General features: G+C 71.1%; 50 protein-coding genes and 3 tRNA genes (1 of these 53 cut by a window edge). 24 read left to right on the forward strand and 29 right to left on the reverse strand.

Annotated features, from left to right (window positions below; all coding sequences use genetic code 11):
* Positions 1–369 (forward strand): hypothetical protein (locus tag ACFY1U_RS01135; protein WP_390692049.1); only part of this gene is annotated, 369 nt, incomplete at its 5' end.
* On the opposite strand, the gene ACFY1U_RS01140 is transcribed toward ACFY1U_RS01135, so the two are convergent.
* Both ACFY1U_RS01140 and ACFY1U_RS01145 read right to left on the reverse strand, forming a co-directional pair.
* A complete protein-coding gene (locus ACFY1U_RS01140) occupies positions 321–944 on the reverse strand; it encodes a class F sortase (RefSeq protein WP_390692050.1) in 624 nt (207 codons plus the stop codon). The genes ACFY1U_RS01135 and ACFY1U_RS01140 overlap by 49 nt on opposite strands.
* A gap of 117 nt (positions 945–1,061) precedes the next feature.
* Positions 1,062–1,589, reverse strand: a complete 528-nt coding sequence (locus ACFY1U_RS01145) for a hypothetical protein (protein WP_390692052.1) — start codon at positions 1,587–1,589, stop codon at positions 1,062–1,064.
* Between the two features lie 279 nt (positions 1,590–1,868).
* On the opposite strand from ACFY1U_RS01145, the gene ACFY1U_RS01150 reads away from it, so the two are divergent.
* Positions 1,869–2,468, forward strand: a complete 600-nt coding sequence (locus ACFY1U_RS01150; protein ID WP_390692053.1) for an NADPH-dependent FMN reductase — start codon at positions 1,869–1,871, stop codon at positions 2,466–2,468.
* A 126-nt stretch (positions 2,469–2,594) separates the two neighbouring features.
* On the opposite strand, the gene ACFY1U_RS01155 is transcribed toward ACFY1U_RS01150, so the two are convergent.
* Entirely contained in the window at positions 2,595–4,247 is a 1,653-nt protein-coding gene (locus tag ACFY1U_RS01155) for a M4 family metallopeptidase (RefSeq protein WP_390692054.1), read from the reverse strand.
* A gap of 162 nt (positions 4,248–4,409) precedes the next feature.
* On the opposite strand from ACFY1U_RS01155, the gene ACFY1U_RS01160 reads away from it, so the two are divergent.
* A complete protein-coding gene (locus ACFY1U_RS01160; RefSeq protein ID WP_390692055.1) occupies positions 4,410–4,838 on the forward strand; it encodes a gamma-glutamylcyclotransferase in 429 nt (142 codons plus the stop codon).
* Positions 4,839–4,853: 15 nt separating this feature from the next.
* Here the strand turns inward: ACFY1U_RS01160 and ACFY1U_RS01165 are convergent, their stop codons facing one another.
* Both ACFY1U_RS01165 and ACFY1U_RS01170 read right to left on the reverse strand, forming a co-directional pair.
* Positions 4,854–6,974, reverse strand: coding sequence for a molybdopterin oxidoreductase family protein (locus tag ACFY1U_RS01165; RefSeq protein ID WP_390692056.1), 2,121 nt, complete (start codon positions 6,972–6,974; stop codon positions 4,854–4,856).
* A 102-nt stretch (positions 6,975–7,076) separates the two neighbouring features.
* Positions 7,077–7,748 carry a vancomycin high temperature exclusion protein gene (locus ACFY1U_RS01170; protein WP_390692057.1) on the reverse strand — a complete coding sequence of 224 codons (672 nt, stop codon included), beginning with the start codon at positions 7,746–7,748 and terminating at the stop codon, positions 7,077–7,079.
* Positions 7,749–7,960: 212 nt separating this feature from the next.
* Here ACFY1U_RS01170 and ACFY1U_RS01175 point away from each other — a divergent pair, with 212 nt between their 5' ends.
* The 5 genes from ACFY1U_RS01175 to ACFY1U_RS01195 all read left to right on the forward strand — a co-directional run bounded on the left by ACFY1U_RS01175 (position 7,961) and on the right by ACFY1U_RS01195 (position 15,033).
* On the forward strand, positions 7,961–8,836 hold the full coding sequence (locus ACFY1U_RS01175; protein WP_390692058.1) for a sirohydrochlorin chelatase: 876 nt from the start codon (positions 7,961–7,963) through the stop codon (positions 8,834–8,836).
* Between the two features lie 166 nt (positions 8,837–9,002).
* Positions 9,003–10,256, forward strand: a complete 1,254-nt coding sequence (locus ACFY1U_RS01180) for a deoxyguanosinetriphosphate triphosphohydrolase (RefSeq protein ID WP_390692059.1) — start codon at positions 9,003–9,005, stop codon at positions 10,254–10,256.
* Between the two features lie 169 nt (positions 10,257–10,425).
* The gene (locus tag ACFY1U_RS01185) at positions 10,426–11,691 is read left to right on the forward strand and encodes an NAD(P)/FAD-dependent oxidoreductase (protein ID WP_390692060.1); all 1,266 of its coding nucleotides are present in this window, start codon (positions 10,426–10,428) and stop codon (positions 11,689–11,691) included.
* A 38-nt stretch (positions 11,692–11,729) separates the two neighbouring features.
* Positions 11,730–13,631 carry a DNA primase gene (gene dnaG / locus ACFY1U_RS01190; protein WP_390692061.1) on the forward strand — a complete coding sequence of 634 codons (1,902 nt, stop codon included), beginning with the start codon at positions 11,730–11,732 and terminating at the stop codon, positions 13,629–13,631.
* 103 nt (positions 13,632–13,734) lie between these two features.
* Positions 13,735–15,033: an RNA polymerase sigma factor gene (locus ACFY1U_RS01195; RefSeq protein ID WP_390692062.1), complete on the forward strand. Its 1,299-nt coding sequence runs from the start codon at positions 13,735–13,737 to the stop codon at positions 15,031–15,033.
* Positions 15,034–15,201: 168 nt separating this feature from the next.
* Here the strand turns inward: ACFY1U_RS01195 and ACFY1U_RS01200 are convergent, their stop codons facing one another.
* The 4 genes from ACFY1U_RS01200 to ACFY1U_RS01215 form a co-directional block, all read right to left on the reverse strand.
* Positions 15,202–17,133 (reverse strand): ABC transporter ATP-binding protein, encoded by a 1,932-nt coding sequence (locus tag ACFY1U_RS01200; RefSeq protein WP_390692063.1) that lies wholly within the window; start codon positions 17,131–17,133, stop codon positions 15,202–15,204.
* On the reverse strand, positions 17,133–18,866 hold the full coding sequence (locus ACFY1U_RS01205; protein WP_390692064.1) for an ABC transporter ATP-binding protein: 1,734 nt from the start codon (positions 18,864–18,866) through the stop codon (positions 17,133–17,135). The genes ACFY1U_RS01200 and ACFY1U_RS01205 overlap by 1 nt, the downstream gene beginning before the upstream one ends.
* Positions 18,867–18,981: 115 nt before the next feature.
* Positions 18,982–20,424, reverse strand: a complete 1,443-nt coding sequence (locus tag ACFY1U_RS01210; protein WP_390692065.1) for an FGGY family carbohydrate kinase — start codon at positions 20,422–20,424, stop codon at positions 18,982–18,984.
* A 78-nt stretch (positions 20,425–20,502) separates the two neighbouring features.
* Entirely contained in the window at positions 20,503–20,808 is a 306-nt protein-coding gene (locus ACFY1U_RS01215; protein WP_390692066.1) for a YtxH domain-containing protein, read from the reverse strand.
* Between the two features lie 134 nt (positions 20,809–20,942).
* Here ACFY1U_RS01215 and ACFY1U_RS01220 point away from each other — a divergent pair.
* From ACFY1U_RS01220 to ACFY1U_RS01230, 3 genes are all read left to right on the forward strand, one after another.
* Positions 20,943–21,015: transfer RNA gene (locus ACFY1U_RS01220), tRNA-Asn, on the forward strand.
* Between the two features lie 5 nt (positions 21,016–21,020).
* Positions 21,021–21,093 (forward strand) — tRNA-Asn (locus ACFY1U_RS01225).
* 165 nt (positions 21,094–21,258) lie between these two features.
* Positions 21,259–21,332 (forward strand) — tRNA-Ile (locus ACFY1U_RS01230).
* Positions 21,333–21,500: 168 nt separating this feature from the next.
* Here ACFY1U_RS01230 and ACFY1U_RS01235 read toward each other — a convergent pair.
* A complete protein-coding gene (locus ACFY1U_RS01235; RefSeq protein WP_390692067.1) occupies positions 21,501–22,199 on the reverse strand; it encodes an MFS transporter in 699 nt (232 codons plus the stop codon).
* On the opposite strand from ACFY1U_RS01235, the gene ACFY1U_RS01240 reads away from it, so the two are divergent.
* The 5 genes from ACFY1U_RS01240 to ACFY1U_RS01260 all read left to right on the forward strand — a co-directional run bounded on the left by ACFY1U_RS01240 (position 22,143) and on the right by ACFY1U_RS01260 (position 28,548).
* Entirely contained in the window at positions 22,143–23,087 is a 945-nt protein-coding gene (locus ACFY1U_RS01240; protein WP_390692816.1) for an MFS transporter, read from the forward strand. The two genes, ACFY1U_RS01235 and ACFY1U_RS01240, sit on opposite strands and share 57 nt — an antisense overlap.
* 802 nt (positions 23,088–23,889) lie before the next feature.
* On the forward strand, positions 23,890–24,882 hold the full coding sequence (locus ACFY1U_RS01245; protein ID WP_390692068.1) for a polyphosphate kinase 2 family protein: 993 nt from the start codon (positions 23,890–23,892) through the stop codon (positions 24,880–24,882).
* A 199-nt stretch (positions 24,883–25,081) separates the two neighbouring features.
* Positions 25,082–27,808, forward strand: a complete 2,727-nt coding sequence (locus ACFY1U_RS01250; RefSeq protein WP_390692069.1) for a cation-translocating P-type ATPase — start codon at positions 25,082–25,084, stop codon at positions 27,806–27,808.
* 212 nt (positions 27,809–28,020) lie between these two features.
* The gene (locus tag ACFY1U_RS01255; protein ID WP_390692070.1) at positions 28,021–28,329 is read left to right on the forward strand and encodes a hypothetical protein; all 309 of its coding nucleotides are present in this window, start codon (positions 28,021–28,023) and stop codon (positions 28,327–28,329) included.
* A gap of 54 nt (positions 28,330–28,383) precedes the next feature.
* Positions 28,384–28,548 (forward strand): hypothetical protein, encoded by a 165-nt coding sequence (locus ACFY1U_RS01260; protein WP_344406663.1) that lies wholly within the window; start codon positions 28,384–28,386, stop codon positions 28,546–28,548.
* A gap of 8 nt (positions 28,549–28,556) precedes the next feature.
* On the opposite strand, the gene ACFY1U_RS01265 is transcribed toward ACFY1U_RS01260, so the two are convergent.
* Positions 28,557–29,045 carry a hypothetical protein gene (locus ACFY1U_RS01265; protein ID WP_390692072.1) on the reverse strand — a complete coding sequence of 163 codons (489 nt, stop codon included), beginning with the start codon at positions 29,043–29,045 and terminating at the stop codon, positions 28,557–28,559.
* A gap of 208 nt (positions 29,046–29,253) precedes the next feature.
* On the opposite strand from ACFY1U_RS01265, the gene ACFY1U_RS01270 reads away from it, so the two are divergent.
* The 3 genes from ACFY1U_RS01270 (at position 29,254) to ACFY1U_RS01280 (ending at position 32,617) form a co-directional block, all read left to right on the forward strand.
* Positions 29,254–30,129 (forward strand): DUF6424 family protein, encoded by an 876-nt coding sequence (locus ACFY1U_RS01270; RefSeq protein ID WP_390692073.1) that lies wholly within the window; start codon positions 29,254–29,256, stop codon positions 30,127–30,129.
* Positions 30,130–30,142: 13 nt separating this feature from the next.
* Positions 30,143–31,264: a DUF2235 domain-containing protein gene (locus tag ACFY1U_RS01275; RefSeq protein ID WP_390692074.1), complete on the forward strand. Its 1,122-nt coding sequence runs from the start codon at positions 30,143–30,145 to the stop codon at positions 31,262–31,264.
* A gap of 399 nt (positions 31,265–31,663) precedes the next feature.
* A complete protein-coding gene (locus tag ACFY1U_RS01280; protein ID WP_390692075.1) occupies positions 31,664–32,617 on the forward strand; it encodes an anti-sigma factor RsbA family regulatory protein in 954 nt (317 codons plus the stop codon).
* A 34-nt stretch (positions 32,618–32,651) separates the two neighbouring features.
* Here ACFY1U_RS01280 and ACFY1U_RS01285 read toward each other — a convergent pair whose 3' ends face one another.
* The 5 genes from ACFY1U_RS01285 to ACFY1U_RS01305 form a co-directional block, all read right to left on the reverse strand.
* Positions 32,652–33,689: a rod shape-determining protein gene (locus ACFY1U_RS01285; protein WP_390692076.1), complete on the reverse strand. Its 1,038-nt coding sequence runs from the start codon at positions 33,687–33,689 to the stop codon at positions 32,652–32,654.
* Between the two features lie 366 nt (positions 33,690–34,055).
* Positions 34,056–34,427 carry a CU044_2847 family protein gene (locus ACFY1U_RS01290; protein ID WP_390692077.1) on the reverse strand — a complete coding sequence of 124 codons (372 nt, stop codon included), beginning with the start codon at positions 34,425–34,427 and terminating at the stop codon, positions 34,056–34,058.
* 101 nt (positions 34,428–34,528) lie between these two features.
* The gene (locus ACFY1U_RS01295) at positions 34,529–36,085 is read right to left on the reverse strand and encodes a carboxyl transferase domain-containing protein (RefSeq protein WP_390692078.1); all 1,557 of its coding nucleotides are present in this window, start codon (positions 36,083–36,085) and stop codon (positions 34,529–34,531) included.
* On the reverse strand, positions 36,078–37,523 hold the full coding sequence (locus tag ACFY1U_RS01300) for an acyl-CoA synthetase (protein WP_390692079.1): 1,446 nt from the start codon (positions 37,521–37,523) through the stop codon (positions 36,078–36,080). Before ACFY1U_RS01300 ends, ACFY1U_RS01295 begins: the two co-directional genes overlap by 8 nt.
* Before the next feature lie 73 nt (positions 37,524–37,596).
* On the reverse strand, positions 37,597–38,658 hold the full coding sequence (locus ACFY1U_RS01305) for a MerR family transcriptional regulator (RefSeq protein ID WP_390692080.1): 1,062 nt from the start codon (positions 38,656–38,658) through the stop codon (positions 37,597–37,599).
* Positions 38,659–38,799: 141 nt separating this feature from the next.
* Between ACFY1U_RS01305 and ACFY1U_RS01310 the strand changes: the two genes are divergently transcribed.
* Positions 38,800–39,672, forward strand: a complete 873-nt coding sequence (locus ACFY1U_RS01310) for a RimK family alpha-L-glutamate ligase (protein ID WP_390692817.1) — start codon at positions 38,800–38,802, stop codon at positions 39,670–39,672.
* Positions 39,673–39,727: 55 nt separating this feature from the next.
* Here the strand turns inward: ACFY1U_RS01310 and ACFY1U_RS01315 are convergent, their stop codons facing one another.
* Positions 39,728–39,916 (reverse strand): hypothetical protein, encoded by a 189-nt coding sequence (locus ACFY1U_RS01315; protein ID WP_390692081.1) that lies wholly within the window; start codon positions 39,914–39,916, stop codon positions 39,728–39,730.
* Positions 39,917–39,930: 14 nt separating this feature from the next.
* Positions 39,931–40,515, reverse strand: a complete 585-nt coding sequence (locus tag ACFY1U_RS01320) for an ArsR/SmtB family transcription factor (RefSeq protein ID WP_390692082.1) — start codon at positions 40,513–40,515, stop codon at positions 39,931–39,933.
* A 141-nt stretch (positions 40,516–40,656) separates the two neighbouring features.
* On the opposite strand from ACFY1U_RS01320, the gene ACFY1U_RS01325 reads away from it, so the two are divergent.
* Positions 40,657–41,073 (forward strand): TIGR03668 family PPOX class F420-dependent oxidoreductase, encoded by a 417-nt coding sequence (locus ACFY1U_RS01325; RefSeq protein ID WP_390692083.1) that lies wholly within the window; start codon positions 40,657–40,659, stop codon positions 41,071–41,073.
* Between the two features lie 75 nt (positions 41,074–41,148).
* On the opposite strand, the gene ACFY1U_RS01330 is transcribed toward ACFY1U_RS01325, so the two are convergent.
* The 10 genes from ACFY1U_RS01330 to ACFY1U_RS01375 form a co-directional block, all read right to left on the reverse strand.
* Complete coding sequence (locus ACFY1U_RS01330; RefSeq protein WP_390692084.1) at positions 41,149–41,748, reverse strand: hypothetical protein; 600 nt, start codon at positions 41,746–41,748, stop codon at positions 41,149–41,151.
* Positions 41,714–42,490 (reverse strand): FkbM family methyltransferase, encoded by a 777-nt coding sequence (locus tag ACFY1U_RS01335; RefSeq protein WP_390692818.1) that lies wholly within the window; start codon positions 42,488–42,490, stop codon positions 41,714–41,716. The genes ACFY1U_RS01330 and ACFY1U_RS01335 overlap by 35 nt, the downstream gene beginning before the upstream one ends.
* A 56-nt stretch (positions 42,491–42,546) precedes the next feature.
* Positions 42,547–42,771, reverse strand: coding sequence for a Trm112 family protein (locus ACFY1U_RS01340; protein WP_390692085.1), 225 nt, complete (start codon positions 42,769–42,771; stop codon positions 42,547–42,549).
* Entirely contained in the window at positions 42,768–43,688 is a 921-nt protein-coding gene (locus tag ACFY1U_RS01345) for a hypothetical protein (RefSeq protein WP_390692819.1), read from the reverse strand. Before ACFY1U_RS01345 ends, ACFY1U_RS01340 begins: the two co-directional genes overlap by 4 nt.
* A 24-nt stretch (positions 43,689–43,712) precedes the next feature.
* Positions 43,713–44,462 (reverse strand): methyltransferase domain-containing protein, encoded by a 750-nt coding sequence (locus ACFY1U_RS01350; RefSeq protein WP_390692086.1) that lies wholly within the window; start codon positions 44,460–44,462, stop codon positions 43,713–43,715.
* Entirely contained in the window at positions 44,459–45,934 is a 1,476-nt protein-coding gene (locus tag ACFY1U_RS01355; RefSeq protein ID WP_390692087.1) for a condensation protein, read from the reverse strand. The genes ACFY1U_RS01350 and ACFY1U_RS01355 overlap by 4 nt, the downstream gene beginning before the upstream one ends.
* Complete coding sequence (locus ACFY1U_RS01360) at positions 45,931–50,319, reverse strand: alpha-(1->3)-arabinofuranosyltransferase family protein (RefSeq protein ID WP_390692088.1); 4,389 nt, start codon at positions 50,317–50,319, stop codon at positions 45,931–45,933. Before ACFY1U_RS01360 ends, ACFY1U_RS01355 begins: the two co-directional genes overlap by 4 nt.
* On the reverse strand, positions 50,316–51,092 hold the full coding sequence (locus tag ACFY1U_RS01365) for a class I SAM-dependent methyltransferase (protein ID WP_390692089.1): 777 nt from the start codon (positions 51,090–51,092) through the stop codon (positions 50,316–50,318). The genes ACFY1U_RS01360 and ACFY1U_RS01365 overlap by 4 nt, the downstream gene beginning before the upstream one ends.
* A gap of 23 nt (positions 51,093–51,115) precedes the next feature.
* Complete coding sequence (locus tag ACFY1U_RS01370; protein ID WP_390692090.1) at positions 51,116–52,267, reverse strand: glycosyltransferase family 4 protein; 1,152 nt, start codon at positions 52,265–52,267, stop codon at positions 51,116–51,118.
* 206 nt (positions 52,268–52,473) lie between these two features.
* Positions 52,474–53,448 carry a DUF3068 domain-containing protein gene (locus ACFY1U_RS01375; protein WP_390692091.1) on the reverse strand — a complete coding sequence of 325 codons (975 nt, stop codon included), beginning with the start codon at positions 53,446–53,448 and terminating at the stop codon, positions 52,474–52,476.
* A 199-nt stretch (positions 53,449–53,647) separates the two neighbouring features.
* On the opposite strand from ACFY1U_RS01375, the gene ACFY1U_RS01380 reads away from it, so the two are divergent.
* Complete coding sequence (locus tag ACFY1U_RS01380; RefSeq protein ID WP_390692092.1) at positions 53,648–53,800, forward strand: hypothetical protein; 153 nt, start codon at positions 53,648–53,650, stop codon at positions 53,798–53,800.
* Between the two features lie 3 nt (positions 53,801–53,803).
* Positions 53,804–55,048 (forward strand): helix-turn-helix domain-containing protein, encoded by a 1,245-nt coding sequence (locus tag ACFY1U_RS01385; RefSeq protein WP_390692093.1) that lies wholly within the window; start codon positions 53,804–53,806, stop codon positions 55,046–55,048.
* Here the strand turns inward: ACFY1U_RS01385 and ACFY1U_RS01390 are convergent.
* Positions 55,045–56,094: an NAD-dependent epimerase/dehydratase family protein gene (locus ACFY1U_RS01390; RefSeq protein WP_390692094.1), complete on the reverse strand. Its 1,050-nt coding sequence runs from the start codon at positions 56,092–56,094 to the stop codon at positions 55,045–55,047. The genes ACFY1U_RS01385 and ACFY1U_RS01390 overlap by 4 nt on opposite strands.
* Positions 56,095–56,208: 114 nt before the next feature.
* Between ACFY1U_RS01390 and ACFY1U_RS01395 the strand changes: the two genes are divergently transcribed.
* A protein-coding gene (locus ACFY1U_RS01395) for an IclR family transcriptional regulator (protein ID WP_390692095.1) crosses the window boundary here: on the forward strand, positions 56,209–56,948 show its 5' portion. The gene runs 34 nt beyond the window's last position; only the first 740 of its 774 coding nucleotides appear in the window; its start codon is at positions 56,209–56,211; the stop codon falls past the right edge of the window.

The raw sequence follows: 56,948 nt of genomic DNA on the forward strand, positions 1-56,948 counted from the left end.
ACGGGGCTGGTCGATCGTGAGTGGGACGACATCGGGGTGGGCGCCACGCACGCGGAGTCGCTGGGCTGCGTCCGTACGATCGCGGAGGCGGTGCTCGGCGGCTCGTGGTGGTCGTCCTCAGCGCCTCGCGGCAGCCGTCCTCAGCGGCTCGCGGTGAGGTGCGCGAGCGCGATCCGTTGCCCGGGGCTGGTCGATCGTGAGTGGGACGACATCGGGGTGGGCGCCACGCACGCGGAGTCGCTGGGCTGCGTCCGTACGATCGCGGAGGCGGTGCTCGGGGGCTCGTGGTGGTCGTCCTCAGCGCCTCGCGGCAGCCGTCCTCAGCGGCTCGCGGTGAGGTGCGCGAACACGACCACGTTTCCCTCGTAGCCGGTCGACCGCGAATACCCCCCGCCGCAGGTGATCACGCGCAGCTCGGGGCGGTCCGAGGCGCCGTACACCTTCTCGTCGGGGAAGTGCTCGGCGTCGTACACCTCGACCGCGTCCACCGAGAACAGCGCCGTGCTGCCGTCCCGCCGGTCCACCTCGATGCGGCTGCCCTTCTTCAGGGCGCCGAGGTCGTAGAAGACGGCGGGGCCGTCGGCGTTGTCGACATGGCCCGCGACGACGGCGGTCCCCCTCTCCCCGGGGGTGGTGCCGGCCTCGTACCAGCCCGCGAGGTTCCGCTTCGCGGCGGGCGGCACGCCGAGGCTGCCGGACGGGGTGAGCGCGAGGCCCATGAGGGGCGCGTCCACGTGGATCGACGGGATGCGGATGCGGTCCGGCGGGGACGGCGGCAGCGCGGGCGCGCCGGGCGGCCGGCCGCCGTGGCCGGTGCGGGCCGCCTGCGCGGCGGACGGCTGCGGTGGGGCGTGCATCCCCGCGCCCCCACCGAGCAGCCACGCGCCGGAGCACAGGGCGACCACGGTGACGGTCCCTATCGCGCCGTTGCTGACTCTGCGCACGCGAGCCTCCTACCTGACTCGAGCGGTCGTACCCGGCCCCCTCCGAGCCGCGAGGGGCATCGGACCCGGAGGGGGAGGGACATGCGGTACCGGCGGACGGACAGCGGAGGGTGTCCGTCAGATCCCGTCGCCTCTCGCCCGGCGATGCAGGAGCCAGGTACCGCCCGCGGCGGCAACGGCGAGAGCCGTCACGCCCGCCGCGGTCTGCACGGGATCGGGGCCCAGGGCGCCGCCGACCCCCGTCTTCACACTTCCGCGGGGCTCCTGCCCGTGGCCCGCCGTCAGGGTCACCACCAGGTCGCCCGTGACCTGCCGGTCGCCCTCGGCGCACTGCGCGACGATCTCGTACGTCCCCGGCTGCGCGCTCGGCGGCACCCGGAACTGCCCGACCGCCTCACCGTCGTGCGCACTCGGCGCCAGGGTGAAGACACCGGCCCCCACCGCTCCGGCGTCGCCCGCCGCCGTAGCCTCCGTACCGCACTCCGCGGTGTTCACCGTGATCTGGGTGCCCGGCACGGCCTGGGAGGGGAACACCTCCAGACCGCCGCCGCCGCCGTCGTCGTCGGCGTACGCGGGCGCGGCCACGAAGCCCGCGGCTGCGACGGCGAGGGCGGTACCGGTCAGCAGACGGGCGGTACGTCGCATCGATGCTCCTCCGAGCTCTCTTCGGTGTCCCCTGCCCTTCCGAGGTAAGTGCCAGCTGCGCGAGACCGCTTCCTGAAGGTCTGTCAGAAATGCGGTGAATGGGTGTCAGATCCGTGCGCGGTGCGGCCCCTCGGGCGGACTTTCAGCAGGTCACCGGCGTGAGGCAGGAGCCGCATGCAACAGCACCCGATGGGCGCAGGGCGCGCGTGTGAACGGGTGACCCGGTGATCACGGTGCAGGCTTGACCTCAAGAAAGGTTGAGGTACGAGGCTGGATCGCATGCAGACCACAGATGCGACCCACGAAACCGAAGCCCCTCTCGCCGTCACCCTCGTCGTCGGCAGCAATCGCCACGGCCGCTTCGGCCCTGTCGTGGCCGACTGGCTCCTGGACCATATGCGCGACCGCGACGACCTGCTCCCCGAGGTCGTCGACGTGGCCGAAGCGGACCTGCCCACGACCTTCGCCCCGACCTCCGAGGCGGTCGCGGCACGCTCCTCCATCACCCCGAAACTCGCGGCCGCCGACGCCTTCGTCGTGCTCACCCCCGAGTACAACCACTCCTACCCGGCCGGCCTCAAGAACCTCATCGACTGGCACTACACCGAATGGCAGGCCAAGCCCGTAGCCCTCGTCTCCTACGGCGGCGTCTCGGGCGGCCTGCGCGCGGTCGAACACCTCCGCCAGGTCTTCGCGGAACTCCACGCCGTCACCCTCCGCGACACGGTGTCCTTCCACAACGCGGGCGCGTCCTTCGAGGAGGGACGCCTCAAGGACCCGTCGGGCCCGGAGGCGGCGGCAAAGGTGATGCTGGATCAGCTGGTGTGGTGGTGGAGGGGGTTGCGGGAGGCGCGGGAGAGGCGGCCGTACGGGGGATAGGCGTACCCGGGGTGGCTGTTGTGCCGGACTGGCCCCGGGGCGGCGAACCGGAAGCGACAGGGGGCACGGCACACAGCCGCCCCGGCCCGAAGGCCGAGGCGGTCGCATCGTGTGCCCGGTGCGGGCTCAGTTCACGTTGACGGCACTCCAAGCCGCCGCCACCGCGTTGTACTCCGTGCTCCCCACCCCGTACAGATCCTTCGCCGCGTTCAAGGTCGCCGTACGCGCCCCCGCGTAGTTCGTCGAGGACGTCATGTAGACCGTCAGCGCCCGGTACCAGATCTGGCCGAGCTTGTCCCGGCCGATTCCCGTCACCGCCTTGCCGTTGGAGGTTGGGGAGTCGTAGCTGACGCCGTTGATGGTCTTCGCGCCGCTGCCCTCCGCCAGGAGGTAGGCGAAGTGGTTGGCGACGCCCGAGGAGTAGTGGACGTCGAGGTTGCCCACCGACGAGCTCCAGTAGTCGGCCGACTTGCCGTCCTTGGAGGGCTTGTCCATGTAGCGCAGGGCGGCCTGGCCGAATCCCGGCCGCACGATCTTCTCGCCGATCAGATAGTCCCCGGGGTCCGACGGGTTGTTGGCGTACCACTCCACCAGCGTGCCGAGGATGTCGGACGTCGCCTCGTTCAGACCGCCTGACTCGCCCGAGTACGTCAGGGCCGCCGTCTTGGAGGTGACGCCGTGCGTCATCTCGTGGCCGGCCACGTCCAGGCCGACCAGCGGGCCGAGGCTGGTGCCGTCACCGTCGCCGTACGTCATGCAGAAGCAACTGTCGTCCCAGAAGGCGTTGTTGTACTTGTTGCCGTAGTGGACGCGGTTGTAGGAGCCCTTGCCGTCGTTCGCGATGCCGTTGCGGCCGAAGGAGTTCTTGTAGAAGTCCCAGGTCATGTTGGTGCCGTACTGGGCGTCCACGGCGGCGGAGGCGCGGTCGGCGTCCGTGCCCGACCCCCAGTGGTTGTCCGCGTCCGTGAACACGGTCGACGGGGCACGGCTGACGCAGATGCTGGTCAGGAAACACAGGTCCGTCTGGTTCCCCGCGTCACCCGTGTACGTGCCGCCGCGCGTCGCGTCCTTGAGCTGGTACGTCGATCCCGACAGCGTCGTCTCCAGCGGCACCGTGCCGCTGTACAGCGACTTGCCGTCGCCGGTCGCCGTCTCGATGTCGTCCCAGGCGTCGATCTGATGGCCGGTGCGGGCGTCCGTGAGAACCGTGCGGGAGACCGGGTTGCCCAGGGAGTCCTTGGCCGCGACCTTCGTCCGCCACGCCAGCTTCGGCGTTCCGTGCAGGGCGTCGACGACCAGCTCCGGCCTGGCCGTCAGCTTCTTCAGGGTCTGGCCGAGGTTGACCGCGCGCAGGGCGTTCGCCGCGAGGTCGGCGGCCTTCGGAGCCGATATGGAGGGGACGATCGAGGCGAGGGATATCTTGCTCCGGGTCGCCCGGTTCGCGCTGCGGTACGTTCCGTCCGAGGCCATGTGGACCACGAAGTCGCCGCCGAGCACCGGTAGTTGACGGTACGTCCGGTCGTAGCGCACATGCTGCGTGCCGTCCTTGTCGACGATCACGTCCCGCACCTTCGTGCCCTCGTCGGAGGTGAGCCCGAGGCCCGCGGCGTGCGCCAGGAGCGCCGATGCCGCGTTCGCGATCGCGCCCGCCCTGGTCGGTTGTTCGTCGGCCACCGCGGCGGGGGAGAGTGCCGCTGCCAGGAGACTGGCGGTGGTGGCGGCCACGCCGAGGGCGGCGAGCCGACGGGAACCTCGGACGTCGATACGTATCCGGCTCATCGATCTCCTCGAGAAGGCGCCAAAGGGCGCGTGGGGGCGCGCGGAGGGCGTGGGGGGAGCGCGCAGGTGTTGACGACGATTCAAGGGGTCATGACATGGCGAGGTCCATAGCGCGTACCGGGAGGTATGGGAGGGGGAGTGTGAGGAGAGAGAATCGTTTTTGTGAGACTCCCGTTCTTCGTCTACGGCACCCTCCTCCCCGGCGAGGTCAACCACGATCTGTTCCTGCGCGGTCGCACAGAGGTCGAGGAGCCGGCACGGCTGAACAGCGCGGTCCTGTACGACGGTCCCGGCTATCCGTACGCCGTCGAGGAGCGCGGCGGGGTGGTGTACGGGGAACTCGTGACCGCAATGCCGGAGATGTACGAGGAGTTGCTCATCGCCCTCGACCGGCTGGAGGAGTACGCCCCGGGTGATCCGCGCAACCTCTACGAGCGCGTCGAACGGGAGGTGATCCGCGACGGGGACGGCACGGCCGAGGGCGGTGACACGGCCGTACGCGCGTGGGTATATGTCGCCGCCCCCACGGTCGCCGCCCGTCTGCGCGCCCGCGGGAAGCTGATCGAGAGCGGCGACTGGCGGGTCAGATGAGTCCGCCTGCCCCTGCTACGGCTGAACCGTCTCCAGCCGCACCGCACACGTCTTGAACTCCGGCATGCGTGAGGTCGGGTCGAGGGCAGGGTTGGTCAGCGTGTTGGCGCGGCCCTCGCCCGGCCAGTGGAAGGGCATGAAGACCGTGTCCGGGCGGATCGAGGTGGTGATGCGGGCCGGTGCGACGGCCCGTCCCCGGCGGGAGACCACCGCCACCGGGTCGCCCTCGGCCGCCCCGAGCCGCGCAGCGAGCCGCGGGTGCAGCTCGACGAACGGGCCCGGCGCCGCGGCGTTCAGCTCGTCCACGCGGCGGGTCTGGGCGCCGGACTGGTACTGGGCGACGACCCGGCCGGTGGTCAGCAGCACCGGGTACTCGTCGTCCGGCTCCTCGGCGGAGGCCCGGTGCGAGACGGGGACGAAGCGGGCCCGGCCGTCGGGGGTGGCGAAGCGGTCGAGGAAGAGGCGGGGGGTGCCGGGGTGGGCGTCCGCGGAGACCTCCTGGGCGGCGGAGGTGTCCGCGCCGTCCTCCGGGTCCGCCGGACACGGCCAGAACACCCCGTTCTCCTCCGCCAGCCTGCGGTAGGTGATCCCCGAGTAGTCGGCCGGCCCACCCGCGCTGGCCCGCCGCAGCTCCTCGAAGACCTCCTCCGGATCGGTCGGGAAGCCCTTCTCCACGCCGAGCCGGTCGGCCAGTTCGTGCATGACCTCCAGATCGCTGCGGACACCGTCGGGAGGAGTGATCGCGCGCCGCCGCAGCAGCACCCTGCCCTCCAGGTTGGTCGTCGTGCCGGTCTCCTCCGCCCACTGGGTGACGGGCAGCACGACGTCCGCAAGCGCCGCCGTCTCCGACAGGACGACATCGCAGACCGCCAGGAAGTCCAGCGACTTGACGCGTTCCTCGACGTGCGCGGCACGCGGCGCCGAGACGACCGGGTTGGACCCCATCAGCAGCAGGGACCTGATGTCCGTGCCCAAGGCGTCCAGCAGCTCGTACGCGCTGCGCCCCGGCCCGGGAAGCGAGTCCGGGTCCACGCCCCACACCGCGGCCACGTGCCGCCGCGCCGCCGGGTCGTCCAGCTTGCGGTAGCCGGGCAACTGGTCGGCCTTCTGGCCGTGTTCGCGTCCGCCCTGTCCGTTGCCCTGCCCGGTCAGACAGCCGTACCCGGACAGCGGGCGGCCCGCGCGGCCGGTCGCCAGGCACAGGTTGATCCACGCGCCGACCGTGTCCGTGCCCTTGGACTGCTGCTCGGGCCCGCGCGCGGTCAGCACCATCGCGTTCTCGGGCTCGCAGAACAGCCGTACGGCCTGCCGCAGTTGGGGAACGGACACCCCCGTGATCCGTTCCACGTACTCCGGCCAGTGCGCCATCGCCGCCGCCCGGGCGTCCTCCCAGCCGGCCGTGCGCTCCTGGACGTACGCCTCGTCGACGCGGCCCTCGGCCACGACCAGGTGCAGCAGACCGAGCGCCAGCGCGAGATCCGTGCCGGGCCTCGGCGCCAGATGCAGGTCGGCCTGCTCGGCGGTCTTCGTGCGGCGCGGGTCGACGACGATCAGCGTGCCGCCGTTCTCCTTGAGCTCGTTGAAGAACCGCAGCGAGGGCGGCATGGTCTCCGCGAGGTTCGAGCCGACCAGGATCACACAGCCCGTCCTCGGGATGTCCTCCAGCGGGAAGGGCAGCCCCCGGTCGAGCCCGAACGCCTTCGTGCCGGCCGCCGCGGCCGACGACATGCAGAACCGCCCGTTGTAGTCGATCTGCGAGGTGCCGAGCACCACCCGGGCGAACTTGCCGAGCGTGTACGCCTTCTCGTTGGTGAGGCCGCCGCCGCCGAAGACGCCGACCGCGTCCGGGCCATGTTCCGTACGCGTCCGGTGCAGGCCCTCGGCGACACGGCCCAGTGCCTCGTCCCAGGTGGCGGGCACCAGAGTGCCCGCGGAGCGCACCAACGGCGAGGTCAGGCGCACCCGGGACGAGAGCACGGCCGGCGCGGTACGGCCCTTGCCGCACAGTGCGCCACGGTTCACCGGGAAGTCCGCGCGCTCACTCACCTCGACCGTGCCGTCCGGCGCGGGCGTCAGGTTCATCCCGCACTGCAGGGCGCAGTACGGGCAGTGCGTGGGCGTCGCGGAGATCTGCATGCCACTCAGCGTGCTTCGGCTGTGTTACATGCGGGACGGCTCCTTGTTACACAGGCGGCACGGCGACCTCCCGGCCGGCCGGGAGCGGCGGTGAGGCGCCCTTCACCGCGCCTCGGCCAGCGCCTTCGCGACCCCCTCCTCCTTCGGCCCGAGGAACTGCGGGTCCGGATGGAACACGGCGTCCAGGACCGCCTTGCCGGCCGCGAAGATCTCACGGGTACCGCCGTAGTACCAGGTCACGTCGTGCTTGGCGTCGACCCCGATGCCGTACGAGTCGACACCCGCCGCCTCGCACAGGGCGACCGCCCGCCGGATGTGGAAGCCCTGGCTGATGAGCACGGCCCTGTCGACGCCGAAGATCTTCTTGGCGCGGACGCAGGAGTCCCAGGTGTCGAAGCCCGCGTAGTCGCTGACGATCCGCCCGTCCGGCACACCGTGCTTCTTCAGATACGTGCGCATGGCGTCGGGCTCGTCGTAGTCCTTGCGGCTGTTGTCCCCGGTGACGAGGACGACCTCGACACGACCCTCGCGATACAGCTCGGCGGCCGCCTTCAGACGGTTCGCGAGGTACGGGGACGGCTCACCGTTCCACAGGCCCGCGCCGAAGACCACGGCGACCTCCGTGCGCGGCGCGTCGGCGGACGTCCGCAGCCGGTCACCCGTCGTGACGTACAACCAGGTCACCGGCAGCAGCGCCAGCACACACCCGGCCATCACGGCCTGCACCAGCCTCCGCTGCCCGGCACGCGTGCGTGGCAGGCGTGGTCTGCGCATCGGTCCCCCTTCTTGGGCCTGCTTTTCGACAGTCAGAGACGTCCTGTCAGGCTCCGCGGTTCGGCACACGATACGTGACCAGCTTCACTACGAGAGATGAAACCGCAGGTCAGATCCCCTCACACACCCCACGCACCCCACCGTGAACCGCCGGAAAACACCCGTCATTCTCATGCAACGGGGCGGCAACCTCCGGCCGCCACCATCGGTCCATGACGGCGTCGAACCCTCCTCGCGACGAGTCCCCGGCCGCCCACCTCGACAGTACGGCGCACCTCATGAACCGGATCAGCAGCCAGCTCGCCAGCCAGCTCAGCCTCGTCTCCCTGAACGGCAGGCGACGCCCGGGCCCGCCCGCGCTCGTCGTCGTCGCGCACGGCAGCCGCGACCCGCGCGCCCTGAGCACCGTCCGTACGCTCCTGGACCGCGTCCGCGAGCAGCGCCCCGGCATCCCGGTCCACCTCGGCCACATAGAGCTGAACGACCCGCTGCTCCCCGACACCCTCGCGACGCTCGGCACCCGCGAGGCCGTCCTCGTCCCCCTCCTCCTCAGCCGCGGCTACCACATCAAGCGGGACATCCCCGAGATGGCCGCCGCATCGCAGGTACGCGCGCGCGTGGCCGGCGCCCTCGGCCCGCACCCCCTCCTGGTGGAGACCCTGCACGACCGCCTGGTCGAGGCCGGCTGGTGCACGAGCATGGCCGACACCACCCGCCGCAGGAGCGCCGTAGTCCTCGCCGCAGCAGGCTCCCGCGACCCGGAGTCCAAGATCGACACCAACCGCACGGCCCAGCTGCTGTCGGAGCGCCTGGGCGTCCCGGTGGTCCCGGCCTACGCCACCACAGCCGCCCCGACGGTCCCGGACGCCATCCGCGCCCTGGCGGCGAACGGCCGACACCGGGTGGCGGTGGCCTCCTACTTCACAGCACCCGGCCGCTTCGCCACGGAATCCGCAGAGGCGGCACCTTGGATCGCGTCGGCACCGCTGGGCACACACCCCGCGATGGCGAAGCTCGTACTCCACCGCTACGACCAGGCACTGGCAACCCCGGTAACGACAACGGAACCGGAGTTGGCGTCGGCTTAGAGCGGGGGGACGACCGCAGTTCCTTCAGGGGCGCGGGGCTGTATCGATGTGCGGCTCCGCCGCGTGGGCGCGATCAACCACAACGAACCCGCACCCGCAACACAACAGAACCCGGCAGACGAGTAGGCACACCCCAATTGTCACTGCCTGCGCTTACTGTCGAGACATGTCGTACGACGCGCAGTCAACAGAACGCTGGGCCCCCGAACCCGACAAACGCCCCGGCCGCACAGCCTTCCAACGCGACCGCGCCCGCATCCTGCACAGCTCAGCGCTCCGCCGCCTGGCAGGCAAAACCCAGGTCGTCACCCCGGGAACCCGCAGCCAGGCTTGGGACGCCAGTCCCAGAACCCGCCTCACCCACTCCCTGGAGTGCGCCCAGGTAGGCCGGGAGCTCGGCGCGGCCCTGGGCTGCGACCCCGACCTGGTGGAAGCCGCCTGCCTCTCCCACGACCTCGGCCACCCCCCCTTCGGCCACAACGGCGAACAGGCCCTGAACGAATTCGCCGAGGACTGCGGCGGCTTCGAGGGCAACGCCCAGTCGCTGCGCCTCCTCACCCGCATCGAACCCAAGCGGTTCACCCCAGAAGGCTCCGTGGGCCTCAACCTCACCCGCGCCGCCCTGGACGCCGCCACCAAATACCCCTGGCCCCGGGGCGCCCACCCCACCGACCCGGCCTCCCCCAAGTTCGGCGTCTACGAGGACGACCGCCCCGTCTTCGACTGGGTCCGCAAGGACGCCCCAGGCACCCGCACCACCTTCGAGGCCCAGGTCATGGACTGGTCGGACGACGTGGCGTACTCGGTGCACGACGTCGAGGACGGCCTGCACGCCGGCCACATCGACCCCAACTGCCTGCACGCGGAGCCCGAACGTCAGGCGGTCTTCGCGGTCGCCGTCGGACGCTACGTCCCCGCCGGCACCGACCCGGCCGAGCTGGCCGCCGCCCTGGACCGCCTCCAGGACCAGGAGTGGTGGCCGCACGGCTACGACGGTTCCGCGGTCGCCCAGGCCCGCCTCAAGGACGCCACCAGCCAGCTCATCGGCCGCTTCTGCCTCGCCGCCGAGACCGCCACGCGCGCGGCGTACGGCACCGGCCGCCTCACCCGCTACGGCGCCGAACTCGTCGTACCGCACGAGACGCGCCTGGAATGCGCGGTCCTCAAGGCCGTCGCCGACCGGTACGTCATGCAGCGCGCCGAACAGGAGCTGCTGCGGGCCGACCAGCGGATCGTGGTCGCCGAGCTGGCCGAGGCGCTCACCGCCCGCGCCCCGGACGGCCTGGACCCCCAGTTCCGCGCCCTGTTCGACCAGGCAGGCGACGACCGCGCCCGCAAGCGGGTGATCGTCGACCAGATCGCCTCCCTCACCGACGCATCGGCCCGTTCACTTCACGCGCGGCTGACGGGGCATCTGTGAGACTGACGGGACGCGGGGGACTCCGAACGAGCCCGAATGTGACCCTCCGTGGCCTGATCGGACCACTCCCTCTTCCCCCCTCACGCTCCGTGCGGGACGCTCGCATGTGGCGCCAAACGCTGGTTGTTTTCTGGGGAGACACCCCCCAGACCCCCGTAGGAGGCATCAAGTGGTCGACGCGGATCAGACATTCGTCATCGTCGGAGGCGGTCTCGCCGGCGCGAAAGCGGCCGAGACGCTCCGAGCGGAGGGCTTCACCGGGCGCGTGATACTGATCTGCGACGAACGCGACCACCCGTACGAGCGCCCTCCCCTGTCCAAGGGCTATCTGCTCGGCAAGAAGGAGCGCGACAGCGTCTTCGTGCACGAGCCGGCCTGGTACGCGCAGAACGACATCGAGCTGCACCTCGGCGAGACCGTCGACGCCATCGACCGCGAGGCGAAGACCGTCCGCTTCGGCGAGGACGGCACGCTCGTCCGTTACGACAAGCTGCTGCTGGCGACGGGTGCGGAGCCGCGCCGCCTCGACATCCCCGGGACCGACCTGGCCGGCGTCCACCACCTGCGCCGCCTCGCCCACGCCGAGCGGCTCAGGCACGTGCTGACCTCCCTCGGCCGGGACAACGGGCACATCGTGATCGCCGGCGCCGGCTGGATCGGTCTTGAGGTCGCCGCGGCGGCCCGCGAGTACGGCGCCGAGGTCACCGTCGTCGAACCCCTGCAGACCCCGCTGCACGGGGTCCTCGGCCCCGAGCTCGGAGGCCTCTTCGCCGAGCTGCACCGCGAGCACGGCGTCCGCTTCCACTTCGGCGCACAGCTGACGGAGATCGTCGGCCAGGACGGCATGGTCCTGGCGGCCCGCACCGACGACGGCGAGGAGCACCCCGCGCACGACGTTCTCGCGGCGATCGGCGCGGCCCCCCGCATCGGCCTCGCGGAAGCCGCCGGCCTGGAGATCGCCGACCGCGCACACGGCGGCGGCGTAGTGGTCGACGAGCGCCTGCGCACCTCCGACCCGGACATCTACGCGGCCGGCGACGTGGCGTCCTTCCCGCACGCCCTCTTCGGCACCCACCTCCGCGTCGAGCACTGGGCCAACGCCCTCAACGGCGGCCCGGCGGCGGCCCGCGCGATGCTGGGCCGGGACGTCACCTACGACCGTGTGCCCTATTTCTTCTCCGACCAGTACGACTTGGGGATGGAGTACAGCGGGTGGGCGCCCGCGGGGTCGTACGACGAAGTGGTGATCCGGGGGGACGCGGGCAAGCGTCAGTTCATCTCCTTCTGGATCAAGGAAGGCCGGGTGCTGGCCGGGATGAACGTGAACGTGTGGGACGTCACAGAGCCCATCCAGAAACTGATCCGCTCGAAGACACAGGTGAACACGGAGGCCCTGGCGGACCCGCACGTTCCGCTCGAAAGCCTCGTCTCCTGAGAACCGAGGCTGTCAGTCCGTCCCCGTAGAATCACCACGTGGCAGGACGGATCAACGACGAGGACGTGAAGGCGGTACGGGACGCGGTCCCGATCGACGCCGTCGTGTCCGAGTACCTCCAGCTGCGCAACGCGGGCGGGGGCAACCTCAAGGGCCTGTGCCCGTTCCACGACGAGAAGTCGCCGTCCTTCCAGGTCAGCCCGAGCAAGGGGCTCTTCCACTGCTTCGGCTGCCAGGAGGGCGGCGACACCATCACGTTCGTGATGAAGGTCGACCACCTCTCCTTCTCCGAGGCGGTCGAGCGCCTGGCCGGCCAGGCCGGCATCACCCTGCGCTACGAGGAGGGCGGGTACAACCCGTCCCACCAGCGCGGCGAGCGCATCCGCCTGGTCGAGGCCCACAAGATCGCCGCACAGTGGTACGTCGAACAGCTCGCGACCAGTCCTGAGGCCGACACCGGCCGCAAGTTCCTCGCCGAGCGCGGCTTCGACCAGTCCGCCGCCGAGCACTTCTCGGTCGGCTACAGCCCCCAGGGCTGGGACCACCTCACCCGCTTTCTGCGCGGCAAGGGCTTCACCGACAAGGAACTCCTGCTCTCCGGACTCTCCCAGGAGGGCCGCCGCGGCCCCATCGACCGCTTCCGCGGCCGCCTGATGTGGCCGATCCGCGACATCGGCGGAGACGTCGTCGGCTTCGGCGCCCGCAAGCTGTACGAGGCGGACAACGGCCCCAAGTACCTGAACACCCCCGACACGGCGATCTACAAGAAGTCCCAGGTCCTGTACGGCATCGACCTGGCGAAGAAGGACATCGCCAAGGCCAGCCGAGCCGTGGTCGTCGAGGGCTACACCGACGTGATGGCCTGCCACCTGGCCGGCGTCACCACCGCGATCGCGACCTGCGGCACGGCCTTCGGCGGCGACCACATCAAGATCCTGCGCCGGCTGCTCATGGACAACGGCAGCGCACGGGTCATCTTCACCTTCGACGGCGACGCGGCCGGCCAGAAGGCGGCCCTGCGCGCCTTCGAGGACGACCAGAAGTTCGCCGCCGAGACCTACATCGCCATCGCCCCCGACGGCATGGACCCCTGCGAACTCCGCCTGGCCAAGGGCGACGAGGCGGTCGCGGACCTGGTAGAGCCCCGTACGCCGCTCTTCGAGTTCGCCCTGCGCCAGATCGTCGTCCGCTACGACCTCGACACCCCGGCCGGCCGGGCCGCCGCCCTGGACGAGGCGGCACCCATCGTCGCCCGCATCAAGAACAGCGGCGCCCAGCACGAGGTCGCCGTCCAGCTCGCCGGCATGCTCGGCATCCTGGACACCCAGTTCGTGGTCAAGCGGGTGGCCCAGCTGGCCCGTTGGGCCCGCGACCGCGGCGGCAAGGGCCCGGCCCCGGCGCGCGGCCCACAGTCGTACGAGGCCGCGCCCCGCTCCTCGGGCCCGTCCGGCCCCGCCCTCAACCTCCGCAACCCGGTCTACGCCACCGAACGCGAACTCCTCAAACTCGCCCTCCAGCGCCCCGAGTTGGTCTCCCCGGCCTTCGACGCCTACGGCATCGACGAGTTCACCGCCGCGCCCTATGCCGCCGTACGCCAGGCGATCATGGAGGCGGGCGGCGCGGAGTACGGGGTGCAGGACGCGCAGGACTACCTGGTCCGGGTCCGCGAGGCCGCACCCGACGACACGGTCCGCGCGATGGTCACGGAGCTGGCCGTCGAGGCGATCATGCGCCGCACGGTCGACGAGAACTATGCGGGCGAGCAACTCGTGACCGTCCGCCGCCGGGCCGTGGAGCGCCGCGTCCGCGACATCCAGAGCACCCTCACCCGCCTCGGCACCCACGGCGACCCGGCACAACTGGCCGCCGTACAGAACGAGTTGTGGGTGCTCCAGCAGTACGACCAGGCGCTGCGCGAGCACGGCGCCGCAGCCCTCTGACCTCTTCGCGTACGCCGCGGTAACCGCGCGGTCACGGCACGATTGCAAAAAGTCACCGCACGCCCCTCGTGGCGGCGATGTGTCGTACTCCACACTGGGTCCGGTGCCTGAGTCCTCGGAGCGCGGCGGACCCGTCCCCCACGGGTCGCACAACCCCGCGGTTCCGCTCATCGCGTACGGGACGGACAGCGGCGAGGCCGTCGACTCCGCTCCCGAAGCAGCGCTGCCGCACACCTCAGCAGCGATCATCCTGGAGGTCGCCCCCGTGCAGACCCAGACCCTCACCCAGACCGACACAAGTACGGACGGCACGGAGCCGGACGCGACCGACGTTCTCGTCGCGGTCCCCCCGCAGACCCGTGTCGCGCACCACCCCGAGGCGGAGCCCGAGGGCCCGCCCGAGCCGGCCGAACCGCCCGCCGAGGCGCTGGAGGCCGCGGAGGACCCCGAGCCGGTGGCACCGCCGCGTGCCCGCTCCGCCGACACCGGCGGCCCGTCCTCGGACCTGTTCCGCCAGTACCTGCGCGAGATCGGCCGTGTCCCCCTGCTGACCGCGGCCGAGGAGGTCGAGCTGGCCCGCCGTGTCGAGGCCGGACTGTTCGCCGAGGAGAGGCTCAGCACGGCCCCCGACCTGGACAGCCAGCTCGCCCTCGACCTGGACCGCCTGGTCGTCATGGGCCGGATGGCCAAGCGCCGCCTCATCGAGGCGAATCTGCGGCTCGTCGTGTCCGTGGCCAAGCGGTACGTCGGCCGCGGGCTGACCATGCTCGACCTGGTCCAGGAGGGAAACCTGGGCCTGATCAGGGCAGTTGAGAAGTTCGACTACGCCCGCGGCTACAAGTTCTCGACGTACGCCACCTGGTGGATCCGCCAGGCCATGTCCCGAGCCCTCGCCGACCAGGCCCGGACCATACGGGTCCCGGTCCACGTCGTCGAGCTGATCAACCGGGTCGTCCGCGTCCAGCGCCGCATGCTGCAGGAACGCGGCTACGAGCCCACGCCGGAAGAAGTCGCCGACCACCTCGACCTGCCCCCCGAGCGGGTCACCGAGGTCCTCCGCCTGGCCCAGGAACCCGTCTCCCTGCACGCCCCGGTGGGCGAGGAGGACGACGTGGCCCTCGGCGACCTCATCGAGGACGGCGACGCCACCTCGCCGGTGGAGTCGGCGGCGTTCCTGCTGCTGCGTGAGCATCTGGAGGCGGTGCTTTCGACGCTCGGCGAGCGCGAGCGGAAGGTCGTGCAGCTGCGCTACGGCTTGGCGGACGGCCGCCCCCGCACGCTGGAGGAGATCGGCCGCATCTTCGGCGTGACCCGGGAGCGCATCCGTCAGATCGAGTCGAAGACCCTGAACAAGCTGCGGGATCACGCATTTGCGGATCAACTGAGGGGCTATCTGGACTGATGCCGTCTGCGGCCCGGTGGGGGCTGGTCGCGCAGTTCCCCGCGCCCCTGAAACCGCCGTAGCTGCGGGCAGTCGTGCCGCTGGGGCGGCACGGGTGGGCGCAGCGGCACCCCGCTGACGCGGGCAAGTGCACACCCACCCGGCCCAGCCCCAGCGCCGGGCAACGGCTCAGTCCACCTCGGCCACCGCCTGCGCGAACTGCGCCTTGTACAACCGCGCATAGGCACCGTCCGCGGCGAGCAGCTCCGCATGCGCGCCCTGCTCCACGATCGCCCCGTTCTCCATCACGAGGATCGTGTCCGCGTCCCGGATCGTCGACAGCCGGTGCGCGATCACGAACGACGTACGCCCGTGCGCCAGCTTCGCCATCGCCTTCTGGATCAGCACCTCGGTCCGGGTGTCGACCGAAGAGGTCGCCTCGTCCAGCACCAGGATCGTCGGGTCGGACAGGAACGCCCGCGCGATGGTGATGAGCTGCTTCTCACCGGCGCTGACCCCCGTGCCCTCGTCGTCGATCACGGTGTCGTAGCCGTCGGGAAGCGTCCGGATGAACCGGTCGGCGTGCGCGGCCCGTGCGGCCTCCTCGATCTCGCCGCGCGTGACGTCCCGCGAGGCGCCGTACGCGATGTTCTCCGCGATCGTGCCGCCGAACAGCCAGGTGTCCTGCAGCACCATGCCGATCCCGGCCCGCAGTTCGTCGCGGGACATGGTCGCGATGTCGACGCCGTCGAGGGTGATCCGCCCGCCGGAGACCTCGTAGAACCGCATGAGCAGATTGACCAGGGTGGTCTTGCCCGCTCCCGTCGGGCCGACGATCGCGACCGTGTGCCCGGGTTCCGCCTTCAGGGACAGGTCCTCGATCAGCGGCTTCTCGGGGTCGTAGCGGAAGGAGATGTTCTCCAGTTCCACCCGCCCGCGCAGTTCCTCGGGCCGCTCGCCGCGCACCGGATCCGCCTCCTGCTCCTCCGCGTCCAGGAGTTCGAAGATCCGCTCGGCCGAGGCGACACCCGACTGCACCAGGTTCGCCATCGACGCGACCTGCGTCAGCGGCATCGAGAACTGCCGCGAGTACTGGATGAAGGCCTGCACGTCACCGATGGACAGCGCACCCGAGGCGACCCGCAGACCGCCGACCACCGCCACCAGCACATAGTTGAGGTTCGACACGAACATCATCAGCGGCTGCATGACCCCGCTGTTGAACTGCGCCTTGAACCCGGCCTCGTACAGCGCGTCGTTCTGCTCGGCGAACTGCTTCGCCGACTCCTCCTGCCGTCCGAACACCTTCACCAGCGTGTGGCCGGTGTACATCTCCTCGATGTGGGCGTTCAGCTTGCCGGTGGAGCGCCACTGCTGCACGAAGTGCGGCTGCGACCGCTTGCCGACCCGCGTGGCGACCACGAACGACAGCGGCACGGTGACCAGCGCCACCAGCGCGAGCAGCCACGACACCCAGAACATCATCGCCAGCACACCGATGATCGTCAGCAGCGAGTTGATGAGCTGGCCCATCGACTGCTGCAGCGTCTGCCCGATGTTGTCGATGTCGTTGGTCGCCCGGGACAGCACCTCACCGCGCTGCCGCTTGTCGAAGTACGACAGCGGCAGCCGCGACAGCTTCGCCTGCACGTCCTCGCGCAGCCGGTACATGGTCCGGTTCACGGCCCGGTTCACCAGCCGTGTCGCCACCGCCATCAGCAGACCGGCGACGAGGAACGTGCCCAGCGCGAGCAGCAGTACGTCGCCCACCGCACCGAAGTCGATGCCCTTGCCCGGGGTGAAGTCGGTGCTGCGGAGCATGTCGGCGACCTGGCCCTGCCCCCGCTCCCGCATGGAGGCGAGGACCTGGTCCTTCGTGGCCCCGGACGGCATCTGCCGCCCGATGATGCCGGCGAAGACCAGGTCGGTGGCCTTGCCGAGGATCTTCGGCCCGACCACGTTCAGGCCGACGCTCACGACCACGCAGAGCAGCAGTACGTAGATGGTCAGCCGCTCCGGCTTGAACTGGGCGATCAGGCGTTTGCCCGACACCTTGAAGTCCATCGAACGGCTGTCGGGGCCCCCGCCCTGACCCATCATCCGCGCCATGGGCCCGGCCATCAGGCAGCCTCCGCTTCCGTCAGCTGGGAGAGCACGATCTCCCGGTAGGTCTCGTTGTCCGCCATCAGCTCGTGATGTTTGCCGGTCCCGACGACACGTCCTTCGTCGAGTACGACGATCCGGTCCGCGTCCCGGATGGTCGCCACCCGCTGGGCGACGATCACGACGGTCGCCTGCGCGGTCTCCTCGGCGAGGGCCGCCCGCAGCGCCGCGTCGGTCGCGTAGTCGAGGGCGGAGAAGGAGTCGTCGAAGAGGTAGATCTCCGGGCGCTGCACCAGCGTCCGCGCGATCGCGAGCCGCTGCCGCTGGCCGCCGGAGACATTGGTGCCGCCCTGTGCGATGGGGGAGTCGAGGCCGTTCTCCAGCCGCTCGACGAACTCCTTGGCCTGTGCCACCTCCAGCGCGTGCCACAGCTCCTCGTCCGTGGCGTCCGGATTGCCGTAGCGCAGATTGGTCGCCACCGTCCCCGCGAACAGGTACGGCTTCTGCGGGACCAGTCCGACCGTTTTGGCGAGCAGCTTCGGGTCGAGCGTCGCGACGTCCGTGCCGTCGACGAGCACCTCGCCGTCGGTCGCGTCGAACAGCCGTGGGACCAGCCCGAGCAGCGTGGACTTGCCGCTGCCGGTCGAACCGATGACGGCGGTCACCTCGCCGGGCCGCGCCACCATGTCGATGCCCTTGAGCACGGGCTCCTCGGCGCCCGGATAGCGGAAGCCGGCACCACGGATCTCCAGATGCCCGTGTCGGCGCAGCTCCGTGACCGGTGCGACGGGCGGCACCACGCTCGACGAGGTCCCGAGGACCTCCTCGATCCGCTCGGCGCAGACCTCCGCGCGCGGCACCATCATGAACATGAAGGTGGCCATCATCACGGACATCACGATCTGCATCAGATAGGCGAGGAACGCGGTCAGGTCACCGATCGCCATCCCCCCGCTGTCGATGCGATGCGCGCCGAACCACACCACCGCGATCGAGGACAGGTTCACCACCGTCATCACGATCGGGAACATCAGCGCGAGCATGTTGCCGGTGGCCAGCTGCATCTCGGTGAGGTCGGCGTTCGCCTTACGGAAACGATCCTTCTCGTAGTCGTCCCGCACGAACGCCCGGATCACACGGTTGCCGGTGATCTGTTCCCGCAGCACCCGGTTCACCGTGTCAAGGCGCACCTGCATGGCCCTGAACAGCGGTCGCAGCCGCCGTACGATCAGCGTCACGCAGATGCCCAGCGTCGGCACCACGGCGACCAGCACCCCGGACAGCGGCACGTCCAGGCCGAGCGCCAGCACGATCCCGCCCACGCACATGATCGGCGCCGAAGCCATCAGCGTGAACGTCATCAGGGCCAGCATCTGGACCTGCTGTACGTCGTTGGTCGTACGGGTGATCAGGGAGGGCGCCCCGAACTGCCCGACCTCCCGCGCCGAGAAGGACTGCACCCGGTCGAACACCGCCGCCCGGAGGTCGCGGCCGACCGCGGAGGCGGTCTTGGCGCCGTAGTACACGGCGCCGATGTTGCAGACGACCTGCGCCAGCGAGATGCCGATCATCAGGGCGCCGAAGGAGAGGATGTAGCCGGTGTCACCCTTCACGACACCGTTGTCGATGATGTGCGCGTTCAGCGTGGGCAGGTAGAGGGTGGCGCAGGTCTGCAGGAACTGCAGCAGCACCAGCAGGGTGATGGGTTTCTTGTAGGGCCTGAGGTAGGTCCGCAGAAGTCGTATGAGCACGCTACGTCTCTCGGAGTCGGCGGTGGGGCGGGCTTGATGCCCCAGGCTCCTATCGTCGGACACTCCACCCGTGTTACCTCAACCGATTAAGCCGACAGCAGTGCTCCGTACCGCCTTATGGGCGGAAAGCGCCGGGGTGTGTCTGTTCCCTGACCGAAACGAACTGCTGCCGCACCGCCTGACCCACCGCCAACTCGTCACCGGGCTCCAGCACCTGTCCGCTCGCGCCCTGCCAGACGGGCGGGTTGCGCGGATCGAGGGTGCCCTGCGAGACCCCGAGCGCCCAGGCGGCCTGCCGGGCGGCACCGATCGCGGCATAGTCCGCGGGCTGCGGCACGACGACCTGCGCCCCGAAGAGCATGGGCGCCGCCGCCTGCACGGCGGGCAGTTCGGCGGCCGCCCCCAGCAGGAAGATCCGCCGTACCTCGACACCCCGGCCGCGCAGCACGTCCAGCGCGTCCGCGAGCCCGCACAGCATGCCCTCGAACGCCGCCCGCGCGAGGTGCTCGCCCTTCATCGACTCCCGCCGCAGCCCGGCGATCGACCCCGCCGTGTGCGGCAGGTTCGGCGTCCGCTCACCCTCCAGATAGGGCAGGAGTACGAGTCCGTGGGCGCCCGGGGTCGACTTCATCGCCAGCTCTGACAGGCTCTCCAGATCGGGCAGCCCGAGCAGCTCGGCGGTCCCCCGCAGGGTCCGTACGGCGTTCAGCGTGGTGACGACCGGCAGATGCATGCCGGTCGCGTCGGCGAGGGACGTGATCATCCCGGTGCTGTCGACCAGGGCCTCGGGGTGTACGGCCATGACGGACCCGGAGGCGCCGAGCGACACCACCGCGTCACCGAGCCCGATGCCCAGCCCGAAGGCGGCTGACATGGTCTCCCCGGTCCCGGCGGAGATCAGCAGCCCCTCCGGGGTCGTGCCCGCGGCGTCCGCAGGCCCGATCACCTCGGGCAGCATCGCCTGATGGCCGAGCGCCAGCTCGACGAGATCGGAACGGTAGCTGCCGGTCGCCGCCGACCAGTACCCGGTCCCGGAGGCACCGCCCCGGTCGGTGGTCCGTCTGACCGGCCTCCCCAGCAACTGCCACACCAGCCAGTCGTGCGCCTGCATCAACATCGCGGTGCGCAGAGCGGCATCGGGTTCGTTCTTGGCGAGCCAGCGCAGCTTGGTCACCGGCTGCGCGGCCTGCGGCACACAGCCCACCGCCTGCGCCCAGGCCTCCCGGCCGCCGAGCGCGTCGATCAGATCGGCCGCCGCGACCTGCGCGCGCTTGTCGCCGCCGACCATCGCGGGGCGGACGGTGCCGCCCTGCGCGTCCAGCGGCACGAGCGCGTTCTGCTGCGCCGACACGCCGATGGCCTGCACGCCCTCGAGGAGCCCGCCGCCGGCCGCTTCACCGAGGGACAGCAGCCAGGCCTGCGGGTCGACGTCGGCGGGCCGGTCGCCGTCCACCGGATGCGGGGCATACCCCTGCCTGAGCACGGTGCCCGTGTCCGTGTCGCAGACGACGATGCGAGTGAAATCGGGTGCACTGTCCAACCCGGCGACTATCCCCATGGCGAAAATTCTATGGGCCCCGCGCCACAGGAGTGTGTGCGCTTCGCCGGGTGCGGGCGCGTCGTGGCAGGTGAGCTGCTACGTGTTGCTGGTGCCCCAGTCGTCCTCCGCTGCGCCGTTGGTGTTGCGCTCCCGCAGGGAGCGGACCCGCTGGGCCACCGAGTCGGGGACGCGGTCGCCGACCTTCTCGCTCACCGCGTGGTACGCCTTGCCGGCGAACTCGCGGCCCTGCTGCGCGGCCGACTCCGCGGTGTTGCGGACGGCCGGGTTCTGCGCGACCTGGCGTGCGGACTTCTTCAGCTGCTCGTAGCGCTCGCGACCGGCACGTGTGCCGAGGACGTAACCCAGAGCCAGTCCGACGACGAACGTGAGCTTGTAGCGCATGGCGGAGCCACCCTTCCGTCCTGGGGGAGTACCGATTGGCGGAGCACCCCCCTGCTTGCGCTAATGTATGTGTCGCAGCGAGCGCCCGCCCTCTGGCGAATACCCAGACAGGTACGTTCGATGCAACGAGGCATTCCTCCGTAGCTCAATTGGCAGAGCAGCCGGCTGTTAACCGGCAGGTTACTGGTTCGAGTCCAGTCGGGGGAGCTCGGTCCTCCGTAGCTCAATTGGCAGAGCAGCCGGCTGTTAACCGGCAGGTTACTGGTTCGAGTCCAGTCGGGGGAGCACAGAAGAGGACCCCCTTGGGGTCCTTTTTCATGTGGGCGGGAACCGCGCAGGCCGCGGTGCAGTCTCCATGGGCGTGCGAAGTCGACCATCCGAAGCAGGAGATCGTATGAGCGGCTATGCTGCGGCAGACGGCGCGCACAAATGTGCGCGACACGCCGCCGTGGGGCGGTAGCTCAGCCGGTTAGAGCAGCGGACTCATAATCCGTCGGCCGTGGGTTCGAGTCCCACCCGCCCCACTCTGCAGGTCTCTGGCCTGCTGAAACGTTCATCTTGTCCTGTCGGATCGTCAACTTTGCCTGGACGGATGGAATCCGCTGTTCCTCTGACGGCGGCGGAGTAGCTGCATCACGCGTGGTGGCTGGTGATCCACCGCGCACGAGTCGTTCACGGACAGCGGGCCCCGCTCAGTGGCGGCCGTTGGCGGGTGCCTCGCGTGGCAGGAGCCACACGAACGTGAAGCACAGGACGAGTACTCCGCCTATGGCGCCGAGCGCGGTGAGGAACCCGTGCAGTTGTCCGCCCGTGGACACCGCGTCGAAGTAGACGGTGGTGACGATCGCCGCTCCCATGGCATTGGCGAGCTGTTGAACCGCGGAGAGTGAGCCGCTGGCGCTGCCGGCCTCCTCTCTGCGGACGTCGCCGATGGTCACGTCGTAGATGCTCGCGAGGCACGCGCCCATGCCGAGACCCAGCACGAACACGGAGGGGGCGAGCGCCCACGCGGAGACCGTGTCGCCCAACGCGACGCCGGTGACGAGCATGCCCGCGACCGCCGCGATCGTGACGACCAGACCCGCGATGACGAGCCGGCGCCCGAGTTTCGGGATCAGCGGCCGCGCGGCGAACGACGACACGATGATGCCCAGCATCATCGGCGACATCGCGAGAGCGGCACCGGCGGGTGCGAAGCCGAGTCCGAGCTGGAAGTACAGGGATATGACGTAGGCGAACCCGTTGACGGCGGCGAAGTAGGCGAGTCCGACGAGCAGGCCGCTGACGAATCCCCGGTTGCCCAGGAGCGACGGCAGGATCTGGACGTGGCCGGCATGCTGCTGTTCGCGCTGTTCGCAAGCTCCCTGCTCTACGGCACCATCCGCTCCCACGCCTCGGGCTGGACCGGATCGGGGACTCTCATCGCCTTCGGTGTCTGTGCCGTCGCCCTGCTCGCGTTCGTGCTGCGACAGCGTGCGACCGACCATCCGATGTTCGACCTGGCGCTGCTGCGCCGGCCCGCCTTCACCGCCGCCCTGGTCGCCATGTTCGTCGGCGAGTTCACCGCCTACGGCTTCATGGCGTACACCTCCATCTGGCTGCAGTCCCTGACCGGCCTGTCCCCGCTGGGCGCGGGGCTGATCATGCTGCCCAGCTCCGCCGCGTCGATGATCGTCTCGCTGCTGGCCGGACGCCGGCTGCACCGCTTCCTCCCGCGCTACTCCCTGCCCGTCGCCCTTCTGCTGGTCGCCGTCGGCGCCCTGGCACAGGCGGGCCTGACCCCCGGCTCCACCGGCAGCCGCGTCATCGCCGGACTGTTCGTCAGCGGTCTGGGCATGGGCATGGTCTTCCCGGTCGCCACCACCCTCGCGATCGAATCCGTCCCGCACCGCCGCGCCGGCATGGCCGCAGGGGCGTTCACCACCTTCCAGCAGCTCGGCTACGCCGTCGGTGTCGCCATCTTCGCCAGCGTGATGGCCGCGGTCGCGAAGTCAGAACTGACCGGGCACGTCACCGACGCCCACGCGACCGCCCAGGAACTCACCGGAGGCGGAGCCCAAGCGATCACCGCTCGGGCTCCGGTCACGGCCCGGCCGGCCCTTGAACACCTCTTGAGCGCCGCGTTCGTCCACGGACTCAACACCGTCGCCGTCATCGGCGCAGCTCTGGCGGCGGTCACGGCGCTCATCACCGGGTTCGTCCTGCGCCGAGAGACATGGGCCGCAGCTGACTACGCCGAACCTGACAACGAAGAGACAAACGCCCTGGTCAATACATAGGGCGAACACGCGGCGCACTCTCAGCGTCTGCCCCGCCGTACGACGGCGGGGCAACGTCCTTGAAAGCAGCGCGAAAGGCGAGCGCCCGACTGATCTTCGCGCCGAGTTGGACCGCGGCAGCGTCGCCGCGGCCGTACGCGCGACGAACACAGACCGGAACTATGACGGACACGGACCGGAACTACGCCGCGTCATCACGCGCTTCCGGCGCGTAACCCCGGAGGGGTTGGCCCGCGCGGCGGGATCACCGGACCGGAATCAGGGCCGCGCTGTACGGCGGCACCGCTGCCATCTCCGGCCGCAGCCGCGGTGGTTACCGCTTCGTCGTCGACATTCGGCTGCGCATGCCCGAAGTGCAGGCCGGACACGAGGGTCCGCCGGACCAGGAAGCCGTCGGGATGCACGCTCGGAGGCACCGGTTCAGCATGGAAGGAAGGGAAGCTCCCGTCGAGTACACGGGCAACGGGACCCGGACCGGGGACCTGGTCCTGCATGCGGGCACCGTGCCCGCCACGGGGCGTCACGTCACGGTGCACGCGTGCGACATCTGGTGCCCTGGTGAGGGGCCCGTTCTCGCGGTCGCCGTGCAGATACCGTGCGATGTTCCGCAACGGCCATGACGGCGGACGAAGAGTTTCCCCCGGTCGGAGCGTTGCCTCCCCTCGAGGGCCGGGGCCGTCCGCGACATGGTGACGCGGCTGAGGGCCGCCTGGCCTGCCTTCCGATCCTGGCCGAACGCCGGGCCCGCAGAGCACTCGGCGCGGTGGCCGGGCGGACGGCGACGGAGAGGAACTGATGAGTGATGTCGGACGACAGAGCCGAACGCATCGCAGAGTTCATCGAGCCGTTGCGGGTGGCACCGGGCTCGACGGTCCGTCTGGAACGTGACTTCGATCCTCGCGAAAAGGCCGGTCTGAAGAAGCGCAAGGCGGCGGATCTGCTGCGGACCGGGGTGGAGCTGCTGGCGGAGTACCAGTCGCGGCTGGCCGCCCAGGACACGTACGGCGTGCTGCTGTGCCTGCAGGCACTCGACGCCGGAGGCAAGGACGGAACGATCCGCCATGTGATGAGCGGCGTCAATCCACAGGGCGTGCGGGTGAGCAGCTTCAAGGTGCCCTCCAGCGAGGAGCTGGACCACGACTACCTGTGGCGTTACGCGGGGCGGCTCCCCGCGCGCGGCGAGATCGCCATCTTCAACCGGTCGCACTACGAAGAGGTTCTCGTCGTACGCGTGCACACCGAGAACCTCGTCCGGCAGAAGCTGCCCGACAGCGCACGCGGGTCCGGTGTGTGGAAGCGGCGGTACCGGGAGATCAACGACTGGGAGCGTTATCTCGTGGACAACGGGTTCAAGGTGGTGAAGATCTTCCTGAACCTGTCGAAGGAGGAGCAGCGCGCCCGCTTCCTGAAGCGGATCGACCTGCCGGAGAAGAACTGGAAGTTCTCCGCGGCCGACGTCCGGGAGCGTCGGCACTGGGCCGAATACCAGCGTGCGTTCTCCAAGATGCTGTCAGCCACGAGTACGGAGTGGGCGCCCTGGTACGTGGTCCCGGCGGACCGGAAGTGGTTCGCGCGGCTTTGTACGGCGGCGATCCTCGCGCACACGCTGATGGACATCGACCCCCAGTACCCGCAGATGCCGGAGGCGGCCCGGAAGGAGTTGCTCGTCGCCAAGCGGGGCCTGGAGCGGGAGGCACCCACCGGTATGCCGGCCGATCCGTATGCGGCCCGGCACCCTTCGGGGCGAGACGCTCGGACATCCGGGCGGCGCGCCGGGAAGAAGAAGCGCGGCTAGGGCCGGTTGCCAAAGTCCCGTCGTCCGCCCGGAGGGCGGGCCCACGGCGTCCGGTGCGTGCGCGTGGGGCCACCAAAACCACACGCGCCCTCCCGGGGCAGTGGGGGAGCGTGCCGGGCGTCGCGGGGCGGCGGGACTTTCGCAACAGGCCCTGGTCCTGCAACAGGGGGAGGCGACCGGCCAGGATCGGAGGCAGACGATGACGGCACAGCCGGATTCCGTGGGCAGACAGCCGCAGGTTTCGCCGGACGGCTGGTACGCGCATTCCCCCACGGAGGTGGTGACGGCTCTCGGTGTCGATCCCTCGGTCGGGCTCAGTGCGGCACGGGCCGCCCAACTGCGGGCCGCGCACGGCCCCAACGCCCTGCCGGAGGAGGGCCGTGTCCCGGCCTGGCGCCGGTTCCTGGCGCAGTACCGCAGCTATATGCAGATCGTCCTGGTGGCCGCGGCCGCGGTCTCGCTGCTCGTCAAGGAGTGGACGACCGGGATCCTGCTCCTCGTGCTGACCCTGCTGAACGCGGTCGTGGGCCTGCGCCAGGAAGGCAAGGCCGAGAGCGCGATGAACGCGCTGAAGTCGATGATGAAGGCCACGGCGCGGGTGCGGAGGGACGGTACCGAGGCGGAGATCCCGGCGGAGGAGCTCGTCGTCGGTGACACGGTGCTCCTCTCGGCCGGGGACCAGGTGCCGGCGGACGGACGCATCATCGAGGCCAGCGCGCTGCAGATCGACGAGTCGGCGCTCACCGGCGAGAGCGTCCCCGCCACGAAGGACACCGCCGCGCTGGCGGGCGGGCGGCTGCTGCCGCCCGGGGACCAGACCAACACGGCGTTCATGAACACCCCGGTCACTCATGGCAGCGGCACGGTCGTGGTGACCGCCATCGGCGCGGACACCGAGCTCGGCAAGATCTCCGGAATGCTGTCGGCCACCGAGAGGGAGGTACCGCCCCTCACCAAGGAGCTTGACACCCTGACCCTGTGGATCACGGGCGCGGCGGGACTCACCATGATCGTGATGTTCGCCTTGGGGCGCAGCCGGGGTCTGGCATGGGACGCGCTGTTCGTCAGCTCGGTCTCCCTGGCCATCGCCGCCATACCCGAGGCCCTGCCGACCGTGACCCAGGCGATCCTCTCCGTCGGGAGCCTCAAGCTGGCGAAACGGAGCGCCATCGTCAAGGAACTGCCGTCCGTCGAGACCCTCGCCTTCACCTCGGCAATCAATTCGGACAAGACCGGCACCCTGACGATGAACCAGATGACCGTCGTCGAAGTGCTCAGTCCCACCGACAGGTACACCGTCTCGGGCACGGGCTATGGACTGGAGGGGAGCGTCCACCACGCCGCGGGCTCCTCCGCGGGCGTCGAGGACGCGATCCTGCCGTACGTCGTGGCCAGCGACGCCAAGCTGGTCGACGGCGAGGTGGTGGGCGACCCGACGGAGGGCGCGCTGCTGGTGCTGGCCCACAAGGCGGGGCTTGACACGGACGCCACCAGGGAACGCCTCCCCCGTCTCGCGACTCTGCCGTTCGACCCGGAATACAAACTGATGGCCACCTTCAACTCGGCCCTCGACGCTGCCGGTCGTCCGGTCGTCCGGTGCTTCGCCAAGGGCGCGGCCCCGGCGGTGATGGCGCGGGCCGCCACCGCGCTCGCGGCCAAGGAGACCATCCCGTGGGACGCCGATCTGCGACACCGGGCGGAGGCGCAGATCGAGCGGATGGGCGGCGAGGGGCACCGGGTGATGGCCGCGGCCACCCGGGATCTCGACCCGGCCGGCTTCGATCCCGACGGCGATCTGCTCGCGTACGTCACCGAACTGCGGATGACCAGTCTCGTCGCCATGGTCGATCCGCCCCGCGAGGAGTCGAAGGCCGCCGTGGCGGACGCACGCGCGGCGCACATCCGGGTCCGCCTGGTGACGGGCGACGACATCACGACCGGCGCGGCGATCGCCCGGCAGATCGGCATCCCCGGCGAGGCCGTCCTCGGCGCGGACTTCGCGGCGCTCAGCGAGGCGGAACGGCTGGCCCGCATCGACCGCATCGGCGTGGTGGGACGGGTCGCGCCGGAGCACAAGGTGCTGCTCGCCGACACGCTCAAGAAGAAGGGCGACGTCGTGGCGATGACCGGGGACGGCGTCAACGACGCGCCCGCCATCAAGGCCGCCGACATCGGCATCGCGATGGGCAGCGGCACGGACGTGGCGAAGAACGCCGGCCGCATGATCCTCTCCGACGACAACTTCGCCACCATCGTCTACGCCGTGGAGCAGGGCCGGACGATCTACGACAACCTCACCAAGTACATCCGGTTCGTGCTGCTCCTGCTGGTCACCTTCGTCCTGACATTCCTCGGAGCCACCATCCTGAACATCGCGGCGGGTGAACCCTTCACGCCCCCGCAGGTGCTGTGGATCCACTTCGTGGTGAACGCCTCCTTCGGCTTCGCACTCGGTTTCGACCAGGAGAGCCCCGGTCTGATGTGCCGCAGTCCGCGTCCGCGCGGCGAGTCGGTGCTCACCCGATCCGTGCTGGTCACGGTCGGTGCCGGTGGGCTGGCGATCACCGTCTTCCTGCTCGGGCTGATCAAGCTCGGCCAGGCCCACTTCGGCAGCACCGCGACTGGTCAGTCGATCGCCTTCACCGCTTTCGCCCTCTGCCTGATCGTGGCGGCTTTCGAGTGCCGGAGCGAGACGGAATCCGTGCTGAGCGTCTCCTCCTTCGACAGCAGGCAGATGAACCGCGTGGCCCTGACGCAACTGGTGCTCTCAGTGCTGATCACCCAGATGGACGGCTTCCGCCGCGTATTGGGGACGACCGAGATCAACGCGCGACAGTACGGCTGGGCGCTGCTGGCCGCCGTCGCGCTGCTGCTCGTATGGGAACTGGGCAAGCTGCTGGCCCGCCGGGCGAGAGACGTCGGGTGAGTCCGGTTCGAAGAAGGTCGAAGCCCACGGGAAGGTCGAAGCCCACGGGAAGGTCGAAGCCCACGGGACGGAGGGCCTTCGTGCTGCCGTCTTACGCCTGTTGGAGGACCGGCGCGGGGATCGTCGCGGTGTCGACGGCAGGGACCACGTTCCGGTCACGGTTCCCGCCCGGCTCCGCAGTACGCCAGGCCGGCCGTTCTCGGATCCACGCCGTGAGCGGACCCGCGCGCGTCCAGGTGCTGGCCGACCGGTTCGGCGGCCGCGCGGCGCAGTTGTTCCAGCGCCGCTTCCACCGCGGAGAGCCGGGCGAGTACCGCGCATCGTGGACGGTCTCCCCGGGCGGCGGTGCGAAGTCCAGGTACTGCAGGGCTCGTTCCGCCACGGCGGCTTCGGCCGGTACGGCCCGGCCGCTCGCCCGCGTACTCGGCGAACGAGGGGTCGCTCCGCATGTCGCTGCCCGCCTCGATGTGGTCGATGTCGATCCGCGCCGGTGCGGTGTCGTGTCTGTCGGTGTGCTGTGAAGAGGGGGCCTCGGTGGTGCCATTGCGCGTACGCTCGCGCCCAAGGAGGGCGCCATGGCCGGGCATGCGAAACCGATCAGGATGTGGTGGCTGGTCACGCTGACCGCCGTGACCATGGCGGTCATAGCGGTCGTTCTCGTGCTCCAGGCCGACTCGGGCGAGGCGACCTCGCCCCGGCCGAGCGATCCTCCCTCGGCCACCTCATCCGTCCTCGGATAGGGCGGCTCTCAGCCGGCTTCTTCGCGCAGCCCGTCCCGCAGGCGGCGCAGGTCGTCGGCGTGGCGGCCCAGGCCGTTGAGGCGCAGCCGGGCGGCCTCGGTGCGGGGATCGGGGCGGAGCGTGAAGGCCAGGTCGAGGGACTCGCGCAGCATCCAGAGGTCGTAGGCGAGCAGCCGTGCCGCGTAGGCCTGAGCCCGCTGCAGGTCCGGGGCGGTGAGTTCGAGGTCCTGCAGTCGGGTGCGCAGGCGGTGCAGGGTGCTGCTCTGGCGGCTGCACATGCGTGCCGTCGGGCGGGAGACGGGACCCGGTTCGCCGCAGGCGGCCACCGCCGCGTCGGCCGGTGTCTGGGCGGCCACCGCCTCGTCCAGGACGGCGACCAGGGCGAGCAGCTGGGCCCGGCGCGAGGGGCGGGCGGGTGCCGGGCGGTGGTGGCGGCGGGCGAGCGTCCGTGCGGCGCGGTGCCACCGGACGGCGCCCGGGGGTGTGCGTAGGCGCATGGCTCCAGTGTGCGCCGCGGACGTAGGAAGCCGGGCGGTCAGGTCCCGCAGGTGTGGGTGTTCGGCCGGCTGATCCCACTCGAAAAACGATCGTTGAACCGTCAGCTGTTACGTCGTTGAACGGTCCAGCTGTTACGCAGAGCGAGAAATGAGCCCTGGGAGGACGATGAGAAGAGGAGTGTCGACAGGTCGACAGAAGGAGGCCGTCATGGCCAACGACCGATCCGCGACGGCGACGACGTCCGCTCCCTCCCTCACCTTCGGCAAGACGGAACGGGAGGACCACCCCTGGGAGATACAGCTGGTCAAGCATCAGGAACGCACCGAGTCCGCGGAGTTCCGCGCCGCGAAGACGACCGTGAACAAGATCCTCCAGGAGTTGGGGAAGACCGAGCGGCCTTACGGGCCGGGGCCTTACGAGATGCATCACGGCGGCAGTCTCTGGGTGAAGACGGACGCCGGCTGGCGGATGTTCCGGGCCCGGGTCGGCATCGAGTGGAGCATGCAGTTCTGCGCCGACCCCGCGAAGGTCGACCGGCTGCGGCAGGAGGCCGCCGACCTCGTCGCCGCGTTCCCCGAGACGCTTCCCGCGCTGGAGGCCCTCGGCTACAAGCGGGCCCGCAAGCTGCTGCAGACCCCGATCACGGACGCCGAGGGCGTCGCGGCCTGGACCGACTCGCTGTTCAACGCCTGTGTGCCGCTGACCCGCGGCAACCACCAGGGGGTCCTGCCCAAGGCCGCCGGGGAGCACCACTACCCCTGGCCGATCAAGGGCGCCGACTACATCCGGTACGACGACTTCAACCTGTGGGTGACCCTGCCCGACGGCACCCACGCCGGCGTCGCCCCCGTGGCCCCCCGGGGCTCCGGCGACGGACGGCTGCGCATCGTCCACGCCCGGCACGGCACACCCGCCGGGGACGTCCTGGCCAAGGCGCAGCGGCGCCGCGTCATGGCCGTGCTCCCCGCGGACAGCCCGATGGCGCTCGAGGCGTTCCAGCAGCAGCTCACGCCCGGGGCGCGCACCGCGGCCGCCCGGCCGCGTTCCCGCGGCGCGCGCGGCACCACCCGCCGGGCGGGTTAGGCGGGCCGTGGTCATGCCGCGCAGGATCGTCGTCTGCCTGGACGGCTCGGGCAACCAGGTGGGCGCCCGCAACCCCACGAACGTGGTCAGGTTCTACGAGATGCTGGAGGCGGGCGACCCGTCGAGGCAGCTCCTCTACTACGACCCCGGGGTCGGCACCATGTCCTCGGCCACCGCGCGCGGACCGCTGGGCCGCAGGCTCTCCCGGCTCGGCGGCCTCGCCTTCGGAACGGGTCTGAAGGCCAACCTCACCGAGGCCTACACCTACCTCATGAACCACTGGCAGCCGGGGGACGCGGTCTACGTCTTCGGGTTCAGCCGTGGCGCCTACACGGCGCGTGCGCTGGTGGGGATGCTCAACAAGCCGGGGCTGATGCGGCCCGGCGCGGAGAACCTGGTGCCGTACGCCGTGGCGAAGTACGCATTCAATCAGTCCCTCGGGATCGACAGGAGCGAGCAGGAGGTCGCCCGCTTCTCGCACGCCTTCTGCCTGCGCACCGAGGGCGAGCCGCTGTGGGAGCAGGTGAAGCGCAACGATCCCCGGCAGGTCTCGCACCACTCCCTGCCGGTGGCCTACCTGGGCGTCTGGGACACCGTGAAGGCGGCCGGCCTCCTCCGCCTGGGCAATCTGCGCTGGCCGTACACCCACTCCCTGCCCAACGCCGCCCGCATCCGGCACGCCGTGTCCCTGGACGAGCTGCGGCGCCCGTACCGGGAGTTCCTCGTCAAACCGCGCAGCCCCGGCCCCGACACGGACACGAGCACGGCGGAGGAGGTGTGGTTCGCCGGGGTGCACTGCGACGTCGGCGGCACCTTCGACCACGCCCCGGACGCACCCCTGCTCTCCACCATCCCCCTCAAGTGGATCACCGACGGTGTCTCGGACGACCTGGACTTCCGGCCCGGCGCCTACGGTACGGCGACCGCGCTGACCGAGGCCTTCGCCGACGCCCCCGTCCACCACAACGGCCCGGCGTGGATCCTCGTGGGCAGGCGTGCACGCCTCGTGCCTCCCGAGGCGGTACTCCACTGGAGCGTCCGGCTGCGCCGGGAACGGGACCCCGGCTACCGGCCGGACCTGGCCGGACGCGAGCGCTGGGCCGACCCCGACTGGTTCAAGCCTGCTCGTACATAGCGGGCCAATGGGTTTCTAAGGGTCGTTCTCCTCCCGGGGAAGTAGGGGTTTCTGCCCCGGGTTGTGCTCCGGAGGCATGGCAGGTGTCTCCGTGGGAACGATGTGGCGAAGTGGCGCGGGGACCAGGCTGGTTCACGTCAGCCAGCCGGTCCGAGGAGGCGTCATGAACCGTCAGACCCGCGTCCGTGTCAACCGCAGGCCCGCCACGCCCCGCGACACCACCATCGACCGCAGGACGCCGTCGGGGCGGATCCTGCCGTACTGATGCCGCACTGGAACCACTCCGCGGGTCCTGGGAGGAGTGACAGCCGTCCTTCGGGGTACGCGGGCTGACATCGAGGGAGCCAGTGGGGCAGGGGAGGCGGTGGTGAGCATGCACGTCGACGGGAGTGGTCGGCAGTGACCCCCGCCGACGACACAGGCCTCGCCCCCTTCGTGCACCCCGCGCTCCTCTACCGCGACGAGGACGAGTACCTCGCGGGCACCGTCCCCTTCGTCCGGGAAGCCCTCGCGGCCGGTGAACCCGTCGCCGTGGCCGTGCCCGGCGAGCGCCTGCGGCTGATCCGGGACGCGCTGGGCGAGGACGCCCGCACCGTGCGGTTCCTGGACATGCGGCAGGCCGGGCGCAACCCCGGCCGGATCATCCCCGCGGTGCTGCGCGCCTTCGCGGACGGCCGGCCGCCCGGCACCCGTGTGAGCATCATCGGCGAACCGATCTGGGCCGGCCGTACAGCCGCCGAATACCCCGCCTGCGTCCAGCACGAGGCGCTGATCAACGCGGCCTTCCGGGGCCGGAGCGCGACCATCCTGTGCCCGTACGACATCCGGCGCCTCGACCCGCAGGTCGTCGCGGACGCCTTCGCCACCCACCCCACCCTCGTCCGGGGCGGCTCCGGACGGCAGGAGGACAGCGGGGCCTACGCCCCCGCGGAGGTCGTGGCCCGCTACAACGAACCGCTGCCGCCCGTACCGGACGTCCCGCCCTCCGTATCCTTCCGCTTCGACACGGACTCCCTCTCCGAGGCCCGGCACCTCGCCGTCGACGAGGCCGTACGCCTCGGCCTCGCGTCCGCCCGGGTCGAGGACCTGGCGCTGGCGGCCGCCGAACTGGCCACCAACAGCGTGATGCACGGCGGCGGTTCGGGTGTGCTCGCTGTGTGGATCGAGGACGGGTACGTGGTGTGCGAGGTGCGCGACAAGGGCCATCTCGCCGATCCGCTGGCCGGCCGCAGACCGGTCCCGCGTGAACAGTACGGCGGCCGTGGGCTCCTCATGGTCAACCTCGTCGCGGACCTGGTGCGCGTGCACACCGGCCCGGGCGGCACCACCGTGCGCTGCTGGTTCGCCCGTTGACCGGGCGCCCGACTCCTGGGCGTCCGTCCGGGGCTCAGATGACGGTCGGGCCCAGCACCAGCGGTTCGATCCTGCCCTCCAGCATGTAGCCCAGGCCCTGTACGGCACACACGTCGGGCCGTTCGGCGATGTGCACCGGCATGCCGGTGGCCTGCCGCACCATTTCGTCCAGCCCCGGCAGCAGCGCGCTGCCGCCCACCAGCATGATCCCGCGGTCGACGAGGTCGGCGACCAGATCGGGCGGGCACTCCCGCAGCACCCGGCCGATGACGTCGACCACGGCGGTCAGCGGGGTCTCGATCGCCTCCCGCACGGCGGCGGTGTCGACCTGCACCGAACGGACGAGACCGGTGACCACGTCCCGCCCCCGGATCACGGTGGACTTCGGACCCTGGGCGGTGAGCCCTATGTCGGAGAGGGCCAGGTGCAGGGGCCGTACGGACTGGCTGGGGAGCATCAACTCGTGCTGGTGGCGCAGATGCTGGACGATCGCGTGGTCGACGGCATCCCCGCCGACGGGAATGCGTTCGGAGCTCACGGTCGAGCCGAGCGAGAGCACGGCCACCTGGGTGGTCGTGGTCCCGCAGGCCATGATCATGGTGGCCTCGGGCTGCTGCACGGGCAGTCCGCACCCCACGGCGGCGGCGATGAGCGTGTCGACGAGTTCCACGCGCCGTGCGCCGAGCCCGACCAGCGTCTCGACGGCCGCCCGCCGGGCCAGCGGGTCGGCCTCGTGCGGGGTGCAGGCCGCGGCGCGCAGGAAGGGCTTGCGGCGCAGGGCCCGGCGGAGTCGGTCGCCGAGCAGGCCCCGGAGCATGCGCTGTGCCATCTCGATGTCGACGACGGTGCCGCCGGACACCGGGCGCACCACGCGGATGTGGCCCGGGGTGCGGCCCCTCATCCGCTCGGCGAAGTCACCCACGGCGATGAGGGCACCGCTGCGGGTGTTCACGGCGGCGACGGACGGCTGGTCGACGACGAGGCCGACGCCCCTGACGTAGACACGGGTCCGGGCCGCCCCCAGGTCGACGGCGAAATGGCAGCGCCGCAACTGCTCCAGACTTGCGGTCATCCAGGGTCCTCCAGAAAAACGCAGACCGTGGGGCCGCCGGGCAGCGGGTCCCAATGGCATCGTGCGGTGCCGGAGGCGGGTGGCGCCTTTTGTGGGGGGCCGGTCGGGGCGCAGCTGAATGGGCGTTTTGCGGTTTATGTTCGCCGCTGGGGGTTGCTGCGGCGGTGAGGTGGGCGAGGAGGCGGTCGAGGACGTCTGTCGGCCCGCCGCCACGGATGTACGCGACCGGATTGTGCAGGAGGGCCGTGCGGGCGGCATGCCGGACGGTGAGGTCGACCTCGTAGGAGCCCTCGGCGTGCGGCGGAGGCTCAGCTCGCCGCCGGGCAGGACGTAGACGACGTTCCGTGTTCTGCCAGGCAGCCGTGCTCAAGACCGGCCGGAGTCCGCGGCAGCCGGCCGCGGAGGTTCCGGAGTGGGCCGGGACTGCTCCGGTGACCAGCTGAGCTTCACCACCAGATGCCCCTCCGCGGCGCCCTTCGCGATGACCGCGCCCGTCTCCGCGCTGAGCTTCACCCCGAACTCGAGCTCCACGGTGTCGGGCCTGAGCGAGCCGTCCCGGAACACCCTGAGCGCCGACTCGGCAGCCGCCCGCACCCCGTCCAGGGCGCCCTCGAAGGTCCGCGCGGCCTGGACGGGACCGCCGCCGCGGGAGACGAGCCGGTGGCCGGTCTCGCTCTCCACGCCCTCCACGACGACCCGGGCACCGTCCTCGGTCCTGAACTCCATCAACCCGTCCATGGTGCCGCTCGCTCCCCCGTGTGCCGTGTGATCTCGCCGAACTTCATTGTTGCCGACGGTGCTTGGCGATGTCCCGGGTTCTGCGGGGGACGGGCTGCCGGTCAGGGGCCGACGATGCCCCGGATCACGCCCAGCTCCACCAGGTCCTGCGGCCGGATGCGCAGCTGGTCGGCCGTGGCCTCGACCTCCTGCGCCGGCCGTTTGAGGATCGCGGCGGCGAGCTCCGGTGCGATCACCGAGAAGTAACTGTCCGGTGTGGCCCAGGTGTTGCCCGCCGCGGCCAGCGCGAGCGCGCCGCCGGAGCCGCCCTCGCCGATGACGAGCGTGGTGACCGGGACACGGGCGGCCGCGACCGCGCCGAACAGTTCCGCGATCGCGGCGCCCGCGCCCTGCCGCTCCGCCTCCGCGTCGTTGGCCGCGCCCGGGGTGTCCACGAGGGTCAGCACCGGTATGCCGAGACGGTCCGCGAGGCGGACCAGGCGGGTGGCGGTGCGGTAGCCCGCCGGGCGGGTGGGGGTGCCGGTTTGGGCGGCGTAGGCGATGGTGCGGCCCGCGTGCTCGCCGAAGCCGCAGAGCATGCCCGCTGTGTCGGTGCCGCCGCAGCGGTCGCCGTGGATCGCTGCGCGGTGGGTGAAGTAGGCGTCCAAGTAGGCGTGGGCGCGGGGGCGTTGGGGAGAGCGGGTGCGTTGGACTGCGTTCCAGCCGGTGGTGGGCAATTCCTGGGCGCCGAGGGCGGAGGGGGGCGGCGCTGCTGGTGGTGCCGGGTTGGGTGGTATGGCGTCTGCGGCGCCGTGGTGGCTGGTCGCTCCCCCACTCTCGGCTTCTCCCCCACTCTCGGCTTCGCTCGAGCGGGGGGACCCCCATGAGCGGGGGGACCCCCATGAGCGGGGGGACCCCCATGAGCGGGGGGACCCCCATCGCGGCGGAGCCGCTGATCGATACGGCCCCGCGCCCCCTTGGGGCGCTTCCCGCGCCGTCGGGCTCGAAAGCAGGCGGAGCCATAGCCCCAGTGTCTCCCGCAGGTCTGCCACGGGCACCACCGCGTCCGCCGCCCCGGCCGCCACCTGCGCCTCCGCCGTATACGCCGACGGGTCCGCGTCCGCCGGTCGTACCCGGGAGCCCGCGAAGCCGACCTGGGCGCCGGGCAGGGCGAGGGTCACGTCCGCGCCCGCGCCGAGGGTGGCCCAGCCGCCGCCGGTCGTCGGATCCCTGAGGACGGCGATCTGGGGCAGTCCGGCCTCCCGGGTGAGTGCCGACTGGCGGGCCACGCGCTGGAGTTGGGTGAGGGCGAGCATCCCCTCCTGCATGCGGCTGCCGCCCGTGGCGACCAGCGGCACGACCGGGAGGTGGTGTGCGCGGGCGTGGCCGTAGGCGGCCTCCAGGCGGTCGCCGGTCCGCTCACCGAGCGAGCCGCCGAGGAAGCCGAACTCGAAGGCGATCAGCACCGCCTGCGTGCCCGCGACCCGGGCGGTGCCGCACACGACCGACTCCGTCTCGCCGGTGCGTTCGACCGCGCGGGCGCGCGAGGCGTCGTAGCCCTGCCAGGCGAGGGGGCCGTCGGGGCGGGAGTCCCTTGCCGGGTACGGGAGTTCGGTGAAGGTCGAGGGGTCGGCGACGAGCGCGAGGATCTCGCGGGAGGAGAGACGGGGCTCAGGCACGGTGCAGTGCCCGCTTCATGATCTTCCCCATGTCGTTGCGGGGGAGGCTCTCCAGATAGTGGACCACGCGTGGGCGCTTGTGCGGGGCGAGGCGGCCCGCCACATGGTCCGCCAACTCCTCTGCGCCGGGCGGTGATTGAGGATCCACCGGCACCACCCATGCCACGATCCGCTCGCCCAGATCCGCATCCGGCTCGCCGGTGACCGCCGCCTCCCGCACCCCCGCGTGCTCCAGGAGGGCGTTCTCGATCTCACCGGCCCCGATCTTGTAACCCCCGCTCTTGATCAGGTCGGTGGCCTTGCGGCCGACGATGCGCACGTACCCGTCGGACTCGCGGACGGCCATGTCGCCCGTCCGGAAGAACCCGTCGGCGGTGAACGCGGCGGCCGTGGCGTCGGGCCGGTTCAGATACTCGGTGAACAGGTTCGGGCCGCGCACCTGGATCTCGCCGACGGTCTCGCCGTCGTACGACGTGATCGCCGTCCCGTCCTCCTCCACGAGCCGCAGCTCGACACCCGGCAGCGGTACGCCCACCGTGCCCGCGCGCGGTTCGCCGTCCGCCCGCACGCTGGTGTTCATCAGGGTCTCCGTCATGCCGTACCGCTCGATGACCCGCCGTCCGGTCGCGGCCGCGATGCGCTCGTGGTCGTGGACCGGGAGGGCGGCGGAACCGGAGACCAGCAGCCGGGCCCACCCGAGGGCCTTCGCCAGCTCCGGCTCCTCGGACAGGGCCCCGGCGATCCGGTGGTACATCGTCGGCACCCCGAACAGCATGGTCGCGCCCTCGTTCAGCTCGCGCGCCACGCCCTCCGTGGTGAACCGCCCCAGGTGGCGCACGGATCCGCCGCGCCTCAGCGGGCCCAGGATGCCCAGCACAAGGCCGTGCACATGGAACAGCGGCAGCCCGTGCACGAGCACGTCGTCACTGGTCCACTGCCAGGCGTCGGCGAGCGCGTCCAGGGTGGTGGCGATGGCCCGGCGGGGCAGGACGGCACCCTTGGGCGGGCCGGTGGTGCCGGAGGTGTAGACGATCAGGGCGGGGTCCTCGTCGTCGATCAGGACGGCGAGGGCGGTGCTCCCGGTGCCGGTCACGTCGACATCGGCGCGCTCCAAGTCCCTTACGGGGGCTGGTAGTTCGTCACCGGGCGCCGCGAGCACCACGCTGGGCGCACTGTCGGACAGGATGTGCCCGAGCTCCTTCTCGCCCGACTTCGGGTTGAGCGGTACGGCGGCCGCCCCCGCCCGCAGCGCCGCCACCACGGCCACCGCGGTCTCCAGCGCCGGCGTGGCCCAGATCGCGACCCGTCCGCCGGGCGGGAGCCGGACCGCCAGGGCACCGGTCGCGGCGGCGAGCTCGGCGTACGTCAGGGACCGGTCGCCGAAGCGCAGAGCCACCCGCTCGCTCGGGCTCTGAAGGGCGGGAAAGAGAGAGGACACGCGAGGCACTCCATCCGTCAGGGCAGGAACGACACCCCCGTTCCTACACCAGCCGCCGCCCCGCCGCCGACGATCAGGAGGCCTCCCGCACCACGTCCGCCACCACGCAGCTCACATTGTCCGGGCCCCCGGCCTCGTTCGCCGCGTCCACCAGGGCCCTTACGGCCACGTCCGGGGCCCCGGTGGTGAGGAGTTCCCGTATACGGGCGTCGGGGAGCACGGTCGGCAGACCGTCGGAGCACACGAGATAGCGGTCGCCGGGGGCGGCGTCGTGCAGGCGCAGGTCCGGGGTGCCGGTGCCGAGGGCCTTGAGCAGGAGGGTCCGCTGCGGATGGGCCGTGGCCTCCTCCTCGGTCAGTCGGCCCTCGTCGATCAGCGACTGGACCACCGTGTGGTCATGAGTGATACGGAAGAGCTCCCCGTCGCGCAGGAGGTAGGCGCGGGAGTCGCCGATGTGGACGAGGGCGAGGCGGGAGCCCGTCCAGAGCAGGGCGGTGAGGGTCGTGCCGTTGGCGTCGGGGTCGTCCGTCGCGTCCCGGACCGCCTCGGTCGCGCCCCGCACGGCGTCCTCCAGGAGGTTGAGGACACCGCCCGCCGGCACCTCCTCCGTGTCGAGGAACCTGAGCGCCTCGACGGCCGCGCTGCTCGCGGGCGCACCGGCCGGCCCGAACCCGTCGGCGACGGCGAGCAGCCGCGTGCCCGCATACGCCGTGTCCTGGTTGGCGGGCCGCACCCGGCCGCGGTCGGAGTGGGCGAAGTACCGCAGTTCCAGCATGGTGGTGTCCTTCCTCGACTGTTCCTGTTCCGTCAGGTGATCCACGAGGAACGCGGCGAGATCCCGCCGTACCGCCGTCTCGGCCTCCACCCGCGCCCAGTACGCGCGGATCTCCCGGGCGGCGGCCGCCGGTTCGAGGGCGCACACCTCCCGGATCCGGGCCAGCGGCATGCCCAGCCGCCGCAGCCACGCCACCAGCCGGGCCTGCTCCAGCTGCCCGACCGCGTAGTAGCGGTAGCCGGTGTGCGGGTCGACCCGGGCGGGGCGCAGCAGCTCCAGCTCGTCGTAGAGGCGAAGGGCCTTCGGCGAGAGCCGGCAGGCCCGTGCGAAGGCACCGATCGTGAGCATGTCCCTGCGCATCCGGCAGTCCTCCCCGTGTTCCTGTCACCGATGCTGCGGCTTCACCGAAGGGGAAGGTCAATCCGGTTGCTTCGGTTGCGGGGACCACGGTTAGCCTGCGAAGCGATCCACCGCCGTATGACGTATGAACTGGAGTCCGCCGTGCCCCGAGTCGCACTCGCCACCTACGACCCCGGCTCCCAGCCGAGCAAGGACCGCGACCTGCCCGTGCTGGTGCGGGCTCTGCGGGACGCCGGAGCCGAGGCCGTCGCCGTCCCGTGGGACGACCCCGACACCGACTGGAGCGGCTTCGACCTCGTCGTCATCCGGTCGACCTGGGACTACAGCTGGCGGGCGGAGGAATTCGTGGCGTGGGCGGAGAAGTGCGCTCAGGTCACCCGGCTGGCCAACCCGGCGGAGGTCGTGCGCTGGAACACCGACAAGCGGTACCTCGGAGACCTGGCGGATGCCGGAGTACCCGTGGTCCCCACCCGCTACCTCGCACCCGGCGACGCCCCCGGCCTCCCCGACGACCACGAGTACGTCATCAAGCCGACCTCGGGCGCGGGCGCCCGGTACGCCGCCCGCTACACGCCGGACGACCACGACACGGCCGTACGGCACCTCGCGCGCATGCACGAGGAGGGGCTGACCGCGATGGTCCAGCCGTATCTGTCCGGTATCGACGTCAGCGGCGAGCGGGCCCTGCAGTTCTACGGCGGCCGCTTCCTGCACGCCAGCCGCAAGGGCGCCGTACTGGCGCCGGGCACGGCGTACGACGCCACCAAGGTGGCCCACCCGGACCTGGTCCCGTGGACCCCGACACCGGCCGAACTCGCGGTCGCCGAGCGCGCGTTGGCCGCCGTACCGGATGCGCCCGAGCTGCTGTACGCGCGCGTGGACCTGGTCGACGGGGCGGACGGGGAGCCGCGGCTGATGGAGCTGGAGCTGGTCGAGCCGAATCTGTTCCTCGGTCTGCATCCCGGGTCGGTGTCCGTCGTGGTGGGGGCGATCGTGGCGGAGGCTGGTCGCTAGGGCCGTGCGTGTGCGCAGCCTGGCCGATCCCGGCGAGCCTCCCCGGACGGAACGACTAGGGCACGGCGGCCGCCGTCCTGGGCGCGGCCGCCAGCCGCAGGCCTACCTCCACAAGGGTCCAGCCCAGCCGGGTACGCAGGTCCCGACGGCGCCGGGTCGCGACGGTGAGACGGTATGCGTCGGCTTCGGCGCGGAGTTCGGCGGCGCGGGCGTGGTGCAGGGCGAGGTGCGTCTCGGGGTGCATCGGGCTGCGGCCTCTCATTCGGTGGTGAGCGGGAACGCGTGTGTGTGAATGCGTACCTGGGCCGTGTTGGAGTCGTCCTTGTCTGCGGCCCGGTCGCGATAGGTCTCGACGAGCGCGTGCATCTTCTCGATGAGTTCCTGGGTGAGTTCGGGCGTCAGCCGCAGCGTCGCGCTGCTCATGTCCCAGGTGCGGTTCCACTCCTCGGGCCATGCCTGGCGGTTGCCGAGCCAGGTCGACAGGTCCCGGGTCTGGGCGGTCGCGACCTCGTGGAGGTACATGTCGGCAGCCCCGCGTACGTCCGGGTTGGCATCGGTGAGCAGTGCGTCGTCGAAGCGCAGGCCCTTGTGGACCGCCTTCCACCACCGCTCCCGCCCCTTTCCACGCTCCGGGGCGTCCTCGATGAAGCCGTGGGCCGCGAGCTGTCTCAGGTGATAGCTGGTGGCCCCGCTCGACTCGCCCAGTTTTTCAGCGAGTTGGGACGCGGTGGCCGGACCGCCGAAGCGCAGGGCGTCCAGCAACTGCATGCGCAGGGGGTGTGCGAGCCCGCGCAGGGAGCGGGCGTCGAGACTGCGGACCTGTGGGTCCTGGGGCTCGTTCATGCGCACAAAAGTACCCTTGCAAAGGGTTCGTTGCAACAGGTTCTTTGCATCGAACTCTTTGTAAGGGATGGAAGCCTTGCGGCAACCCAGCCCCGATGGAGGGGAACTCGCATCCACCGGGGCCTCGATACGGTGGGACACATGAAGCTTTCGCCGCTCGTCGCCCGGGAACGCTTTGCCGCCTCGGCTGTCGCCAGCCTGGCGACAGCCGACGCCTCCGGGGTGCCCCACGCGGTCCCCGTTACCTTCGTGGTCCTCGACGACGTCCTCTATTTCGCGGTCGACCACAAGCCGAAGAGCACGTGGGACCTTCGGCGCCTGCGCAACATCCGGGAGAACCCGTCGGTGGCCTTGCTGGTGGACCACTATGACGAGGACTGGTCGACGTTGTGGTGGGCTCGCGCCGACGGTCGTGGCGAAGCGCTGGAGGACGGTCAGGAGCGGTGCCGCGCGGTGGAGTCGCTGTGCGGCAAGTACGAGCAGTACAAGGACTCGCCTCCCGGGGGCCCCGCAGTCGCCGTTCGGGTCGAGCGGTGGAGTGGCTGGTCCTTCGCCTGACCTCGCCGGGACTCAGGGCCCGAGGTGACGTATGTGCCGGGCCGAGACCTTCCCCCGTACCGCCGGATGAGCTGCTCAGCTGACCGCCACCCGCTGCAACAACCCCCAGGTGAACTCGGCGGCCACCTCCCGCCGCACCCCCGCCCCGTCCGGCGCCGTGAACGCCAGGCCCCACCGTGTGGGCGCCGTGCCCTCCAGCGGCCGGGCGGGGGCGAAGGCGCGGGCCACCTCGTCGACCGTGCAGGACCAGGGGGTGAGGTCGTCGAGGGTGCGCAGGGTTGGGCCGGGGGTGCCCGGGGCGCGGATCAGCCATTCGTTCCAGACGGCGCCGTTCGGGGCGAGGAGTACCTCGAAGCGCAGGTCGGGCCAGAGGGGGACCGGCCAGAGCAGGGCCTCGCAGTCCAGGTCGCCGACCTTCCGGGTGATCGTCGACTCGGGGGCGCCCAGGATCGAGCGGTACCGGGAGACGGCGGCGCGGGAACGTGGCGAATGCAGCATGGCCTGCCAGCGCTTGTTTGCCTCCCTCATGTCGGCGATGGAGACGCCCAGTGCGCGGCGGGCGTCCTCCACCAGGTCCGGGTTGTGGTCGGCCATGCGGCGCAGCAGGACCAGCTGGAAGTCGAGAGGGGTGAAGGGGTGGCTAGCGGGGCGCTTGGCGGACGGCATGGGAACCATGGTGGCCCACCGCGTCGGCGCCCGGACGGCGGCCGTCCGGGAGGAACAGGACCGAGTTGACGTAGCGGGTGTGCCTGCGGAAGGGCAGGACGCGGCCCAGCAGGCCCTGGGCGACGACGTGCGAGGCGGCTGCCTGATGGGCCTCCAAGGGGAACTTCGCGAGCGGCACCCAGGACGAGCCGGGCAGGACCCAGCCGTCGTAGCGGAGCAGGGAGAGATAGGTGACGACGGGGGCGATCGGCTGGATCCGGGACTCCAGCTCGACGAAGAGGGCCGGGCGGTCCCGGGCCAGCAGGCCCGTGGCGCCGCGCAGCACCGCGAGCTCGTTGCCGTCCACGTCGATCTTGATGAAGCCGACGTCCCGCAGGCCGAGTTCGTCGAGGGTGACGCAGGGGACGTGCAGGGCCCGGGCGTGGATGTCGCGGCGGACCAGCGAGGACACGCCCCGGTCGCCCGCGTCGTCCGGCGGGAGCCAGAGGCGGGCGGTGCCGGGGCGGTCGGAGGCGGCGGCCTGGACGACACGGACGTTCGGCGGGGCGGCGGAGGTGAGCAGGCGGGCCAGGTGGGGGACCGGTTCGACGGTCACCACCCGGCGGGCGCGGCCGGCCAGGCGCCGGGTCCAGGGGCCGTACCAGCCTCCGACGTCCACGGCGGTGCCGCAGCCGGGTGGGCACAGGTCGGCGAGCCGGGCCAGCTCGGGCTCGAAGCGCGGATAGACCGCGCGGGCGGCGGCTGCCACCATGCGGACGGGCAGGAGGGGGGCCAATCGGGCGGCCAGGGTGCGGGGCGGGGTCACGGTCACTGGGCCATCCGCTTGAGCAAGGCCTCGTGCTCGTCGTCCGACACCTGCTCCCCGGACGACGGCAGCAGCTGCGGGATGCCGTCGACGATCGGGTAACGGCGGTGCAGGCGCGGGTTGTACAGGGCCTCGGGGACGGTCGGGCCGTCCGGCCGCACGAGGTGCAGCGGGCCCTTGTCGAGCGGGCACGCCAGGATCCGCAGCAGCGGGTCGTCGGGGTTCATGGAGGGGTCAACTCCTTGGTGGCGATGGGGGGTTGGGGAGGCGTCTCCGGTGCGGGCTGATCGTGTTTGGGCATGGCCAGCAGCACGGAGACGGCGAGGACCGTCCCCGCGAGACGCAGGGCGAGCCGCAGCGGGTCGTGCGGGAGCGCCTCGCCGAAGGACAGGGTGCCGAGCACGGCCGTGTACAGGCAGGTCACCGTCGTGCACACCGGCACGATCAGCGAGGCCCGGCAGCGCTGCAGCGCGGCCTGCGACATCACCAGACCGAACGCGCCGGTGAAGAGGAGGAGATACGGATACGGGGACTTGAGCAGGCCGGCCACCGCACCGCCCAGCCCGCTCGACGTCAGATAGCTCGACACACCCTTGATGGCGAGCGAACTGACCCCGTACAGCAGCCCGACGGCCACCCCGTACTCCACACCCGTCGTCGGTGCGCGGTGGCGGTGGCGGGTGCGTCGCTCCGCGGCGCCGTACAGCCACACACCGCCCGCCAGCGACGGCACGCACACCAGCAGGATCAGCTGGTACGGGGCGCTGCGGCTGACCGTGTCCGAGCCCTCCTTGAGGGAGAGCACGACCATCAGCAGCGCGGCGAGGATCGCACCGAGCGCATACCGTTCCCGTCCGGTCGTCTCCTCGCCCAGCAGCCGGGCGGAGAGCAGGACGAGGAGCACCAGACCGGAGACGAAGATGCCCTGGGCGGCGGCGATCGGCAGCGTCCGGTACACGACGAGCTGTGCGCCGAAACCGGAGGCGAGGGCGAGGGAGCCGCCGATCCACAACGGGCTGCCCAGCACCAGTCTCAGCAGCCGGGCGGGGTTGCGGATCGTCACCTCGGGCAGCGAGGTGAGCGCCCGTTTCTCCAGGACGAAACCGAGGCTGTACAGGGTGTTCGCCATCAGTGCCGCGGCCACTCCCCACCACATGACGTGCCCCCTCTACGTCTTTTTCTTGCGCGCGTGCAGGAGAAGGATCGAGGCGAGCGAGGGTCTGGAGCAGGCCAGGCGGTCGAGGAGGCGCAGGGGGCGGGGCACGCCGTGGAAGGGGGCGCCTTTGACGTCCACGATCTCGAAGCCGGACGCGGCGACGAACTCCCGTAGCGCACGGGCGGTGTACAGCCGCAGGTGTCCCACCACCTCCGTGCCCGGCCTGCCGTGGATCGCCCGCAGGCTCACCTCGGAGAAGACGGGCTGTACGCCCGCCAGCAGCAGGGCGCGGTTGTACCAGGCGGCCAGGTTCGGGGTGGAGAGCATCAGGTGGCCGCCCGGGCGCAGGATGCGGCGGATCTCGTCGAGGGCGGCGTCCGGGTCGACGAGGTGCTCGATCACCTCGCTGAACAGCACGGCGTCGGCGGAGGCGGCCTTGAACGGGAGCCCGCCGTCGGTGAGTTCACCGCGGATGGCGTACGACAGGTGGGTGCGGGCCCGTTTCAGGGCGTCCTGGGACCAGTCGACGCCGATGATGCGGTGGCCGGTGAGCAGCGGGGCCGCGGTGGCGGCCGCGGTGCCGTCGCCGCAGCCGATGTCGAGGATGGTGCGGGGGGTGCCCCGGGCCGCCGGGCCGAGCGCGGCGGCCAGCATCCGGGCCTGGCGGAGGCTGCGGGGGGCGCCGGAAGCGACGGGGACGGCGGGGTCCTCGTAGAAGTCACGCAGCTCGGGGCGGTGCACGGGGGTGGTCGTCGCGTTCACGGGGTCACCTCCGTGGAGTGCAGATAGTGCTCGAACAGATCGCGGAGGTGGGCGCCGTCGCCGTGGCTGAGCAAGGCGCGGGACCAGCGCAGGGCGAGGTGGAGTCGGCCCGCGGTGGAGGCGGTGGTGACGGTGAGGCCGCGGGGCATCCGGGCCGGCGCCGAGAACCAGACCGCGTGCGCGCGGCCCGCCTCCTCGCCGAAGTCCAGGGGGTAGGGGATGCGGCCGATGTTGCTGAGGAGTGTCGTCGACGTCCAGGGCGCGGCTGCTTTGCGTAGGCCCCGGGTGAGGGCGGCGCGCCAGGACACGGGGGTGACGGGGGCGGTGAGGAGGGCCGCGCCGTGGCCGAGTTGGGGGCGGGGGAGGGATTTGAGAGCGCGTGTGCGGGTTGCCGTGCGGCGCACCAGGGCGGGCATGGCGGTGGAGTCGTGGGCGGCCAACTCCTCCGGGGAGAAGGGGACTTCGACCAGACGGGTGCCGTTGCCTATGGGCATGCTGGCGTCACGGGGGCGGTCGTCCACGGGCATGGTGATGCGGAGGGGGCGGGGGGACGCGCCGTGTTCTCTGTTCCAGTGCGCGATGGTGAGGGCTGTGGTGACCATGAGCTGGTCGTTGACCGTGTAGGGGGAGCCCTTGGGGCGGTGCGGGAGGGGGAGCTCGGTGACGAGCAGGCCGTTGCCGGGGGAGGGCTCGGGGGTGCCTTGGGCCACCCTGGCGGGTGGGGACCAATTGGACGGGGTGTCGACGGCGTCCTGCGGGGTCCTGCCGGGTGAGCGTGTGGGGGGTGCGGCGGGGGAGTTGTCCTTGCCGCTGTAGATCTCGGCCGCGGTGGCCAGGACTCGGAGGCAGGCGGGGCCGTCCAGGGCTGTGTGGTTGATGGTCAAGAACAGCACCGTTCCCGTTCCCGTTCCTTGTCCGGTGCCGGCGTTGTCGCTGGCGGGGGGCGGGGTCGCTTGCCGGCGCGTGCCGGGCGCCGCTCTCTTTGGGTCGGGAGCCGCCTTGGCGGCACGATTGCCCGCAGCTACGCCGACTGTGTCCGACGCCTCGCTGCCCTCCGCCGGCCCCGCCCCCTCCACCACCTCCAGCCGTATCGGCGGCGACAACGTCAGCGGTGGTGCCGTCGTCAGGGCCCGTGTTCGGGCGTCCCGTAGTGCGGATGGGCCCGTTGGGGGGAAGGTCACCACATCTGTGTCCGGGGCAGCCGTCAGTTCCCACTCGTAGCGGCGCCGGTACCAGCGGCCCGAGGCCTCGCGCATCAGGATGCGGGGGTGGCGGTGGAGGGCCTCCGTGAAGGCTGTGCGGAGGCGGTCGCGGTCCAGGCGGCCCGGTAGGTGGACCTCGATGTGGACCGTTTCCGGTTCCTCCTCCTGGAGGCAGTGCCGGGCGACCTCGTCGACGACGGGGAAGGGGATGCGGGCCGGCGGTGGGGCCGCCGGGCCTTCGGCGCGGGCGGGGTGTTGGAGTGCGGTCACGTGGAATCGTCCCTCCCCCTGGGGGCTTCCGGCTGCTCGGGCGGAGTCGGCCGGAACGTCGGTTTGCGGAACTGGATCCGCGCGGTCGGCGGGTCGGGATCGGGCCCGCCGGGTCCGCGTGCCGAGACGGTCGGCCCGGCGGCGGGGGGCGGGGGCGGTGGGGTCTCGCCCTCGGGTGCCGGCCCGTTCGCTCCCCGGCGCCGTTGCGGGAGTGGCCGGGTGGGTGCCTCGGAGCCGGGTACCGGCGGCAGCACCGCCGTGGACCCCGGCCCCTCGTCGGGCTCCCGCACACTCACCACACCCGCGAACAGTCCGATCAGCGCGAGCAGTTGGGCCGTGTGGCCGAAGGCGCCCTCGCCCGCGCCCACGGGCTCCCCGGCCCCCGTGGCCGCCGCGATCCCGGCCCCCGCGAGGGCGACGAACGCGACCGGCACGAGCAGCGCGTGCCGCCGGTGCGCCAGCAGCGCCAGCGCCGGCACCAGCAGCGCGAACCATCCGGCGATCAGCACGCCCACCACTGTCAGCGCCACCGTGCCGAGCCACAGCCCGGGGAGCGGCGGTGCCGGCTGCGGCAGGTCGGGGTTCGGCGCGCGGCGGCGCCAGACGACCAGTCCGACCAGGGCCGCCAGGCCCACCGCGCCGCCGATCAGCCCGCCCTCGTAGGTCGTCGCGGGCTCGTACGACAGCTTGACGGTGCCGCCCGCCCCGGCCGGGATCCGCCAGCCCTGCTGCCAGCCGTCGAGGCGGACCGGGGTCAGTTCCTTGCCGCCCAGGGTGGCCTTCCAGCCGTCGTTGTAGTTCTCGTACGTCGTCAGATAGGTGGCCGCCCCGGAGCCGACCGTCACCTCGCGGCGATCGCCCAGCCAGTCCCGTATCGTCAACTGGCGTTCTGTGGCGGTGGGTTCGGTGACCGTGCCGCGGGTCAGGGTCACGTCGGTGAGAGTGAGCGGTCCGGCGTCCCCCGCCTCGACGCGATGGGCGCCGGCGGAGAGCTCCACCTCGCCGTCGTCACGGCCCTGCTGGCAGAGCGTCACCTCGACCGTCCTGCGCTCCGTCAGGTCCCGGACCGTCCCCTTCGCGCTGGTCTGGTACAGCTTGCCGTCCACCGCGACGTCCGGCCCCTGTCCGCACGGCAGCGAGAAGGTGCGGGAGCTGCTGGGCTGCGGGGTGCGGTACTGGTCGAGCGCGGGGATGTAGGCCTCACTCAGGCCCACCGGGAGCTGCAGGTCCTCGTCGGCGACGGGGTTGTGCAGGGTCAGGGGCGCCGTCTGCGTGATCGTGATGTCGAGGTGGTCGGTGGTGATCGGGTCGAAGCGGGCCACGCCGTTCTCGTCGACGCCGGCGATGGTCGCGCCGTCGGGGGAGCTGATGTCCACCTGCGTGGGACGGGTGGACAGTCCGCCCGCGGGCGCCAGCACGATCTCGCCCACCGGCTGTTTGCCGCTCCAGCTCAGATGGATCGTCGGCCGGTCGCCCGCGATCCATGCCGTGGTCAGATCGCCGTCGGTGAGGTTGCGCGCCGACAGGCCCGCGCCGAGGGCCGCAGTGGAGTCGGCGGTGGCGACGATGCGGTTCTGCTGGTCCGGCGCGACCTCGTACAGCAGCTTGTCCAGTGCCTCGCCGCTGACCGGCACGGCGCCCGCCTTCACCTCGTACGTCCCCGCCGTGGGCGTGGTGAAGCGCCGGTGCAGGCCGGCCTCGGTGCCGGTCGCGGAGAGGCCGGTGGGGTCGGGGGTGCGGTGCAGGGAGATGAGGGTGGCGGCGGCGTCGGAGTCGTCCGCGTCGGTGGGCAGCCGCAGCAGCCGGGTCACCTGGATGTGCGGGAGGGCGATCTCGGAGAAGCCCGCCCCCGTCAGACCCGAGCGGCGCTCCACCGAGTCGACGATCGTCAACTTCATCCAACTCGTCGCGCCCGCAGGTGCCTTGATGCTCTGCGTCTGTCCGTTCGGCCGCAGGAAACTGGTCCTGGTCCCCTTCTCGGTCTCCACCCGCACCTTCGTCGCCGCCGACCGCACGCTCTGCTGCGGCAGCGGGGTCACCTTGAAGGAGGACGGCATGTCGTAGGAGTCGGTGAAGCCGATGCGCAGCCACTGCCCGTCCGCCGAGCCGGGTGCGCCCTCCGCCCAGGCCGTGTCCGGGTTGCCGTCGAAGGCGTTCACCGGGTCGTACTGCGGGAGGTGGAAGAGCCAGTTGCCGCTGGAGGACGCCGTCACCGAGCGGGCGCCGCGCAGCTGGGCCACCGTCTGGTGGCCCGGCCCCTTGGCCGGCAGGATCTGGTGCGGTTGCTTCCCCGCGTCCTGTACGGCGTCCGGCGCGTTCCGCTCGGAACTGGTGTACGTGTACGAGGTGTTGCCGCTGACCAGCCCGAACCGGGTGTCCGCGCGCCGCAGCCCGTCGCCGACCACCTGCAGCGGCGGGGAGCCGAGCCCTGGGTGGTTGTCGCCGGTCAGCACGGTCGCACGGCCGCGCAGCTCGGAGGCGAGCGGCAGCAGCGCCTCGGGCCCGCCGGAGACGACCGCGGTGTCGGAGACGGGCAGCAGATGGGCCTGGCCCGGTCGCGGGACGTCCTTGTCCGTGGGCTCGTAGATCTCGACCGCCCGCTGCCGCGGGTACAGCCCCTCCACCTGCAGCGGAGCGTCATGGGCGATCCGGCCGCCGGTCATGACCGGCCCGAACCCGGTCACCCGGACGTACCCCGACTGCTCCAGGGTCCGCTTCACCGTCGTGGTCGGCACGGAGCCGATCTGGTCGGGATCGAGGTCGTTGCGTACGACGACGTAATAGATCCCCGCCCGGCTCAAGTAGTCGGCCAGCCCCGGGACGTCGCTCCCGGAGGCCAGCGCGTCCTCCACCGCGTCCATGGCGCGCCGGTTGCCGGGGGTGCCGAAGGGGACGTAATCCCTCTGTGCCCAGCGGGACTTGGCGAGGACGTCGAGGGGCTGGTCGATGGGGGAGCCCCAGGTGTAGATGCCGTGCGAGGTGGCCGGGACGACGAGGGCACGGGAGTCGGGGGAGTACTTCTCCAGCCAACCGGCCGTGGTCTTCCAGTACGTGGGCAGTTCCTGGAAGGACCCCGGGTTGAGGATCGAGCCGTTGAGATACGGCCACAGCAGCCCCGGCAGGATCAGCACCGCGGCGACCAGCGGTGCGAACCGGCGCCCGCGCACCGGCCGGGCACCCCGCGGCTCGGCCGCGATCCCCACCACATGCGCGAGCCCCAGCACCAGCGCCAGAGCCAGTCCGGTCTGGAACTTGTAGATGTTCCGGAAGGGAACGAGCCCGCCGTTCAGCCAGTCCTGCACGACCCCGTGGAAGGGAGCGCCGAACGCGCCGCCGTACCCGGCGAGCAGCACCAGAGCCGTGGAGATCACGGTCAGCACCAGCCATCGCCGCTCGGGCATGTCCCGTCTCGCGAGGCCCGCGAGACCGAGCCCGGCGGCGAGCGCCGAACACACGACGACGATCACCGACGCGGCGACCGTCCACCCGGCCGGCAGCCAGGCCTGCCCGAAGTGCAGATAGGCGACCCAGTTGCCGGCCCCCCGCAGGGCCTCCGTCGCCGACACGGTGGCCGTGGTGGTCTGCGAAGTCTCCACGTACGGAAGGAAGTTCTCGCCGTAGACGCCGAGCATCAGCAGCGGTATCCACCACCAGGCGGTCGCCACGATCACGCCAGGCACCCACCAGGCGATCAGTTTGCGCTGCCGCGGCCCGGGCGGGCGGGAGAGCAGATACAGCCCGACCGGCAGCAGCGAGGCCAGCGTGGAGGCGCCGTTGACGCCGCCCATGAAGGGGACGACCAGCGCCGAGCGCAGGGCGGCGATGCGGGCGCTGTACCGCTCGTTCGTCAGCGGCAGCAGCACCCACGGCAGAAAAGCACCCGGCAGCGCGGCCGCGGACGTCGACCCGACGACGATGGTGAAGACGGGCCACAGCGCATACGCGACCCCCGCGAGCAGCCGCGCCCCACTGCTGCCCACCCGCAACCGCTCGGCCAGCCGCAGCGCCCCCCAGAAGGCGACGGACACGATCAACGACAGCCACAGCCGCTCCGCCAGCCACACGGGCAGACCGATCGCGTGGCACAGCCAGTAGAACGGCAGCATCGGCCACAGATAGCCGGCGTACTGGTCCTGGATACCGCCGAAGCTGCCCTGGTCGTGCCACAGCTGCCCCAGACCGGAGAAGAAGGCACCCGGGTCGACCGTGACACCCAGCTTGGTGTCGAAGGTCTGCCGCCCCGGGTGCACCACCAGGAACAGCAGAAACGCCACGGCCCAGAACCCCACCAGCCAGCGCCGCGACCGCGGGCCCTCCGGCGGGCCCGAGGTGGCCGCGGTGGTGTGGACGGCTGCCGGAGGAGGGGCCTGGACCGTGGTCGTCATGGGGGACACCGCCGGAGGATGAGGAGAAGGTTCCAGGTGGCCACCTCACGTATCCCCGGCGCTTTCACGACGGTCTCCGCGAGGAAGGGCCAGTAGCGGGAGCGCGCCGAGACGACCGTGACGTCGTCGCGGGCGCGCACCTGCCGCAGGGTGGCGCCGATGTGCACGGCGAAGAGGTTCTCGCCGAGGGTGTGCTTGGCGGGCTTTCCGGTGCGCCGCCGGTAGCGGGTGCGGGCCCGTTCGGCACCGAAGTAGTGCCACGGCGCCCACTCGTGACCGCCCCACGGCGACAGCCAGTTGGTGAACGACACATAGATCAGCCCACCGGGCCGCGTGACTCGGGCGAGCTCACTCAGGAACGTCTGCGGATCGGCGACATGCTCCAGCACATTGGAGGAGAAGGTCACATCCGCGGCGCCGTCCCGCAGGGGCAACAGATACCCGTCGGCGATCACGGCCCCGCTGGGCGGCTTCTCCCCGAGTTCCTTCACATCCGGCTCGAAGAGGTAGGCATGGGCGCCTCGGTTACGGAACTCCTCGGTGAAGTACCCGCCACCGCCGCCGACGTCCACGACGGTGCGGCCGACGACAGGCCCGTCGTAGGCCTCGACCTGATCGGCGGCGTCACGAGCAAGCAATTCGTAGCAGGACTCGGGGTCGTCCTGCTCACGCCGGAAGGCCCGGAAGAGGGCAAGGGACCGTCGAAAGGAGGGGTCCTTGAGCCTGGGGCGTGCTGCAGCGCCCCCATAGGGGCGCGGGGAACTGCGCGACAAGCCACGACGAACCCGCACCCGACTCACGGAGCCCAGCCCCGCACAGCCTCCGCGGCCACCGCCCGAAACTGTCTCACCGTCCGATGCCAGCGGTAGCGCGCCGCACGGTCACGGGCCGCCTTGCCCATCAGCTCACGGCGGTGCCCGGACAACGCAAGCGTGCACCAGGCCGCCGCAAACGAAGACTCCCCGTGCGCGAGCACACCGGTCTCCCCGTCCACGACGGAATCCCGCAGACCAGGCACATCGAACGCAATCGTCGGCGTCTCACGGGTGGCGGCCTCGGTGACGACCAGCCCCCACCCCTCCACCGCAGACGGATGCAGCAACAACCAGGCCGCACACAACAGCCGGTGCTTCTCCGCCTCGGAGACGTGGCCCACGAACTCCACGCCGGGCCCGGCAAGCTGCTCCAACCGCCCCCGCTCGGGCCCGTCCCCGACGATGACGAGCCGACCGCCGGTCACCGGCCGCACCCGCTCCCAAAGCCTCAGCAGCAGATCGATCCGCTTGTACTCGACGAGTCTGCCCACCGCCACGAACAGCGGCTCGGCCGACCGGTCGGCACGCGGCCCGGGCTCCTCCACACCGTTGTGCACCACACGGATCCGGTCTCGCGAGACACCGATCCCCCGCAGGGCATGCGCGGTCGAGGGGGAGACCGCAACCAGCAGGCTGCGATGCTGCGCACCGGTCAGCGCCCACTGCTCAAGTCTTCGGCCGATCCGCGCGGCCGGCGCGAGGGGCCCGCCGAACCGCATCTTCCACAGGTCGGAGTGGACGTGGTTGACCAGACACAGGGTGGGGCCGTGGTGCCAGAGTGGTGCGAGGTACGGCATGCCGTTGCAGACCTCGACCAGCAGATCGGTCTCGCCGACCTGACGGGCGAAGGCGGAACGGGCACGCAGATAGTGGCCGAACTCGCCGCCGGCCGACACGACCCGGTAGTCCCGAAGGGCCGCGGGACCCCCGCAGATCAGGGTCACCTGGTGGCCCAGGTCGGTCAGGCCCTCGGCGAGCCGGTCGACCAGCAGCTCCGAGCCGCCGGCCGCCGGATTGTCGAGATCCCGGTGGGCGAGGAAAACGATTCGGCGCGGTTGTGGGGGGAGCGCCGAGGGGTGCTGCGGAGCCCAAGGATGAGTGGCGCGCAGCGGGGAAGGCACGTGCTGGGGCATGGGTGCTCCAACTCGTCTCAGGGTGCGGAACTCAGCAGTGGCTTTCCGGACTTGCTGTGGGGGGACTGAGCTCTTCATGGGCGGGGGGTGTGGACACGTTGTGCTTGGGTGGGGTTGGACAGTTTTCGCCCAGCCGTTCGCCACGGCTACTCACCGGGGTGACAAATTTCCGCCTTATTAGAACTGACGTCATGTCACATCGTGAGCTAAGCCTGTGAAGTCCGGGGCGTCTCAGGCGAATCGGGACGCTTCCTTCCTCGTACCACCAAAACCGCACCCACCACCGCCAGTACGAATCCGGCCACAGCGGCGGTAATCGGCAACGTCTGCCCCACCATGAGCAGCTGGCCGCTCTCCTTTTTGGCCAGCTTCACCTGGTCCTTCTGGGTGGCGGTGGTGAACGCCAGCTTCTGGCTGTCCAGGAGCACCACCGCGTCCTTCCCGGAGCCCGGCGCCCGCAGGGTGCGCCGCGGGCCGACCTGGGCGTAGAGCACCCGGCCGGTGCGCTGGTCGACGACCAGCTCGATGCCGTGGTTGGAGTACCACTCCTCGGCCAGGACCTGCGGTTTGTTCTTCTGCCCGACGATGGTGCCGGGCACCAGCCGCGTCCCGATCTTCGACGGCGGGACGGTGCCGGTGAAGCGGTAACCGCGGTACCCCTGGATCTTCTTGGTGCCGGAGTAATGCAAAGTGACGGTCGAACCAAGTGAGTTGTCCCACCACTGGTACGACTTCCGGCGCACGTCGAACGGGAACTTCAGATACGCGTCGCCCTCGAAGTACGGGTTCTCCTTGCAGCAGTGCACCGGCTGGTTGGTGTGGCGGTTCGTCACCCAGCGGTTGAGGAAGAACTCCAGCGCGTCGTGCGGATCGGCGGCCGGCAGCGACTTGTCCGTGTCGACCGTCGTCGTCACGTCCCACACCGCCCGCCCGCTCTTCTCGCTGTCCGCGACATTGCCGCGCACCTGCTGGGTGACCGTGATCCGCTGGTCGTGGACTGTCTGGATCTGGTCGGTGTCGAAGTAGCTTCCGGTGCCTCTGTACACGGCTGTGATGTCGATGTCGATCGGGTTCACGGCGGCCCGCGGTTCGACGTACCAGGCCAGCATCGGCGCCAGGACCAGCAGAAACGTGCCCAGTCCCAGCAGGATCAGCGAAAGGGGGGAGGCTGTACGGCGCATCCGGACACTCCAGGGGGAGGGATGACGGAGTTGGGGCCGCTCTGGCCCGCGACGCCGGACTGGCGGGAAGACGGGGCCTTGGGCCGGGAACCGTAGGCTGCTCTTGACGGGGTGTCAATGCTTGTCGAGACTGGGGCCGACAGGCAGGGGTGGGGGCACCGGGGTGGGACGACCTCCGGACAGAGAGGCTGACCCTGCGATGTCCAGACTGCTCGCTGCCCTGCTCACCGTCGTGGCCGCCGCCGCACTCGCCGTGGGCGCCGCGCTCGGCATCGTCGCGCTGCTCGACGAGACGCCCGCCCAGCCCAACACCCCCTTGATCACGTACGAGCAAGCCGGGCAAGGGAGTTGACCCGTGACGCCCGCCCGCTCATCGGCCGTCACCACCCGCTCGGCCTGGCACGACGTGCCCCGTCTCCAGGTCCGCCGGTTCGCCGCCCTGGCCATGGCCGAGGCACCCGCGCTCGCCGAGGAGATCCTGCGCGAGATCCGCCGCGAGTACCCCCACCTGCCCGTCGTCCTCGACGAGTCGGGTGAGCCGATGGCCCTGGTCGGCATCCGCCGCGCCATCGAGGTCTTCGTCCAGCACCTGGAGCAGTCGGAGGGCCGCCCGACGGTCCCGCCGGGCGTCTTCCAGGAGTTCGGCCGCGGCGAGGGCCTGCACGGCCGCTCGCTCGACTCCCTGCAGGCGATCTACCGGATGGGCGTACGCCTGGCCTGGCGCTGCTTCGCCGAGATCGGCCAGCGCGTCGAGATCCCGCCGCCCGCGATGTACGAGCTCGTCGACGCGGGTTACGAGTACCTGGACGGCCTGGTCGACCAGTCGGTGCGCGGCTACGCGGAGGCGGCGGCGCGGCAGGCCGGGGAGCGGCTGAGGCTCCAGCGACGGCTGATGGAACTGCTGCTCGCCGAGCACCACCGGGGCGACCCGGCCGACGCGCTGACCGAACGGGCCGCCCGGGTCGGCTGGACGCTGCCGCGCAAGGTCGCGGTCGGCGTGCTGCTGCGCCCGGCCCGCGAGGCGGTCGCGCCCGCCGTGGGGCAGGGCGTGCTGCTCGACATGGAGTACGAGCAGCCCCGCATGGTCGTCCCCGAACCGGACGCGGCCGGCCGGCCCGAACTGCTGCACCGGGCGCTGACCGGCTGGTCCGGGGCGATCGGGCCGCCCGTACCCCTGTCCGACGCGGCGAAGTCGCTGCGCTGGGCCGAGGCGGCCGTGCACCTGATGGAACGGGGGCTGCTGCCCGCCGGGGACGTCCTGTACTGCACGGAACACACCGAGGCCCTGGTCCTGCTGCAGCCCGAGGAACTCATCGACGACCTGGCGCTGCGCTGTCTGGCCCCGCTCGCCCACTGCGGCCCCGCGCACGGGCGCCGCCTTGCTGAAACGTTACTGGCGTGGCTGGAGACGCGAGGCGGGGCACCGGAGGTGGCCGCCCGGCTGGGCGTCCACCCCCAGACCGTCCGCTACCGCCTCCGCCAGATCCGCGAGCTGTGGGGCGACGAGATCGACGACCCTGACCGCCGCTTCGAGCTGGAACTGGTGCTCAGGGCGCAGCGGTTGAGGGGGGTGCTGGGGGAGGCGGGGGCCCACGGCTAGGACCTGTGCGTGCGCCAGGCCTCGTAATGATCCAGCACGGTCTCCTCGATCGGCCGGTAGGAGATGCCCAACTCCCGGACACTGCGGCTGTTGTCGACCTCGAACCGGATGCCGAGATGCCCTCGGATGTAGTCCTGGGTGAGCCCGAAGGCGGGCCCGAGGATACGGACGGGCCAGTGCGGAAGGCGGGTCCGCGGCAGCCGCAGATCCCTCGGATATCGGGTGCGGATGATGCGCGCCATGTCGTGGAAGGACGTCATGGTCTCGGCGGCGAGGATGTAACGCCCCTGCGCGTCGGGCTTCTCGGCGGCGGCGATGTGGGCGTCGGCCACGTCTCTGACATCGACCGTGGTGAAGCTGAAGTCGGGCGCGCCGTAGAAGAAGTACCCCCTGAAGAGCTCTTCGAGGAGGAAGAGGCTGCCGGACTCGGAGGCGGGGGTGAGGGAGGGCCCGAGCACGAGCCCCGGATGGACGGCGACCATCCGCCACCGCGACTGCCCCTTCGCCGCCTCCCAGGCGGTCCGCTCCGCGACGGTCTTGGCGTAGTGGTACGGGTTGTTCTCGACGGTGCTGCTGGTGTTGAAGTACGCCTCGGTCAGGACCTGCCCCTCCATGTCGCGTACGTCCGCGTAGTCGCCGAATATCGCGCCGACGGTGGAGGTGAGGACGAGCCTGCGGACGTCGGCCGTCCGCTCGATGCTCGCGATCACGTTTCGGGTGCCGACGAGCGCCGGCTCGACCATGTCCCGCTGCCCGTCCTTGATCTTCTCCGGCATGAAGAAGGGCGAGGCGACATGAAAGACGACCTCGCACCCCTTCATGGCCTCGTCGAAGGACCCGTCGATCAGCAGATCGGCCTCGAACAGCTCGAGCCGGCCGGGGAAGCGGTCCCGCAGTGCGGTCAGGGGCGCGACCTTCGCGAGGTTCGCGACACTGCGGACAGTGGTGCGCACGTGGTACCCGCGCTCCAGCAGCCTTCCCACCAGATGGCACCCGACGAACCCACTGCCTCCGGTCACCAGCACGTCCACGCGCACTCCGATCATTCGGTCAGAACCATTGCCCGGGCAAACGCAGTATGCGTAGCCTGTGTTCGTCATGCCGATCGTCTGTTGAAATTTCGAACGGACAGCCTCAGACAACAAGGGAGGGGGCCGGTCGTGGGACGCCTTGTACCTGCCGTGACCCGGGCTCTCGACATTCTTGAGCTCTTCCTCGACGGGGACGGGACGCTCTCCGCCCCGGACATAGTGCGCAAGCTGCAGCTGCCGCGCACCACCGTGCACGAGCTGGTCACCACGCTCGCCGCCCGGTCGTACATCGTCCAGGTGCCCGGACAGCCGGGACGCTACCGGCTCGGTGTACGTCCGTACCAGCTCGGGAGCCGGTACGCCGAGCAGCTGGACCTCGCCGCCGAGGGGCAGCAGGTGGCCCGGTCTGTCGCCGAGACCTGTGACGAGACGGTGCACGTGGCGATCCTCGAGGGTACCGACGTCATCTACATCGCCAAGGTGGACTCCACCCACGCGGTGCGCATGGTGTCGGCGGCCGGACGGCGGCTGCCGGCGCACTGCACGTCTGTGGGGAAGATGCTGCTGGCCTCCCTTCCGGAGCAGGAGCTCACCGCGCGGATCCCGGACGACGCCGAGCTCGTCGCGATGACTCCCAACAGCATCACCGAGCCGTCCGCCCTGCGCGAGGCCCTGGCGCAGATTCGTCAGCGCGGGCTCGCGGTCGAGAGCCGTGAGTCCAACCCGGATGTGAGCTGTGTGGCGGCGCCCGTGCGGGACCGTACCGGGCAGGTCGTGGCCGCCCTCTCGATCTCCGTGCCCATGATCCGCTGGAGCGACGAGCGCCGTGCCGAGCTGGAGCAGCTCGCCGCCAAGGGTGCCGTCGAGCT

Origin of the sequence: Streptomyces sp. NPDC001351, assembly GCF_042896045.1 — a bacterium.
GTDB lineage: Bacteria > Actinomycetota > Actinomycetes > Streptomycetales > Streptomycetaceae > Streptomyces.

Bases quoted from the DNA above. Each gene is read 5' to 3' on its own strand.
- ACFY1U_RS01290 (WP_390692077.1), bottom strand. From the start codon at position 34,427: ATGGACGGGTTGATGGAGTTCAGGACCGAGGACGGTGCCCGGGTCGTC.
- ACFY1U_RS01375 (WP_390692091.1), bottom strand. From the start codon at position 53,448: ATGCGCCGTACAGCCTCCCCCCTTTCGCTGATCCTGCTGGGACTGGGC.
- ACFY1U_RS01210 (WP_390692065.1), bottom strand. From the start codon at position 20,424: ATGGGGATAGTCGCCGGGTTGGACAGTGCACCCGATTTCACTCGCATC.
- ACFY1U_RS01315 (WP_390692081.1), bottom strand. From the start codon at position 39,916: ATGCACCCCGAGACGCACCTCGCCCTGCACCACGCCCGCGCCGCCGAA.
- ACFY1U_RS01330 (WP_390692084.1), bottom strand. From the start codon at position 41,748: ATGGTTCCCATGCCGTCCGCCAAGCGCCCCGCTAGCCACCCCTTCACC.
- ACFY1U_RS01165 (WP_390692056.1), bottom strand. From the start codon at position 6,974: ATGCAGATCTCCGCGACGCCCACGCACTGCCCGTACTGCGCCCTGCAG.
- ACFY1U_RS01370 (WP_390692090.1), bottom strand. From the start codon at position 52,267: ATGCCCCAGCACGTGCCTTCCCCGCTGCGCGCCACTCATCCTTGGGCT.
- ACFY1U_RS01155 (WP_390692054.1), bottom strand. From the start codon at position 4,247: ATGAGCCGGATACGTATCGACGTCCGAGGTTCCCGTCGGCTCGCCGCC.
- ACFY1U_RS01325 (WP_390692083.1), top strand. From the start codon at position 40,657: ATGAAGCTTTCGCCGCTCGTCGCCCGGGAACGCTTTGCCGCCTCGGCT.
- ACFY1U_RS01250 (WP_390692069.1), top strand. From the start codon at position 25,082: ATGACGGCACAGCCGGATTCCGTGGGCAGACAGCCGCAGGTTTCGCCG.
- ACFY1U_RS01170 (WP_390692057.1), bottom strand. From the start codon at position 7,748: ATGCGCAGACCACGCCTGCCACGCACGCGTGCCGGGCAGCGGAGGCTG.
- ACFY1U_RS01200 (WP_390692063.1), bottom strand. From the start codon at position 17,133: ATGGCCGGGCCCATGGCGCGGATGATGGGTCAGGGCGGGGGCCCCGAC.
- ACFY1U_RS01360 (WP_390692088.1), bottom strand. From the start codon at position 50,319: ATGACGACCACGGTCCAGGCCCCTCCTCCGGCAGCCGTCCACACCACC.
- ACFY1U_RS01335 (WP_390692818.1), bottom strand. From the start codon at position 42,490: ATGGTGGCAGCCGCCGCCCGCGCGGTCTATCCGCGCTTCGAGCCCGAG.
- ACFY1U_RS01180 (WP_390692059.1), top strand. From the start codon at position 9,003: ATGTCGTACGACGCGCAGTCAACAGAACGCTGGGCCCCCGAACCCGAC.
- ACFY1U_RS01285 (WP_390692076.1), bottom strand. From the start codon at position 33,689: ATGACCGCAAGTCTGGAGCAGTTGCGGCGCTGCCATTTCGCCGTCGAC.
- ACFY1U_RS01150 (WP_390692053.1), top strand. From the start codon at position 1,869: ATGCAGACCACAGATGCGACCCACGAAACCGAAGCCCCTCTCGCCGTC.
- ACFY1U_RS01380 (WP_390692092.1), top strand. From the start codon at position 53,648: ATGTCCAGACTGCTCGCTGCCCTGCTCACCGTCGTGGCCGCCGCCGCA.
- ACFY1U_RS01265 (WP_390692072.1), bottom strand. From the start codon at position 29,045: ATGCGCCTACGCACACCCCCGGGCGCCGTCCGGTGGCACCGCGCCGCA.
- ACFY1U_RS01270 (WP_390692073.1), top strand. From the start codon at position 29,254: ATGGCCAACGACCGATCCGCGACGGCGACGACGTCCGCTCCCTCCCTC.
- ACFY1U_RS01305 (WP_390692080.1), bottom strand. From the start codon at position 38,658: ATGCGCAGGGACATGCTCACGATCGGTGCCTTCGCACGGGCCTGCCGG.
- ACFY1U_RS01340 (WP_390692085.1), bottom strand. From the start codon at position 42,771: ATGAACCCCGACGACCCGCTGCTGCGGATCCTGGCGTGCCCGCTCGAC.
- ACFY1U_RS01320 (WP_390692082.1), bottom strand. From the start codon at position 40,515: ATGAACGAGCCCCAGGACCCACAGGTCCGCAGTCTCGACGCCCGCTCC.
- ACFY1U_RS01275 (WP_390692074.1), top strand. From the start codon at position 30,143: ATGCCGCGCAGGATCGTCGTCTGCCTGGACGGCTCGGGCAACCAGGTG.
- ACFY1U_RS01260 (WP_344406663.1), top strand. From the start codon at position 28,384: ATGGCCGGGCATGCGAAACCGATCAGGATGTGGTGGCTGGTCACGCTG.
- ACFY1U_RS01390 (WP_390692094.1), bottom strand. From the start codon at position 56,094: ATGATCGGAGTGCGCGTGGACGTGCTGGTGACCGGAGGCAGTGGGTTC.
- ACFY1U_RS01145 (WP_390692052.1), bottom strand. From the start codon at position 1,589: ATGCGACGTACCGCCCGTCTGCTGACCGGTACCGCCCTCGCCGTCGCA.
- ACFY1U_RS01245 (WP_390692068.1), top strand. From the start codon at position 23,890: ATGTCGGACGACAGAGCCGAACGCATCGCAGAGTTCATCGAGCCGTTG.
- ACFY1U_RS01240 (WP_390692816.1), top strand. From the start codon at position 22,143: ATGCTGCTGTTCGCGCTGTTCGCAAGCTCCCTGCTCTACGGCACCATC.
- ACFY1U_RS01215 (WP_390692066.1), bottom strand. From the start codon at position 20,808: ATGCGCTACAAGCTCACGTTCGTCGTCGGACTGGCTCTGGGTTACGTC.
- ACFY1U_RS01175 (WP_390692058.1), top strand. From the start codon at position 7,961: ATGACGGCGTCGAACCCTCCTCGCGACGAGTCCCCGGCCGCCCACCTC.